General features: G+C 70.0%; 49 protein-coding genes (2 of these 49 only partly in view). 27 read left to right on the top strand and 22 right to left on the bottom strand.

What is annotated here, in order from left to right; genetic code table 11:
* On the bottom strand, positions 1–514 hold the 5' portion of the coding sequence (locus tag ABIE44_RS09685; RefSeq protein ID WP_209718889.1) for a dienelactone hydrolase family protein. The gene continues 296 nt to the left of window position 1, outside the view; 514 of the gene's 810 nt are visible here — the first part of the coding sequence; it begins with the start codon at positions 512–514; its stop codon lies off the left edge, out of view.
* Positions 515–602: 88 nt separating this feature from the next.
* Here ABIE44_RS09685 and ABIE44_RS09680 point away from each other — a divergent pair, with 88 nt between their 5' ends.
* From ABIE44_RS09680 to ABIE44_RS09670, 3 genes are all read left to right on the top strand, one after another.
* Positions 603–1565, top strand: a complete 963-nt coding sequence (locus ABIE44_RS09680) for a GlxA family transcriptional regulator (RefSeq protein WP_209718892.1) — start codon at positions 603–605, stop codon at positions 1563–1565.
* A 62-nt stretch (positions 1566–1627) separates the two neighbouring features.
* Positions 1628–2254 (top strand): SGNH/GDSL hydrolase family protein, encoded by a 627-nt coding sequence (locus ABIE44_RS09675; RefSeq protein WP_209718895.1) that lies wholly within the window; start codon positions 1628–1630, stop codon positions 2252–2254.
* A 196-nt stretch (positions 2255–2450) separates the two neighbouring features.
* Complete coding sequence (locus ABIE44_RS09670; protein WP_209718898.1) at positions 2451–3650, top strand: VldE C-terminal domain-containing protein; 1200 nt, start codon at positions 2451–2453, stop codon at positions 3648–3650.
* Here the strand turns inward: ABIE44_RS09670 and ABIE44_RS09665 are convergent.
* From ABIE44_RS09665 to ABIE44_RS09655, 3 genes are read right to left on the bottom strand one after another with little or no spacing between them, the layout of a single operon-like run.
* Entirely contained in the window at positions 3622–4080 is a 459-nt protein-coding gene (locus ABIE44_RS09665) for a nuclear transport factor 2 family protein (RefSeq protein WP_209718901.1), read from the bottom strand. The genes ABIE44_RS09670 and ABIE44_RS09665 overlap by 29 nt on opposite strands.
* Positions 4081–4097: 17 nt before the next feature.
* Positions 4098–5138: an LLM class F420-dependent oxidoreductase gene (locus ABIE44_RS09660; protein ID WP_209718904.1), complete on the bottom strand. Its 1041-nt coding sequence runs from the start codon at positions 5136–5138 to the stop codon at positions 4098–4100.
* Between the two features lie 28 nt (positions 5139–5166).
* A complete protein-coding gene (locus tag ABIE44_RS09655) occupies positions 5167–6066 on the bottom strand; it encodes an oxygenase MpaB family protein (protein WP_209718906.1) in 900 nt (299 codons plus the stop codon).
* Between the two features lie 105 nt (positions 6067–6171).
* Between ABIE44_RS09655 and ABIE44_RS09650 the strand changes: the two genes are divergently transcribed.
* Positions 6172–6726, top strand: coding sequence for a TetR/AcrR family transcriptional regulator (locus ABIE44_RS09650; RefSeq protein WP_209718909.1), 555 nt, complete (start codon positions 6172–6174; stop codon positions 6724–6726).
* A gap of 9 nt (positions 6727–6735) precedes the next feature.
* On the opposite strand, the gene ABIE44_RS09645 is transcribed toward ABIE44_RS09650, so the two are convergent.
* From ABIE44_RS09645 to ABIE44_RS09630, 4 genes are all read right to left on the bottom strand, one after another.
* A complete protein-coding gene (locus tag ABIE44_RS09645) occupies positions 6736–7146 on the bottom strand; it encodes a hypothetical protein (protein ID WP_209718912.1) in 411 nt (136 codons plus the stop codon).
* Positions 7147–7196: 50 nt separating this feature from the next.
* Entirely contained in the window at positions 7197–8534 is a 1338-nt protein-coding gene (locus tag ABIE44_RS09640; RefSeq protein ID WP_209718915.1) for a serine hydrolase domain-containing protein, read from the bottom strand.
* A gap of 175 nt (positions 8535–8709) precedes the next feature.
* Positions 8710–9342 carry a dihydrofolate reductase family protein gene (locus ABIE44_RS09635; RefSeq protein ID WP_209718918.1) on the bottom strand — a complete coding sequence of 211 codons (633 nt, stop codon included), beginning with the start codon at positions 9340–9342 and terminating at the stop codon, positions 8710–8712.
* 69 nt (positions 9343–9411) lie between these two features.
* The gene (locus ABIE44_RS09630) at positions 9412–10452 is read right to left on the bottom strand and encodes an alpha/beta hydrolase (RefSeq protein ID WP_209718921.1); all 1041 of its coding nucleotides are present in this window, start codon (positions 10450–10452) and stop codon (positions 9412–9414) included.
* 113 nt (positions 10453–10565) lie between these two features.
* Here ABIE44_RS09630 and ABIE44_RS09625 point away from each other — a divergent pair, with 113 nt between their 5' ends.
* A complete protein-coding gene (locus ABIE44_RS09625; RefSeq protein ID WP_209718924.1) occupies positions 10566–12017 on the top strand; it encodes a flavin-containing monooxygenase in 1452 nt (483 codons plus the stop codon).
* Between the two features lie 13 nt (positions 12018–12030).
* Here the strand turns inward: ABIE44_RS09625 and dnaB are convergent, their stop codons facing one another.
* Positions 12031–13335, bottom strand: a complete 1305-nt coding sequence (dnaB, locus tag ABIE44_RS09620; RefSeq protein WP_209723421.1) for a replicative DNA helicase — start codon at positions 13333–13335, stop codon at positions 12031–12033.
* 576 nt (positions 13336–13911) lie between these two features.
* Between dnaB and ABIE44_RS09615 the strand changes: the two genes are divergently transcribed.
* Both ABIE44_RS09615 and ABIE44_RS09610 read left to right on the top strand, forming a co-directional pair.
* Positions 13912–15219, top strand: a complete 1308-nt coding sequence (locus tag ABIE44_RS09615) for an MATE family efflux transporter (protein ID WP_209718927.1) — start codon at positions 13912–13914, stop codon at positions 15217–15219.
* A gap of 5 nt (positions 15220–15224) precedes the next feature.
* A complete protein-coding gene (locus ABIE44_RS09610) occupies positions 15225–15818 on the top strand; it encodes a hypothetical protein (protein ID WP_209718929.1) in 594 nt (197 codons plus the stop codon).
* A 36-nt stretch (positions 15819–15854) separates the two neighbouring features.
* On the opposite strand, the gene rplI is transcribed toward ABIE44_RS09610, so the two are convergent.
* The 4 genes from rplI to rpsF all read right to left on the bottom strand — a co-directional run bounded on the left by rplI (position 15855) and on the right by rpsF (position 17519).
* Positions 15855–16298 (bottom strand): 50S ribosomal protein L9, encoded by a 444-nt coding sequence (rplI, locus tag ABIE44_RS09605; protein ID WP_209718932.1) that lies wholly within the window; start codon positions 16296–16298, stop codon positions 15855–15857.
* A 17-nt stretch (positions 16299–16315) separates the two neighbouring features.
* Positions 16316–16552, bottom strand: coding sequence for a 30S ribosomal protein S18 (gene rpsR, locus ABIE44_RS09600; protein WP_209718935.1), 237 nt, complete (start codon positions 16550–16552; stop codon positions 16316–16318).
* Positions 16553–16617: 65 nt separating this feature from the next.
* Complete coding sequence (locus tag ABIE44_RS09595) at positions 16618–17184, bottom strand: single-stranded DNA-binding protein (RefSeq protein ID WP_209718937.1); 567 nt, start codon at positions 17182–17184, stop codon at positions 16618–16620.
* Between the two features lie 44 nt (positions 17185–17228).
* Positions 17229–17519: a 30S ribosomal protein S6 gene (gene rpsF / locus ABIE44_RS09590; RefSeq protein WP_209718940.1), complete on the bottom strand. Its 291-nt coding sequence runs from the start codon at positions 17517–17519 to the stop codon at positions 17229–17231.
* 236 nt (positions 17520–17755) lie between these two features.
* Here rpsF and ABIE44_RS09585 point away from each other — a divergent pair, with 236 nt between their 5' ends.
* From ABIE44_RS09585 to ABIE44_RS09575, 3 genes are read left to right on the top strand one after another with little or no spacing between them, the layout of a single operon-like run.
* A complete protein-coding gene (locus ABIE44_RS09585) occupies positions 17756–18106 on the top strand; it encodes a hypothetical protein (RefSeq protein WP_209718943.1) in 351 nt (116 codons plus the stop codon).
* A gap of 19 nt (positions 18107–18125) precedes the next feature.
* Complete coding sequence (locus tag ABIE44_RS09580) at positions 18126–18923, top strand: deoxyribonuclease IV (RefSeq protein WP_209718948.1); 798 nt, start codon at positions 18126–18128, stop codon at positions 18921–18923.
* On the top strand, positions 18902–19756 hold the full coding sequence (locus ABIE44_RS09575) for an alpha/beta hydrolase family protein (protein ID WP_209718951.1): 855 nt from the start codon (positions 18902–18904) through the stop codon (positions 19754–19756). Before ABIE44_RS09580 ends, ABIE44_RS09575 begins: the two co-directional genes overlap by 22 nt.
* Here ABIE44_RS09575 and ABIE44_RS09570 read toward each other — a convergent pair.
* Entirely contained in the window at positions 19753–20052 is a 300-nt protein-coding gene (locus tag ABIE44_RS09570; protein ID WP_354437967.1) for a DUF2470 domain-containing protein, read from the bottom strand. The genes ABIE44_RS09575 and ABIE44_RS09570 overlap by 4 nt on opposite strands.
* A gap of 59 nt (positions 20053–20111) precedes the next feature.
* On the opposite strand from ABIE44_RS09570, the gene ABIE44_RS09565 reads away from it, so the two are divergent.
* Together ABIE44_RS09565 and ABIE44_RS09560 are read left to right on the top strand one after the other, a co-directional pair.
* Positions 20112–21245 carry a lipid II:glycine glycyltransferase FemX gene (locus ABIE44_RS09565; RefSeq protein WP_209718958.1) on the top strand — a complete coding sequence of 378 codons (1134 nt, stop codon included), beginning with the start codon at positions 20112–20114 and terminating at the stop codon, positions 21243–21245.
* A 4-nt stretch (positions 21246–21249) separates the two neighbouring features.
* Positions 21250–22296 carry an alanine racemase gene (locus ABIE44_RS09560; protein WP_209718961.1) on the top strand — a complete coding sequence of 349 codons (1047 nt, stop codon included), beginning with the start codon at positions 21250–21252 and terminating at the stop codon, positions 22294–22296.
* A 33-nt stretch (positions 22297–22329) separates the two neighbouring features.
* Here the strand turns inward: ABIE44_RS09560 and ABIE44_RS09555 are convergent, their stop codons facing one another.
* Together ABIE44_RS09555 and ABIE44_RS09550 are read right to left on the bottom strand one after the other, a co-directional pair.
* The gene (locus tag ABIE44_RS09555) at positions 22330–23724 is read right to left on the bottom strand and encodes a glycosyltransferase family 87 protein (RefSeq protein WP_209718964.1); all 1395 of its coding nucleotides are present in this window, start codon (positions 23722–23724) and stop codon (positions 22330–22332) included.
* Positions 23721–25991 (bottom strand): transglycosylase domain-containing protein, encoded by a 2271-nt coding sequence (locus ABIE44_RS09550; protein ID WP_209718967.1) that lies wholly within the window; start codon positions 25989–25991, stop codon positions 23721–23723. The genes ABIE44_RS09555 and ABIE44_RS09550 overlap by 4 nt, the downstream gene beginning before the upstream one ends.
* A gap of 257 nt (positions 25992–26248) precedes the next feature.
* On the opposite strand from ABIE44_RS09550, the gene ABIE44_RS09545 reads away from it, so the two are divergent.
* From ABIE44_RS09545 to ABIE44_RS09535, 3 genes are all read left to right on the top strand, one after another.
* Entirely contained in the window at positions 26249–26845 is a 597-nt protein-coding gene (locus tag ABIE44_RS09545) for a PadR family transcriptional regulator (protein ID WP_209718970.1), read from the top strand.
* Between the two features lie 55 nt (positions 26846–26900).
* Complete coding sequence (locus ABIE44_RS09540) at positions 26901–27992, top strand: inositol-3-phosphate synthase (protein WP_209718974.1); 1092 nt, start codon at positions 26901–26903, stop codon at positions 27990–27992.
* Between the two features lie 84 nt (positions 27993–28076).
* On the top strand, positions 28077–28781 hold the full coding sequence (locus tag ABIE44_RS09535) for a hypothetical protein (RefSeq protein WP_209718977.1): 705 nt from the start codon (positions 28077–28079) through the stop codon (positions 28779–28781).
* Between the two features lie 7 nt (positions 28782–28788).
* Here ABIE44_RS09535 and ABIE44_RS09530 read toward each other — a convergent pair whose 3' ends face one another.
* Complete coding sequence (locus ABIE44_RS09530; protein WP_209718980.1) at positions 28789–29760, bottom strand: 1-aminocyclopropane-1-carboxylate deaminase/D-cysteine desulfhydrase; 972 nt, start codon at positions 29758–29760, stop codon at positions 28789–28791.
* Between the two features lie 4 nt (positions 29761–29764).
* Positions 29765–30244, bottom strand: a complete 480-nt coding sequence (locus ABIE44_RS09525; RefSeq protein ID WP_209718983.1) for an SRPBCC family protein — start codon at positions 30242–30244, stop codon at positions 29765–29767.
* Positions 30245–30402: 158 nt separating this feature from the next.
* Between ABIE44_RS09525 and ABIE44_RS09520 the strand changes: the two genes are divergently transcribed.
* From ABIE44_RS09520 to ABIE44_RS09510, 3 genes are all read left to right on the top strand, one after another.
* Complete coding sequence (locus tag ABIE44_RS09520) at positions 30403–32973, top strand: putative Ig domain-containing protein (protein WP_209718986.1); 2571 nt, start codon at positions 30403–30405, stop codon at positions 32971–32973.
* A gap of 161 nt (positions 32974–33134) precedes the next feature.
* The gene (locus tag ABIE44_RS09515) at positions 33135–35954 is read left to right on the top strand and encodes a putative Ig domain-containing protein (RefSeq protein ID WP_209718989.1); all 2820 of its coding nucleotides are present in this window, start codon (positions 33135–33137) and stop codon (positions 35952–35954) included.
* Between the two features lie 125 nt (positions 35955–36079).
* Positions 36080–42418 carry a beta strand repeat-containing protein gene (locus ABIE44_RS09510; RefSeq protein ID WP_209718992.1) on the top strand — a complete coding sequence of 2113 codons (6339 nt, stop codon included), beginning with the start codon at positions 36080–36082 and terminating at the stop codon, positions 42416–42418.
* On the opposite strand, the gene ABIE44_RS09505 is transcribed toward ABIE44_RS09510, so the two are convergent.
* Complete coding sequence (locus tag ABIE44_RS09505) at positions 42415–43866, bottom strand: CCA tRNA nucleotidyltransferase (protein WP_502912729.1); 1452 nt, start codon at positions 43864–43866, stop codon at positions 42415–42417. The two genes, ABIE44_RS09510 and ABIE44_RS09505, sit on opposite strands and share 4 nt — an antisense overlap.
* An 88-nt stretch (positions 43867–43954) precedes the next feature.
* Here ABIE44_RS09505 and ABIE44_RS09500 point away from each other — a divergent pair, with 88 nt between their 5' ends.
* From ABIE44_RS09500 to ABIE44_RS09465, 8 genes are all read left to right on the top strand, one after another.
* Positions 43955–46087: a DUF6049 family protein gene (locus ABIE44_RS09500; RefSeq protein ID WP_209718995.1), complete on the top strand. Its 2133-nt coding sequence runs from the start codon at positions 43955–43957 to the stop codon at positions 46085–46087.
* The gene (gene murJ, locus ABIE44_RS09495; protein ID WP_209718998.1) at positions 46084–47757 is read left to right on the top strand and encodes a murein biosynthesis integral membrane protein MurJ; all 1674 of its coding nucleotides are present in this window, start codon (positions 46084–46086) and stop codon (positions 47755–47757) included. Before ABIE44_RS09500 ends, murJ begins: the two co-directional genes overlap by 4 nt.
* A gap of 50 nt (positions 47758–47807) precedes the next feature.
* A complete protein-coding gene (locus ABIE44_RS09490) occupies positions 47808–49859 on the top strand; it encodes a protein kinase family protein (RefSeq protein ID WP_209719001.1) in 2052 nt (683 codons plus the stop codon).
* The gene (gene sigM, locus ABIE44_RS09485) at positions 49856–50512 is read left to right on the top strand and encodes an RNA polymerase sigma factor SigM (RefSeq protein WP_209719004.1); all 657 of its coding nucleotides are present in this window, start codon (positions 49856–49858) and stop codon (positions 50510–50512) included. The genes ABIE44_RS09490 and sigM overlap by 4 nt, the downstream gene beginning before the upstream one ends.
* The gene (locus tag ABIE44_RS09480) at positions 50509–51336 is read left to right on the top strand and encodes a hypothetical protein (RefSeq protein ID WP_209719007.1); all 828 of its coding nucleotides are present in this window, start codon (positions 50509–50511) and stop codon (positions 51334–51336) included. Before sigM ends, ABIE44_RS09480 begins: the two co-directional genes overlap by 4 nt.
* A 110-nt stretch (positions 51337–51446) precedes the next feature.
* Positions 51447–52409 (top strand): thioredoxin-disulfide reductase, encoded by a 963-nt coding sequence (trxB, locus tag ABIE44_RS09475; protein ID WP_209719010.1) that lies wholly within the window; start codon positions 51447–51449, stop codon positions 52407–52409.
* Positions 52410–52494: 85 nt separating this feature from the next.
* Complete coding sequence (trxA, locus tag ABIE44_RS09470) at positions 52495–52821, top strand: thioredoxin (RefSeq protein WP_354437966.1); 327 nt, start codon at positions 52495–52497, stop codon at positions 52819–52821.
* Between the two features lie 120 nt (positions 52822–52941).
* Positions 52942–54114: an N-acetylmuramoyl-L-alanine amidase gene (locus tag ABIE44_RS09465; protein ID WP_209719013.1), complete on the top strand. Its 1173-nt coding sequence runs from the start codon at positions 52942–52944 to the stop codon at positions 54112–54114.
* Here the strand turns inward: ABIE44_RS09465 and ABIE44_RS09460 are convergent.
* Both ABIE44_RS09460 and ABIE44_RS09455 read right to left on the bottom strand, forming a co-directional pair.
* Positions 54104–54754 carry a GNAT family N-acetyltransferase gene (locus tag ABIE44_RS09460; protein WP_209719016.1) on the bottom strand — a complete coding sequence of 217 codons (651 nt, stop codon included), beginning with the start codon at positions 54752–54754 and terminating at the stop codon, positions 54104–54106. The two genes, ABIE44_RS09465 and ABIE44_RS09460, sit on opposite strands and share 11 nt — an antisense overlap.
* Before the next feature lie 14 nt (positions 54755–54768).
* Positions 54769–55986: a pyridoxal phosphate-dependent aminotransferase gene (locus tag ABIE44_RS09455; protein WP_209719019.1), complete on the bottom strand. Its 1218-nt coding sequence runs from the start codon at positions 55984–55986 to the stop codon at positions 54769–54771.
* A 76-nt stretch (positions 55987–56062) separates the two neighbouring features.
* On the opposite strand from ABIE44_RS09455, the gene ABIE44_RS09450 reads away from it, so the two are divergent.
* Entirely contained in the window at positions 56063–56833 is a 771-nt protein-coding gene (locus ABIE44_RS09450; RefSeq protein WP_209719022.1) for a lysophospholipid acyltransferase family protein, read from the top strand.
* A gap of 88 nt (positions 56834–56921) precedes the next feature.
* On the opposite strand, the gene ABIE44_RS09445 is transcribed toward ABIE44_RS09450, so the two are convergent.
* On the bottom strand, positions 56922–57531 hold the 3' portion of the coding sequence (locus ABIE44_RS09445) for a ParB/RepB/Spo0J family partition protein (protein ID WP_209719025.1). Its footprint extends 347 nt past the window's final position; only the last 610 of its 957 coding nucleotides appear in the window; its start codon lies off the right edge, out of view; its stop codon occupies positions 56922–56924.

Raw genomic sequence — 57531 nt, 5'->3', positions numbered from 1 at the left:
CCTCGACCAGCTCCTCGGGCGCCATGTTGATCCCCGCGGGGTCGTCGAACGGCAGCGACGGCTGGCACAGCACCGGGGCCAGCACGGCGGGTTCCAGCGTCATGGTCAGCGCGAAGTTGCCGGTGAAGCACATCCCGATCGCGCCCACCCCGGGACCACCGCACTCCCCGTGCGCCAGCCGTGCCAACCCGCGGAGCCAGGACGTGACCGGGCTGGAGTCGGCGGAGGCGAACGCCCGGAACTCGGCGCTCATGCACGCGCGCTGCAGCACCTCCATTCCGGCGGCCGCTTCCGGGTACGCACCGTCACGCCCGAAGAGCGAGGGCAGGTAGACGGTGAACCCCGCCTCCCGCACCCAGCGCGCGAACCGGGCGACGTGCGGGCTGATGCCGGGCATCTCGGTGAGCACCACGACGGCGGGTCCGGTGCCCGCGACGAGCACGGTCTTGGAGATGCCCTCGAGGGTCACCTCGCGGCGCGCGAAGTCCTCCAACGCGTCGTCGAGCACAGCCATCGGTCCTCCAAGGTCGGGTCTTGCATTTCACCTGCGCGGCGCTCACGATGGGAGTGTCTGATTCGACATTGTTAGGGCCTAATCCGTCATGGTTGATCTCACCGTCGTCGTCCTGGAGGGCGCCTACCCGAGCAGCGTGGCGATCACGCTCGACCTGCTCGGAGCCGCCGCCCATCTCGCCCCGCGGCTCGGGGTCGCCACGCCGACCTGGCGGGTCTGTTCCGTCGACGGCGGCCAGGTCGAGCTCACCGGCGGGACCAGCGTGGCGACGACCCGCTTGCCGCGACGGAGCGAGAGCTCGGCCTGGGTGGTCCCGGGCCTGGGGACCGACACCCTGCCCGCCGTCCGCGAACGCCTCGCCCGACCGGACGCGCGCGCGGCCGCTGCCGGGCTGGCGCGGCACGCTCGCGCAGGCGGCACGGTCGCCGCGTCCTGCTCAGCGGTCTTCCTCCTGGGGCAGGCCGGGTTGCTCGAGGGCCGACGCGTGACGACGACGTGGTGGTTGGCACCGTTCCTCGCGACCGACGTCCCGACCTGCACCGTCGACGCCGACCGGATGGTCTGCACCGACGGCAACCTGATCACCGGCGGCGCGGCGCTCGCACAGACCGACCTCATGCTCACCGTGCTCCGACGCCGCTACGGCACCGAGCTCACGGATGCGGTCGCGCGCGCACTGCTCGTCGACGCACGCCAGGCGCAGTCGCCGTACGTCGTGCCGGAGCTGCTCGCGAACGGGGACGAGGTCGTCGCCCGCGTGATCGCCGCGGTGGAAGCCGGGCTGCCGGACCCGCCCGGGGTCGCCGCCCTCGCCTCCGGGTTGTCGATGTCCGAGCGCACCCTGGCCCGGCACGTCACCCGCGCCACCGGGCGGAGCACGCTGGCGCTCATCCAGGCCGTCAAGGTCCGCCGCGCTCGAGCCCTGTTGGAGACGAGCCGGCTCAGCGTGGAGCAGGTGGCGCTGGCCGTCGGGTACGCCGACCCCACCGCGCTGCGGCGGGCGATGAAGAAGGCTGTCGGGGCGACACCGAGCAGCTACCGCGCCGGATGATTCCGGACAATTTCTGATTCCAGCAGTACCGGAACCCGGGATCTGCCTAGGATCTCGGTTCGATGAAGTTGCGCCCCCTCCCCCTCGTCCTGGCACTGCTCGCCGTGCTGCTCCCGGTGACCACCGTGCCGTCGGGCGCTTCCGCGACCGGACGGTGGAGGGTCGACCAGACCATCACCCTGCTCGGCGACTCGTTGACCACCCGCGGCCGCGACGACCTCGTCCGGCTCGGTGCCGACTGGCGCATCGAGGACGCCCCGGGTCGTCCGATCGACGCGCTCCCTTACCGGATCAAGGCGCGCCTGGCCCAAGGGGCGAACCTCCGGATGCTGATCGTCGCCTACGGCTCGAACGCGTCCCCGGACTACGACGCCGACGACCTGCTCTCCGACCTCGCGCTCGTCCCGTCGAGCACGATCGTGATCCTGGTGTCGCCGTACAAGCTGCCGTCGTACTACGACCCGAAGGCGCCGGCGTACCAGAACCCGATGTACATCAACCGGTACGCCGCGATGTTCGCCACCGTCGCCGCGAAGCGTCCGCACACCTGCGTGGCTCCGTGGGCGGCCTACGCGAAGGCTCACCCGAAGCGTCTGAAGGGCAGGCACGGAGGTGGCGTCCACCCCGACGCCAAGGGTCAGAAGGTCTGGGCGCAGATCATCAAGAACGCCCAGAACACCTGCCGCTGACCGTGCTGCCGCACGGCGGGTCAAGCGCACCCGCCCATCGTAGGGTCCCGACTTTCCTGTGAATGGTCCTCATTTCCTCAACCGGTCCTGGACGTTGCCGAAAGGAAGGTCCAGGCGGCGCAGCGGGGGAGGACGCCGCGCCGCCTGACATCCCTGCCGAGCCGTGCGCTGTGTCTAGTCGTCTGGAAGTCCGACCGTGGTCAACATCAACGAGACGTCCCGGCGCCGCCGGCCCCGAACGTCTGCAGCCGGCGCTGCTGGTCTCCTGCTCCTGGCTCTGGTGGTGCCAGGCGGAGCGGCGCCGGTTGCAGCACTCACCCCGGGTGTGCCCGCACTCGGGTCGACGACCGTGGTCGACCGACCTTCGTCGTACGACGCGCAGACCACGTGCCGCAAGACGCCACGGCCCGGAACGGTCGCCCTGGCGGCCTGGCTGCAGAAGACCTATCCCGCGACGGGTTCGCTCGGCATGATCCGGGCCTGCGGGACCGGAGGCACCAGCGAGCACAAGGACGGTCGCGCCTTCGACTGGGCGGCCGACGTGAAGAAGCCGAAGGCGAAGAAGGCGGCGTACGACTTCATCCGCAAAGCACTGGCCACCGACGCCGCCGGCAACCAGCACGCGCTGGCCCGCCGGATGGGGATCATGTACTTCATCTACAACGACACCATCTGGTCGTCCTACCGGGGCTTCACCCCACGGCCCTACCTCAACTCGGGCTGTAAGACCAAGAAGAAGTGCGACCGGAACCTGCGTCACAAGAACCACGTGCACATCTCGCTCGGGTTCGCCGGCGCTGCCGCGCAGACGTCCTGGTACCGGGCACGCGGCGTGAAGTCGGTGCCCGTGCACTTTGCGGGCACCAGCGAGCTCGACCCCGACAGCACGGCGGTGACCGGGCTGACAGCACCCGCGACCGGCGCAACCGTCGCTTCGACCTACTACCTGCGCAAGGGCGTGACGTACCGCTTCGTCGCCACCGGCACGGTGAAGTACGGCGCGGGCCTGGTGGGTGATGCCAACTGCACCGCCGGTACGCCGGACTGGACGGCGACCGACCGGCTGCCGGTCTCCTCGGTGAGCGCACGCTGGCTCAGCACGGGCAAGCAGCTCGGCTGGCACCCCGGCGGTGGGAACAGCAGCTCGGGCAGCGACCACGACGACAGCCCCTACGCGCTGCCCCTGCCGACCAGCCACGGGCTGGTGGTCGCGGGCGGGCTGATGTGGGGGACCGAGTGCCGGGCCGACCACACCTACGAGGCTTGGTACACCCCGCCAACCAGGCAAAAGCTCACGGTGAAGTACGTCGACCTGCCGGCCGGCGACAACACCGGGAACCTGTCCCTGTACGTCGCCCGCGACGACATCACCGCGGCGTCGCTGGCGCGGAAGTGACCCGGACCTTGTCCAGCTCCCAGTAGGCGCGCATCGAGGTGATCAGGCCGGCGGCGTCGGTCCGGTAGACGGTGACGAGGTCGACTGCGGCGCTCCATCCGTCGGCGAAGGTGGTCGTGAAGGTGGCTTCCTGCGCCGAGGAGTCACCGGAGGCGTACGACGTCCGGACCTCCACGTCGAAGCGCGAGACCGGGGCGATCGCGACGTCCCAGAAGTGCGCGATGCCGGTCGGGCCGTGGTGACCGAGGCCCTCGGGATCGAAGATCGACGGACCGACCGGGTCGAAGATCTCGCACTCGTCGGCCCAGAGGTCGAGCCACGCCTGCTTGTCGCCGGCGATGGCGCAGCGCAGAGCGTTGCGCTGGGCGTCGCGCGCGGGGTGCGGCTCGTCGGTCGCGAGCCAGGTGACGGATCCGCGGTCGGAGGTCATGGACCGCAGCGTAGGACTCAGCCGTTGATTCCGGCCAACGTCGCCACGTCGCGCACCCGGTCAGCGGCCTCGGGTGCCATCGGGTTCAGCAGGAGCGTGGTCACGCCGGCAGCCGCAAACTCCTTGAGCTGCTCGGCGATCTCGTTCTCGGTCCCGAGCAGGGAGACCGCCCGGACCAGCTCCTCGGGGACCGCGAGTGCGGCCTCGGCCTTCTGGCCCGAGAGGTAGAGCCGCTGGATCTCGGCCGCCTCCTCGACGTAGCCGTAGCGCTGGGCGAGCTGGTTGTAGAAGTTCTTGTCCGCAGCACCCATGCCCCCGATGTAGAGCGCGAGCTGGTCGCGGATCTTGCCGAGCACGGTGGGGGTCGGGTCGCCGACGGCGAAGGACACCTGCAGCATCACGTCGAGCGGGCCGAGCTCGGGGTCGCGCTTGGCGTAGCCCTTGTCGAGGGCCTCGCCCCAGGCCTCGCGGTAGTGACCGGGGTGGAAGAACAACGGCTGCCAGGACTCGGCCAGCTCGGCGACGAGGGCGACGTTGGCCGGCCCGAGAGCGGCGACCGAGATCGGGATCCGCTCACGCAGCGGGTGGTTGATCAGCTTGAGCGGCTTGCCCAGTCCCGTCCCCTGGTCGGCCGGCAGCGGCACCGTGTAGTGCTTGCCGTCGTAGGTCAGGGGTTCGCGGCGCCACACCTTGCGGCAGATCTCGATGGTCTCGCGGGTCCGGCCGAGCGGAGCGTCGTACGGGAGGCCGTGGAAGCCCTCGACCACCTGCGGTCCGGACGCGCCGAGGCCGAGGGTGAACCGTCCGCCGGAGACGAAGTCGAGGCCGGCCGCCGTCATGGCGAGCAGCGCGGGGGTGCGCGAGTACACCTGCAGGATCGCGGAGGCGAGCTCGAGCTTCTTGGTCCGCGCGGCGAAGTAGCCGAGCTGGCTGACCGCGTCGAAGGAGTACGCCTCCGCGACGGCAGCGAGCTCCAGGCCGGCGTTCTCGTAGTCCACCAGTAGGTCCGCGGTCTCCTCGAAGCCGCCGGCGTAGTCGACGATCATGCCCAGGCGCATCGGGTTCTCCTTCGTTCGGGGGTGAGGTTCAGCCGGTAGCAGAGACGTCGTGGTTGACCGGGCAGCCGGGGAACGTGCCGACCTCGTCGAGCGGGAACGTACCGCGGACCGACTTGGGGTAGGTCCGGACGCTGGTCAGGTCGCGGGCCAGCTTGTCCTTCCGGCGCGGCGGCAGGAAGCGCTCGATCCGTGCGCGTCCGCGGAAGATCGCCCGGGTGATGAGCCGCTCGACCCGCGTCGGTCGAGGCAGGCCGAGCGCGCGCAGCAACGGGTCGTCGAGCAGACCGTAGGCGAGCCGCTTCACCACCGGGGTGGGGAAGAAGCTGAACGGCCGGAAGGTCGTGAGCAGCTCCAGCGTCGCGACCGCGACGTGGTGCCCGCCGCGGGACCAGCGGAAGTGCTCGGCCTCGTAGGCGTCCTGGAAGGCGGCGAACTCGTCGTACGTCGTCGGCATGTCACTGATGCCCATGTGCCCGCCGAGGTTCCGGTAGACCGCCGCGCTCGCCTCCCGCTCGGCGGCGGTCGTCGCGCGCCAGCCCCACCGGTCGATCCACCGGATCGGTTCGACGACGAACGTGCACAGGACGTACAGCATGTCGTCGTTGCTGATGTCGTACGCGCGGTGCATCTGGTTCATCCGTCGGACTGCGGCGCGGCCCCGCGGGTGCTCCATGCCGTGCTCGATGGCGGCGTCGATGAGCATGACGGTGTCGTCGTACCGCTTCTGGGTCTTCTCGGTGAACTCACCCGTGCCGTAGAGGACCTCGCCGATGCTCGGCACGGCGTACGTGCGGAAGAGCGCGAGCCCGAGCGCCTGCGGCACGTCCCAGGGGAACTCCCGGTACGCCGTCACGGTGTAGATCTCGCGGGCGTGGGTCGCGGGGTCCATCGCTGCGATCCGGTCGCGGTTCGCGTAGCGGTTCAGCATCGCCCCTCCAGGCCTCGTCCAAAAGATATTTACGAATATGTTTTGAGGAAGATACGCTCGGATACGTTCTGGAGTCAACAGCGAGATGCACCGCGGGAGGGCCTGATGACCGTCACCGATCGCGACGGGTTCTACCGTGCCGCGATGCGCGTGCTGGCCCGCGACGGTCGCGAGGGGCTGAAGATCAACGCGCTCTGCGCCGAGCTCGGGGTCACCACGGGTTCCTTCCACCACTGGTTCGCCGGGTGGCCCGGTTTCGTCGAGTACCTGCTCGAGCGCTGGGAGCAGGAGGAGACCCTCCGGCTGGCAGAGATCGCCGCCCAGCAGTCGAGTGCGACCGAGCAGATCGACACGCTGCGGCGCTTCGCGCTGAGCTTCCCGCACGACGCCGAGGCGGCGATCCGCTCGTGGGCGCACCTCGATGCCGACGTGGCTGCGGTCCAGCGCCGGGTCGACACGGCGCGCGAGACGGCGATCTTCGAGGCGATGGTCGAGGCCGTGCCGGATCCTGCGCTGCGGCGTACCCGGGCCTCGCTCGCCCTGGCCGTGCTGATCGGCTACCAGCAGCGCCACGACGTTCCGGAGGCGCCGACCCTGCAGGTGCTGCTCGACGAGCTGCTCCTGCTGCAGGGCCTGACCGAGGCGCAGCAGACTTCGTAGGGCGCCGCGCTACTGCTCCGGCAGTGCGTCCGGGTCGTTCCTGGCTTCGGCCTGGCGCACCTGGTCCCGGACGCGCTTGCCGACGACCTTGGTGAACAGCACGCTGACCGCGAGGCCGACGATCACCGTCCCCGCCGCGACCGGTGCGATCACGGCCAGGTCCGCGGAGCTCTTCACCACCAGGCCGGTCAGGTAGAGCAGCAGCCCGCCGGCGAGCAGGAAGAATCCGATCCGCTTCTCGGCGAGCAGCAGGGAGTGGGTCGACAATGCGTCGTCCTCACCGAGAGCGGAGCCCTCCTCGCCGATGTTCTCGCGCAGCTCGGCGACGGACTCGGCGTTGTGCGCGTGGGCAAGGACCCCGGCCCCGACGAGGTCGAGCGCGACACCGCTCACGACCAGTACCTCCGTCAGCAGCGACACGCCACGCCCTCTCCCTGGGTGGCCCCGACCTCACCGGGACCGCGCGTTCCTTAAGCCGTCGGTGTCGCCAGCGCCGTGATCAGGTCCGCCGTCATCGACGTCACCCGCTCGTCGAGCTCGGTCGGCGTGAAGCCGAGCCGCACGACGACCAGCTTCTGCGACGGTACGACGACCAGCCACTGCCCGTCATGACCCTCGCCGAAGTAGGTGTCGGCCGGCAGCTCCTTGGCGAACAAGGTGCCGTCGGCGCGCTCGTTCGCCCACCATCCCGTGGCGTAGCCGGGGTCCTCGTTCTCCTTCACGTCCACCGCGATGGTGGAGGCGTCCATCCAGCCCTTGGGCAGCAGCCGGGTCCCGTTCCAGACGCCGTCCTGCAGCGCGAACTGGCCGACCGCCGCCCAGTCGCGAGGGCTGGCCCACATGTAGGAGCTGCAGACCGGGGTGCCGGAGCCGTCAACCTCCATGACCGCGCTGGACAGGCCGAGCGGTGAGAACAAGGTCTGCCGCGGGAAGTTCGCGCCGCCGTTGTCCTGGGCGAGGATCGAGCAGAGCAGGGTGGTGCTCCCGCTGGAGTACTGCAGGTGGGTACCAGGGTCGTGGTCGAGCTCTTGGGACGCGACGTACTTGCCCATGTCGGGCTCGGCGTAGAGCATCTTGGTGATCGGCGTGCCGAGCGAGTAGGTCTCGTCCCAGTCCAGACCGCTGGTCATCTGCAGCAGCTGCCGCACGGTGATGTTCGCGCGGTCGTCCTTCCACTCCGGACGAAGGTGGTCGTCGTCGAGCCGGACCTTCCCCTCGATCACCAGCCTGCCGACCATCAGGCTGGTGATGCTCTTGGTGATCGACCACCCCAGCTGCGGCGTCGTCGCGTCGAATCCCTTCGCGTAACGCTCGGCGACGAGCTTGCCGTCCTTCGCCACCAGGATCGCGCGAGTGCCGAGATCCTCGCGCTTGCCCTTCGACAGGTCGTCGCCAAAGCCGTCCGCCAGAGCAGCAGTGACGGCAGCCGACGGAGCAGTCACGACCGCGTCGGTGAACGGGTTGCCCGTCGAGCTCACCGCTGTCGCCTTCGGAAGGCTGGGCGGTTCGTCGGAGATCGTGCAACCGAAGCCCGGCGTCGACCAGGCGCGCTTCTTCGCGAGCAGACCCAGGATGCTGGCCTTGGCGCCGTCCCCGTCGGCCTGCGCCTTGAGGACGGGGACGAGCGGGTTGGGCGGGAGGTCGTCCTCGGCGTCGGCGCGGTCGGCGACCGACTTCAGTGCGCAGGCGTTGTGCGCGGCGTACCCGGTGCCGGTCAGCAGCATCGGCCGCTCGTACCAGTAACCGCCGACCAGGAGAACCAGCACGGCGGCGACGACCGAGAGCAGGATCTTGCGGGAGCGGCGCATGGGCCGAGGCTACCGCGCGCGTCCGGAATGTCCGGTTGACCTCGCGCATCCCTCGCCGGGAAAAGGCGCACCCGCTGACGTCTCGGGTCGTCAGCGGGCGGCACCTGAATGGTTGCACGTTCAACGACCTCGGGCAAGCAGAACGGCAGAACCTGCGGGAACCCGGTGGTCCGCGTCACACCTTGCGGGTGAAGCTCAGGTGGGTGACCCCGCTCGGCGAAGGGACGGCTTCGATGGTGAAGGTCTCCTCGAGGCCTTCGAGCCCGTCCCAGAGGCGAGCACCACGGCCCAGCAGGATCGGCACCTGGACCACGTGCATCTGGTCGACGAGCCCGGCGGCGAGGAAGTCCCGGACCACGCTCGCGCCTCCGCCGATCCGTACGTCGAGCTCGCCGGCCGCCTCGCGCGCGACCGCCAACGCCTCCGCCGGGGACGCGTCGAGGAAGTGGAAGACGTTCCCACCCTCGAGCTCGAAGGACTCCCGCGGGCGGTGGGTCAGGACGTAGACCGGCGTGTGGAACGGCGGGTTCGGCCCCCACCAGCCCTGCCAGTCCGGGTCGTCCTGCCAGCCCGGAGGTCCGAACTTGTTCGACCCCATGATCTCGGCACCGAAGCCGATGCTGTGCCGCTCGGCGAAGTCGTTGTCGAGACCGGCGCTGCCGTTCTCGGCGTCCCAGAATTTGGTAGCCATCATCCACCGGTGCAGCCGCTGTCCGGCGTGGCCGAACGGTGTCTCGAGCGACTGCGGCTCACCGCTGCCGAAACCGTCGAGGGAGATCGAGAAGTTGTGAATCCGTACGAGTGACACGGTTGCTCCTAGGTGGGTCGGGACCCTTCACCCGGACGTCGAGCGGGGTCGAGAGATTTCGACATGACGTCAGGACCTGGCGTCCCGAAAGAACGCCATCAGTCTCGGCAGGTAGTCCTTCAACGACCGGTCGCCGTACATCCAGGCGTGGGTCCCGTACGGGTAGTCGTGCCAGCCGATCTTCACGCCGGCGCGGTCGGCCGCCTGCTTGAAGCACAGGTTGGACGCGTGCAGCACCGTCTCCAGGGCGACCGTGCCGACCACCGCCGGATCGGTGAGGTCGTCCTTCCCGGGCAGGCCGCTGCTGGTGTAGATCTCGACGTACGTCCCGGACAGCTTCGCCACGTTCGAGGCGGGGTCGCGCGCCTTCCAGTTCGCGGCATTGCCGAGCGGGTCGCCGAACGGCGCGAACGGCTGCACGCCGTTGAGGCCGACCATGATCCCGGCGATCAGCACCGAGGCGCCCAGGCGGCAGACGGGGTTGTCGTAGATCGCCGTCGCGCCCGAGAACGACGCTGCAGCGCCGTAGAGATCGGGGTGACGCGCCGCGTACGACATCGAGCCGAAGCCGCCCTGGGAGATGCCGAGGATCGCGCGGCCGGTCCGGTTGGGGATGGTGCGGTAGCGCTGGTCGACCCACCTGACGAGCTCCGCGGTGTGGAACGTCTCCCAGTCGGCGACGCCCCTGCTCGTGCGCCGGTCCGCCCAGTTCGTGTAGAAACCACCACCGTCCGCGTCGTAGGTGCCGTCCGGGACGACGACGATGACCGGGAGCGCCTTGGTCAGGTTCACCGTGTCGAGGTTGGTGAGCCAGACGTCAGCGAGGTTGCTGGTTCCCGGGAGGGCGTAGAGAACCGGGTAGCGGCGCTTCGGGTGCGCGGCGTAGTCCGTCGGCAGGACGACGTTGATCCGGAGCGGGACCTTCGCGGACATCGCGAGCGAGGGCGTCGTGACCTTGAACTTGGTCACCCGTGCCGACTCCCGTTGCTCGCTCACGACCCGGATCGCGCTCGCTGTCCCGGCTGGACCAGTGGCCGCGGGCTGGGCCGAGACCAGCGACGGGACGGCGAGAAGGCCGAGCACCAGGACCGCGAGGAACGCACGCTTCATCGGACACCCACTGTCGTTCGGAGTCCCCCGCCCGGGTGAGCCTAGCCCGGCTTCGACACGCCTGTCCGGCCAGATTGTCAGCGACGGCCCTGCAGTGCCGCGAGGCTGTGAGCATGCGCAGCCCCAAGGTCGCCGTCGTCGGCGCGGGAATGTCCGGGATCTGCCTGGGAGCACTGCTCCTCCGCGACGGCATCGACGACTTCACGATCTACGAGAAGACCGACGACGCGGGCGGGACCTGGCGCGACAACACCTATCCCGGCATCGCCTGCGACGTGCCCTCCCGGTTCTACCAGTACACCTTCGCGCGGAACCCCGACTGGAGCCGGGTGATGGCGCCCGGTGCGGAGATCCACGCGTACTTCGACCGGGTCTCCCGGGAGCTGGGCGTCCGCAGCCACATCCGGTTCGGGACCGAGGTCGCGATGGTCGCCTGGACGGGTGAACGATGGCTCGTGACCTCGAGCGACGGCGCCGCGGAGGAGTACGACTTCGTGGTCTCGGCGACCGGGATCCTGCACCACCCGCGCTACCCCGAGATCCCCGGACTCGAGGACTTCGCCGGTTCGGCGTTCCACTCGGCGCGCTGGGACCACAGCGTGCCCCTGGACGGGGCGCGGGTCGCGCTCATCGGCACCGGCTCGACAGGTGCTCAGATCATCGGCAACCTCGCCGACCGCGTCGAGAAGCTCACCGTGCTCCAGCGCACGCCCCACTGGGTCATGCAGATGAAGAACCCGGAGACCTCGCGGTTCAACGCCTGGTTGCACCGCACCGTCCCGGCGTACGACCGCCTGACATACCACGGCTGGAGACTCTTCATCGAGTCGTTCTCCCCCGCCCTGCTCCATCCCGGTCCGATCCGTCGGTTCGGGAGCTGGCAGATCCGACGGCAGCTGAGGAAGGTGAAGGACCCTGTTCTTCGCGAGGCGCTGACGCCGCCCACTGAGCCGATGTGCCGACGGCTGGTGATCTCGTCGAACTTCTACGACGCGATCCAGAAGCCGACCGTCGAGGTCGTCACTGCGAGCATCGAGCGGATCGAGCCCGAGGGAGTCCGCACCAGCGACGGTGTCCTGCACCCGTGCGACGTCCTGGTGCTCGCCACCGGCTTCGACGCGCACGCCTACCTGCGGCCGATCGCGATGACCGGTCCTGACGGGACCACCCTGGAAGACGCCTGGGCGTCGTACCCGCACGCGTACCGGACCGTCGCCGTGCCCGGCTTTCCGAACTTCTTCATGTTCATGGGTCCGAACTCTCCGGTCGGCAACTACTCCCTGGTGGCGATCGCGGAGGCACAGGCGGGCTACATGCTCGACTGGATCCGGCGGTGGCAGCGCGCGGAGATCGACTCGATGGCACCGACGACTCAGGCGACCGACGCGTTCTACGACGAGATCGCCGCGGCGACGCCCGACACCGTCTGGGCGACCGGCTGCACCAGCTGGTACCTCGGCGAGGCCGGCAACCTCGAGGTCTTCCCGTGGGCGCCGAAGCGGTTCCGGGCGCTGATGAGCGAGATCGAGGACGAGGACTTCGCGACGACCCCCGCCGCACGCTGAACTTGCAAGCCGGTCAGCGCGCCATGTCGACGAAGCGGCTGTAGTGGCCCTGGAAGAGCACCGTGACGTCGCGGGTCGGGCCGTTGCGGTGCTTGGCCACGATGATGTCGGCCTCGCCCGGGCGGGTCGACTCCTTCTCGTAGGCGTCGTCGCGGTGCAGCAGCATCACGATGTCCGCGTCCTGCTCGATCGAGCCGGACTCACGCAGGTCGCTCATGGCGGGGCGCTTGTCGGCGCGCTGCTCGGGACCACGGTTGAGCTGGGAGAGCGCGATGATCGGGAGCTCGAGCTCCTTGGCGAGCAGCTTGATCTGCCGGGAGAACTCGGAGACCTCGAGCTGACGGGACTCGACCTTCTTGCCCGAGCTCATCAGCTGGAGGTAGTCGATGACGATCAGCTTGAGGTCGTGGCGCTGCTTGAGACGGCGCGCCTTGGCGCGGATCTCCATCATCGTGAGGTTCGGCGAGTCGTCGATGAACATCGGCGCCCCGGAGACCTCGCTCATCTTCGGCGCGAGCTTGGCCCAGTCGTCGTCGGTCATCGGGCCGTTGCGCAGGTGGTTCAGCGGGATCCGGGCCTCGGCCGAGAGCAGACGCATGGTGATCTCGGACTTCGTCATCTCGAGGCTGAAGAAGCAGCTGGTCATGTTGTTGTGCACCGACGCAGCACGGCACAGGTCCAAACCTAGAGTCGATTTGCCCATAGCGGGGCGCGCCGCCACGATGATCATCTGGCCGGGGTGCAGGCCGTTGGTCAGGTCGTCGAGCTCCGCGAACCCGGTCGGTACGCCGGACAGCCCGCCCTCGCGGCTGGAGATCGCCTCGATCTCGTCGAGGGTCGCCTCCATGATGTCGCTCAGCGGGACGTAGTCCTCCGAGGAGCGGTTCTCGGTGACCGAGTAGATCTCCGCCTGGGCGGCGTCGACGGTGGCGTCGACCTGGCCCTCGCCGGCGTACCCGAGCTGGGCGATCTTGGTGCCGGCCTCGACCAGGCGGCGCAGGATCGCCTTCTCCCGGACGATCTCGGCGTAGTAGCCGGCGTTGGCCGCGATCGGGACGCTGGCCGACAGCGTGTGCAGGTACGGCGCGCCCCCGACGCGGACCATCTCGCCGCGGCGCGCGAGCTCCGCGGAGACGGTGACCGGGTCGGCCGGCTCACCGCGGCTGTAGAGGTCGGTGATCGCCAGGAAGATGGTCTCGTGCGCCGGCTTGTAGAAGTCGTGCGCCTTGACCGACTCGAGCACGTCGGCGATGGCGTCCTTGGAGATGAGCATCGAGCCGAGGACGCTCTGCTCGGCCTCGTTGTCCTGCGGGGGCATCCGCCCGGTCCAGGTCTCCTGGTTGGTCGGACCGTCGCCGTAAGCACCGCCCGGGTCGCCGCCGAAGGAGGGCTGGCTGGGGACGTCGGGGTAGGCCGGAGCGGGTGCTCCACCGAAGTCACCTGACTCAGTGATGCTCACGTGTCGATCTCCCCGTTCCCTGGTCCTCCAGAGCCGGTCCCGGCCCTGCTCCGCGCCTGTCATCCGAGGATGACTCGGACCCCCGACAGACCCGGATCGCGTGACACTAAGTCCTTGCGTGGAGAGGCACCAAGCCCGGTATCCACAGCACCCTGTGGAAAACCCTGTGCACGGTGTGGAGCACGCCGCATTTCCTGTGCACAGGGTGGTGGTTTCACTGTGGACCGCGCCCACCGAATGATGCCTGGCAGGCCGCTGACCTGCAGTAATGCCTTTCCACGGGCTGTGGAGAAAAGATTTCCATCTCGAATCTGTTCACTGTTTCGTCATCTGGGACACGGCAGTTTCTATGTCGACAAAACGGCTGAGTGATTCAAATACCCACAGGCAGAGACGGTTATCAACAGGCCTCGGACAGGCCTTAGCCTCGCCTCCATGTCCCCCGCCGCCTCCGTCGACCGCGAGATCCTGCGGCTGGCGGTCCCGGCCTTCCTGGCCCTGGTCGCCGAGCCCGCCTTCCTGCTCGCCGACTCGGCCATCGTGGGTCATCTCGGCACCCCGGAGCTGGCCGGTCTGGGCATCGCGGGGGCGGTGCTGACGACCCTGATCAGCCTGTGCATCTTCCTGGCCTACGGCACGACCGCGTCGGTCGCGCGGCGCATCGGCGCGGGCGACCTGCGCGGGGCGATCTCGTCGGGGATCGACGGGATCTGGCTGGCGGTCGTCATCGGTGTCCCGATCACCGTCGTCGGCCTGGTCGCCACCCCGGGACTGGTCGGGCTCTTCGGTGCCGGCGACGAGGTCTCCCACCAGGCCGAGCTGTACCTCCGGATCGCCGTGGTCGGCGCTGCGCCGCTGCTGGTGATGCTGGCCGCCACCGGCATCCTGCGCGGCCTCCAGGACACCCGAACGCCCCTGGTCGTCGCCGTCGGCGGGAACCTGGTCAACGTCGGCCTGAACCTGCTGTTCGTCTACGGCCTCGACCTCGGCATCACCGGTTCGGCGCTCGGCACGGTTCTGGCGCAGATCGGGTCGGCGGCGGTGCTGCTGCTCGTCGTCGACCGGGCGGCCCGTCGGCACGAGGCCGACCGGCGCCCGACCGGACGCGGGATCCGCGCCGCCGGTCGCGCCGGCGTACCGCTGCTGCTGCGGACGGTCACGCTGCGGGCCAGCCTGCTGGTGATGACGTACGGCGCCACCACCCTCGGCGAAGCCGACCTCGCCGCGATGCAGATCGCGCTGACCGTCTGGACGTTCCTGGCCTTCACGCTCGATGCGATCGCCATCGCCGCCCAGGCCCTCACCGGGCGCCACCTGGGGGCCGGAGACCTGGACGCGACGAGGACGGTCACCAGGCGGATGCTGCGCTGGGGCCTGGTCACCGGCATCGCCACCGGGATCCTGCTCGCCGCAGGGTCCCCGGTCCTCGGGCACCTGTTCACCGGCGACGACGAGGTCCGGCGCCTCCTGGTCGGGGTCTTCCTGGTGGCCGCCGCTGCCCAACCCGTGGCCGGCATCGTCTTCGTCCTCGACGGCGTCCTGATCGGAGCGGGCGACGGTCGCTACCTGGCCTGGGCGGGACTGGCCGTGCTGGTCGTCTTCGCGCCCGCGGCCTGGGTCGCACTCGCCTGGGGCGGGACGCTGGTCTGGCTCTGGATCGCGTTCGCCACCGCGTTCATGGGTGGCCGTTGCGTCGTCCTGCTGGCACGCGAGCGAACCCCGGCGTGGATGACCGTAGGGTGACTGGCGTGTCACCCCTCCAGCGCATCGCGATGGGCCTCGTCATCGTCGTCGGCAACGCCTACTTCCCGGCGAACCCCCACCCCTCGTGGAAGACCTACGACGGCCTCGCGGACCCGCTGGGCTGGCTGCTGGTCCTCGCCGGGCTGGTGCCGCTCGCGCGCACTGGACTTGCCTTGGACGGCGCCCGCTGGGCGGCGTACGTGGCGACCGCGGTCAGCATCCCGATGTTCCTGCCGCAGGTCCGCCACGAGCTGAACGACTCCGGCGAGTGGGCCCTGAGCCTTCCCCAGATCATCTTCTGCCTGCTTCTGGCCAAGGAGGTCGCCGAGCAAGCGGCGACGAACCACCCGGATGCCTACATCGCTCGCCGGTTCGGTCTGCTCCTGTGGGCCTACGCTTTGGTGGCGGTGCTTCCCGCGATCGTCATCGGGGCCGAGCTGCACGACTTCGACACCGCAGCCCTCGGGTTCGCGGTGCTGACCAACGTGGCGTTCATCTTCTACCTCTTCCGGGTGCACCGCCGGACCTGGCTCGGTGGGCCGGGCCCCCTGGAGATCCACCCGAGAGCGCCCGGGAACGACGGAAGCCGCCCCGACTAGCGGGACGGCTTCCTCGTTGATCGAGCTGTGCGCCGATCAGGCGGAGACGACGTTCAGGTTGACCTTCGCCTCGACCTCGTCGTGCACCTTCACCGTCACGGTGTGGGTGCCGAGCGACTTGATCGGGTTCCCGACCACGATCGTGCGCTTGTCGACCTCGCCACCGCCGGCGACGATCGCCGAGGCGATGTCAGCGGTCGTGACGGCGCCGAACAGGCGACCACCCTCGCCGGCGCGGACCTTCACCTGGAAGGTCGAGCCCTCCAGGGTGGCCTTGACCTCGGCGGCGTGGTCGGCGTCGCGCACGCTGCGAGCGGCACGCGCCTTCTTGATCGACTCGATGGTCTTCTCGCCACCCTTGGTCCAGCGGATGCCGAAACCACGCGGGATGAGGAAGTTGCGGCCGTAGCCGTCCTTGACCTCGACGACGTCGCCAGCGGCACCGAGGCCGGTGACTTCCTGAGTGAGGATGAGCTTCATGTCGTGACTCCCCCTTCTCAGCGTCCGGTGGACGTGTACGGCAGCAGGGCGACCTCACGGGCGTTCTTCACGGCCGTGGCGACGTCGCGCTGGTGCTGGACACAGTTGCCGGTGACCCGACGCGCGCGGATCTTGCCGCGGTCGGAGATGAACTTGCGCAGGAGGTTGGTGTCCTTGTAATCGATCGCGGACTCCTTCTCCTTGCAGAACTGGCAAACCTTCTTCTTCGGCTTGCGGATGACTGCCTTCGCCATTGTGGTGCTCCCTTTCGTGAGCCCGGCTCAGTGCCGGAATGGTGGGCGGATGGATGAGTTGTTCGTCAGAACGGCGGCTCTTCGGACGCCCCGGGCACGGCCCAGGGGTCCTGCGAGGGTGCTGCCGGAGCGCCACCCTGCTGACCGCCCCAGCTGCCGCCACCCTGCTGGGGGGCGGACTGGGGAGCGGCTGGCGCCGACTGCGCGGGCTGCGAGGCCCACGGGTCGTTGCCGCCGCCGGAGAAACCGCCGCCGTCGCCGCCGCTGCGGGTGGCTCGGGTGACCTTGGCAGTCGCGTACTTCAGGCTGGGCCCGACCTCTTCGACGTCGAGCTCCATGACCGTGCGCTTCTCGCCCTCGCGGGTCTCGTAGCTGCGGGCCTTGAGCCGCCCCTGGGCGACGACACGCATGCCGCGCTGCAGGGACTCGGCGACGTTCTCGGCGGCCTGACGCCAGACGGAGCAGTTGAGGAACAGCGTGTCGCCGTCCTTCCACTCGTTGGTCTGACGGTCGAAGTTGCGCGGGGTCGACGCGATCGTGAAGTTCGCGACGGCCGCACCCGAGGGGGTGAAGCGCAACTCCGGGTCGCCGGTGAGGTTGCCGACTACGGTGATGAGGGTCTCGCCTGCCATGGGTTTCTCCCTAGGAATTCGTGCTTCGGGCTACTGAGCTGGGCTCAGTGAGCGTCGGGACGAAGGACCTTAGTGCGAAGCACCGACTCGTTCAGCGTGAGCTGACGGTCGAGCTCCTTGACGGTGGCCGGTTCGGCCGCGAGCGTCACGACGGCGTAGATGCCTTCGGCGTTCTTGTTGATCTCGTAGGCGAGACGACGACGTCCCCAGACGTCAACGTTCTCCACGGTTCCCCCGTCGTTGCGAACGACGTTGAGGTACGTGTCGAGCGACGGTGCAACCGTCCGCTCCTCGAGTTCAGGATCAAGGATGATCATGAGTTCGTAGTTACGCATAGCGTTGTCCACCTCCTTCGGACTTGGCGGCCACGGCGTTTCCGTGGCAGGAGGGCTGTGCGGTTGTCCGCTCCCATCGGGAGAGAGGACGCGCAAGAGTAACCGGAACCACGGGTCTGGAGCCAATCACCAGCCGCAGGACAGGGACGCCGACGGAGGTTTGCAAGGGGGACGACGGCGGCTTGGGGGAGCTTGTGGATGCTCAGCCCTGCAGAACGAGCGCATAGGTTGAGGCCATGGACCTCGGACACCTGAGCAGCGCGGCACTGATGCTCTCGGGAGCAGCCGGCATCGCGATCCCGGAGCGGGTCACGGCCGCCCTCGACCTGCCGCCGACCAGCCAGCGCGGCCTGACCGAGGCACGCGCCGGGCTCGGCGGGACGTACGCCGCGCTCGGTGGGTACGGCCTGCTCAGCGGATCGGCCGGAGCCCAGCGCGCGGTCGGCTACACCTGGCTCGGAGCGGGCGTCGTACGGCTGGCGGGGCTCGCGATCGACAAGCCGCGCACGGACAGCGCGTACTGGGCCTACCTCGCGGCCGAGCTCGGGCTGGGTACGGCGGCACTGCTGGCGGCGCGCCGTCGGTAGGCCCTCCTAGGCTGGTGCCATGACCCGCATCTCCATCGGCGCCCACGTCGACCAGACCGATCCGATCGCCGAGGCGAAGGCGCGCGGCACCACGCTGGTGCAGTTCTTCCTGGGCGACCCGCAGGGCTACAAGGGCCCCGAGATCGCGTACGCCGGCGGGGCCGCTGCGCTCAAGGCAGACGCCGAGGCCGCGGGCATCGACCTGTACGTGCACGCGCCGTACATCGTCAACGTGGCGACGACGAACAACCGGATCCGGATCCCGAGCCGCAAGCTGCTCCAGCAGCACATCGACGCGGCGGCGGAGATCGGGGCGAAGGGGCTGATCGTCCACGGCGGGCACGTGAACAAGGACGACGACCCGGCCAAGGGGTTCGACAACTGGCGCAAAGCCGTCGAAGCCACCGACCTGAAGATCCCGCTGCTGCTGGAGAACACCGCCGGCGGCGACAACGCGATGGCGCGACACCTCGACCGGATCGGCTCGGTGTGGAAGGCGATCCAGGAGGCCGAGGGCGCCGAGAACGTCGGCTTCTGCCTGGACACCTGCCACGCCTGGGCGGGAGGCATCAGCCTCACCGACGCGGTCGAGCAGATCCACGCGATCACCGGTCGCATCGACCTGGTCCACGCCAACGACAGCCGGGACTCGTTCGACTCCGGCGCCGACCGGCACGCGAACTTCGGAGCGGGTCAGCTGGACCCGGACGAGTTCGCGGGCGTTGTCCGGGACGCTGCGGCTCCGGTGATCTGCGAGACCCCGGGCGGGGCCGAGGAGCACAAGGAGGACTTCGCGTGGCTCAGCTCCCGCCTCTGACCCGGCGCGGGCTGCTCGGCCTGTCCGGGCTGGCGGCGGTGCTGTCGGCCTGCGGCTCAGGACCGGAGAAGACCGGACCTCCGACCACGAAGGGTCGCGGTCGCACCAAGATCGTCTACGGGAGCGACCACCCCGACCAGTACGGCGTCCTCCGAGTCCCGGACAGGAAGCCGCTCGGCCTGGCCGTCCTGGTGCACGGAGGGTTCTGGCTCGACCAGTACAAGGCCGGGCTGATGGATCCGATGGCCGACGCGCTGCACGACCTCGGGTACGCGACCTGGAACGTGGAGTACCGCCGGGTCGGCACCGGAGGCGGCTTCCCGGCCACCTTCGACGACATCGCGGCGGCGTTCGACAAGGTGGCCGAGCTGGACCTGCCGGAGGGGCTCGACGTGTTCTCGATCGGTCACTCCGCCGGTGGGCACCTGGCTGTCTGGGCCGCGTCGCGCACGGACAGCACGCCGGGCGGAGCACCCAGCGTCACCCCAACGACGACCATCTCGCTGTCCGGCGTCCTCGACCTCACCTCGGCCGGCCACCAAGGGATCGGCAACGGAGCTCCCCAGGGCCTGATGAACGGCGATCCCGACCAGGAGGCTGCGGCGTACGCGCTCGGCGACCCGGCAGCGCTGGTGCCGGCGAAGGGACGCATCGTCGCGGTGGCCGCGAAGGACGACGACATCGTGCCGCCCGACCAGAGCAGCACCTACGTCAAGCTCGACTCAGGTGCCGGTGGCGACGGGGCGCTGGTCAGCGTGCCGGGCGGGCACTTCGACCTGATCGACCCGAGCAGCGACGCGTGGGCGCAGATCGCGCAGCTGTTCCCCGGCTAGTGCGCTGACGGCTCGAGACCGAGCTTCGCGCACGCGGACTCGTAGAGCACGACGACCTCGCGGCGGATCTCGGCACGCTCGCTGATCGGCCCGGAGGGCCAGGCGACACGGACCTCTTCGGTGGCACCGTCGACGGTGGCGGTCCAGACGCCGGCGGTCTCGTCGAGACCCGACATGACCGCAGCGGTGGCCTCGGGCCGGGCGAACGCCTTCACGATCCGCAGGCTGTCCTCGGTGTGGTCGTCGTTCATGTGGGCGCAGACGGCCGTGACGACCTCGGGGGCGAAGGTGCTCATGATCACGACCCTAGCGACGGGTGCACCGAGGAGTTCTCCCCAGCCCCTAGGCTCGTGGCGTGACTTCCCCCCTCGAGGTCCGGACGATCTCCGGCGCCGACCACCTCGCCTTCCTCCGCACCCAGGACTCGGCGAGCTTCCTGCAGACGCCGGCGTGGGCGCAGGTCAAGAAGGAGTGGAAGGCCGAGTCCGTCGGCTGGTTCCGCGGCGCGGACCTGGTCGGCGCAGCGCTGGTGCTCTACCGCCAGCTGCCCAAGGTCAAGCGCTACCTCGCCTACCTCCCCGAGGGCCCGGTCATCGACTGGGCCGACGGAGACCTGGCCGCCTGGTTGAACCCGATGGCCGCGCACCTGAAGAAGCAGGGCGCGTTCGGCATCCGCATCGGACCTCCTGTGGTGACCCGACGCTGGGACGCCGCTGCGATCAAGGAAGGCATCGCCGACGACGCGACCACGACCCTGACCGCGCTCGCGCCGACCGAGCGCAGCCAGTCCGGCGCCGCTGTCGTCTCCCAGCTCCGCGAGCTCGGCTGGGTCTGCCAGTCGGTCGCGGGCGGGTTCGCGGCGGGTCAGCCGCAGTACAACTTCCAGGTCCCCCTCGCCGACGACGACGGTCCGCTGACGCCGGACCAGGTGCTGTCCGGCATGAACCAGCTGTGGCGTCGCAACATCAAGAAGGCCGCGAAGGCAGGTGTCGAGGTGCGCGTCGGGACCGCTGCGGACCTGCCGGCGTTCCACGACCTCTACCGGCTGACGGCGGAGCGGGACCACTTCACCCCGCGCCCGCTGAGCTACTTCGAGGTCATGTACGACGCGCTCAGCGCCGAGGACCCCGACCGGATCCGCCTCTACCTGGCCGAGCACGAGGGCGACCTGGTCGCCTCCACGATCTGGATCCGGGTGGGCACGCACGCCTGGTACTCCTACGGCGCGAGCTCGACCGAGAAGCGCGATGTCCGCGGCTCGAACGCGATCCAGTGGCAGATGATCAGCGATGCCCTCGAGGCCGGCGCGACCGTCTACGACCTGCGTGGCATCACCGAGACGCTCGCCTCCGACGATCCGCACCTGGGCCTGATCCAGTTCAAGGTCGGCACCGGTGGCGAGGCCGTCGAGTACGCCGGCGAGTGGGACCTGCCGCTGAACAAGGCGATCTACGCTGCCTTCCAGCTCTACCTGAAGCGACGGGGGTGACCGGATGAGCCTCGTCCTGAACGTCGACGGCGACCGCTGGCGCGCGCATCTGCGCGCGATCGCGGAGAAGCGGTCCGGGCTGGTCCCGGTGATCAAGGGCAACGGCTACGGCTTCGGCCTCGGCCGGTTGGCGCGCAAGGCCGGCTGGCTCGGCGTCGACGTCGTGGCCGTCGGGACGCCGTCCGAGCTCAGCGAGGTCGCGAACCGGTACGACGGCGACCTGCTGGTGCTGACCCCATGGCGCTCCTTCGACCTGCCCCCGGAGTCGGTCCCTGCCGCTCGGCTGATCCACACCGTCGACCGGATCGAGGACCTGCGGGACCTCGCCGCTTCCGGCGACCGTCCGCGGGTCGTCCTCGAGCTGATGACCTCGATGAAGCGGCACGGGTTCACCCCGCGCGGTCTGCGCGAGGCGGCAGCGGTCGCACGTGCGGGCGGCGTACGCCTCGAGGGCTCCTCGGTGCACCTCCCACTGGGACGCGCCGGAGGGAACCTCGCCGAGGCCGAGACCCTGATGACCGAGCTGGTCGCTGCCGGCCTGGCCACCACGGTGTGGGTCTCGCACCTGGGTGTCGAGGAGGTGGCGAGGTTGGAGCAGCACTACCCCGAGGTCACCTTCCGCCAGCGAGTCGGCACCGAGCTGTGGCTCGGCGACCGCGGCGCGCTCGCCGTCCGGGCACACGTGCTGGACAGTCACCCGGTCGAGCGCGGCGAGGTCTTCGGCTACCGCGGGCGGACGCTGCCCCGGACCGGCACGATCGTCATCGTCTCCGGGGGCACCGCGCACGGCATCGGCCTGGAAGCCCCGACCGGGGACTCCGGCGCGAAGGCCCGGGTTTCGGCACTCGCCCGCGGCGGCCTCGACGCGGTCGGGCTCGCGAAGTCGCCGTTCACCCTCGGTGGCAAGGCGCGCTACTTCGCCGAGCCCCCGCACATGCAGGCCTCGATGCTGTTCCTGCCGGCGGGCACCAACGTGCCCGAGATCGGCGAGACTGTCGAGGTCCGGGTGCGGTACACCGCGACGTACTTCGACGAAGTCGAGATCAGCTGAGGGTTTCGACAGGCTCATCCACCGGACCAAGGCTCAGCTGAGCCGGGCCTCGACCCGTTCCACCTCGGACCACTCCTCGTCGCTCCACTCGCTCTCGTCCGGTTCGGCGACCCAGATGTCGCGGACGACCAGCGCCACCAGGTACAGCTCGCCGAGCAGGCGCGCGACGATCGCGAGCTGGTAGACCGTCGGGTTCTCGCCCGAGGACGGCGCCAACCAACCGCCCAGGTAGAACCAGACCGAGGCGAAGTAGACGAGCTCGGTGGCCTGCCAGATGAGGAGGTCCCGCCAGCGGGGACGCGCGAGCACGGCGAGCGGCAGCAGCCACAGCACGTACTGTGGCGAGTAGACCTTGTTCACCAGTAGGAATGCCGCGACCACGAGGAAGGCGATCTGAGCGACCTGCGGCCGCTTCTTCGCCATCATCCCGAGGGCGAGGATCGCGCCGCAGGCGACCACGAAGAAGGCGCCGGACCAGACGTTGATCGTGTGCGCGGTGACGGTCGCGCCGTGCTGCTGGAGGACCAACCAGAGGGACCCGAGGTCGGCCCCCCGGTCGGAGTTGAACGACCAGAAGAGCTTCCAGGCCTCGGCGTTGCTCGCCATCGCCGGCAGGTTCGCCGCGATCCAGGCCACCAGCGCCGCCACGGCGGTGACGCCGAAGAGCGACGGCTTGCGTCGCCGGATCGCGTCGATGAGGAAGGCCCCGAGCAGGAACAGCGGGTAGAGCTTGGCGGCGACGCCGAGCCCGACCATGACACCTGCAAGCACCGGCTTCCCGCGCGCCCACGCCCACAGCGCCCCAGCGGTGAAGAGCACCGCGAGCAGGTCCCAGTTGACCAGCCCGGTGACCAGCAAGGTCGGCGAGGCGGCGAACGCCATCGCGTCCCACGGACGTCCGGGACTGGCGCCGGCGAGGAAGTACGTGGCGCCGAGACCGCACACGAGCAGCATGATCGCGGTGACCAGGAAGTAGGTGTTGACCTCCTTGGCCATCCCCGGCAGACCCCAGAGCGCGCCGGACTCCGTCTGCGCGCGGACCTCCTGCGGCGGACCGGACGGCATCCACGAGGTCACGATCGAGGCACCCCACGCGAAGTAGGACGTCAGGACCGGGTACTCCATCGTCTGGTACCGATCGGTGGTCTCGGCGTAGGGCCAGCGGTGCTCGGCGAACCCGCGGCCCGTGTAGAGGTAGGGCACGTCGGAGTAGCACATCTTGCTGTAGCGGACCTTCTCGTTCGACCAGTTGGTCTGGCCGCACGGGTACTTCTGGACCAAGCTCAGCATGAAGACCACCGAGAACACCGCGAGCAGCACCCGGACCGGGGTCCACCAGCTGTGCGGTCGCCCGCGCGCGCCGACGGGACCGCCCACGACCTCGCTCAGCGCGGTCGCGACCGGATCGTCCCGGGTCGGCTCGTTCACCCGCAGGGGTTCGGGTTCAGCACCCCGCAGGTCGACGACGGTTGGCCGGTCGGGGTGCTCGACGGCGTGGGCGGCGGAGGCGTCGAGGCCGGCGGCGTCGGCGGCAACGTCACGGGGTTCGTCGGCAGGTTCGTCGGACCGGTCGGCTTCTTGGTCGGCTTCTTCGTCGGCGTCGGCTTCGCCGGGGCGTGGCCGTTCGACGGCGCCTTCCCGTCCAGGTTCGCCGGCTTCGGGAAGTCCTCCTTCTCGACGCCCTCCATCACCCGGGTCATCAGGTCCTGGAAGGTGCGCGCGGGGAACTCGCCACCGTAGAACGTCGGCATGTAACCCTGCAGAGCACCCGATCCCTTGCCGCGCACGTACATCACCGCGGTGGCGACCTGCGGGGTGAACCCGACGAACCAGGAGGAGACGACGTCGCCGTCGTCGTTGGTCGCCGTACCGGTCTTGCCCGCGACGGGTCGGTCGGAGAGCCGGGCGTTGCGGCCGGTGCCGTTGCTGACGACCTTCTGGAGCGCGTAGCTGGTGTCAGCGGCGACGTCCTCGTCGATCGCCTTCTTGCTGTCCTTCGGCACGGCGTAGAGCACCTCGCCGTCGCTGGCCCGGGTGACCTTGGAGATGACGTGGATCTCGTGGGCGACCCCGCCGTTCGCGATCGACGCGTAGGCGTTCGCCATCGAGATGGGGCCGATCGTCGCCGAGCCGAGCGCGACACCGACGTTCGGCTCGAGGCCCGGGGAGTCGGCAGGGATGCCGAGTGCGACGGCGGTGTCGACGATCTTGCGCGGGCCGTTGGGGATCGCCTGGGTCATGTCGACGAACGCAGTGTTCACCGAGTTCTCCGCCGCGGTGAGCAGGCTGATCCGCGAACCGTAGCTCTTGCCGCGACCCTCACCCTGGTTGTTGAAGTCGATGCCGCCGATCTCGTACGGCGAGTTGCCGTCGAAGGTGTCCTTCAGGCTGTACCCCGCCTCGAGGCCGGCCGCGATGGCGAAGGCCTTGAAGGTGGAGCCCGGCGGCCCGCCGTACGCCGCCCAGTTGATCTGGCTCTGCAGGTAGTCCTGTCCGGAGTAGAAGCCCATCAGGCCACCGGTCTTGACGTTGACCGAGGCGGTGGCGACGTGCAGCTGCTTGGAGCTCAGTCCTTCGGGGCGCTGCTCGGCCACGGCCTGCTTCGCCGCGTCCATCGCCTTCTTGGTGAAGGTCGTGGTGACCCGGAGGCCGCCGCCGAGGATCGCGGACTCGTCGAAGCCGAGCTTGGCCAGCTCGTCCTTGACCATGTCAAGCATGAAGCCCTTCTGGCCGCCGTACAGGTTGCTGGTGCGCTGCTTCTTGATCTTGGGCAGCCGGTCCACGATCTTCGAGGCCACGTCGGCGCTGAGCTTGCCGGTGGTCTCCATGCCGTTGACGACGTACTTGTAGCGCGCGAGCAGGGCGGCGCGGGACTCGTCGCTGCGGTCCGGGCTGAGGTAGTTCGGCGAGTTCAGCACCGCGGCGAGCATCGCTGCCTCGTCGGGGTCGAGGTCCTTGGCCTTCTTGCCGAAGAAGGCGCCGGCGGCCGCCTGCACGCCGTACGCGCCACGACCGAAGTAGACGGTGTTGAGGTAGCCCTCGAGGATCTGCGACTTGGACTGCTGCTGCTGGATCTTCAGCGACAGGATCGCTTCCTTGGCCTTGCGCTTGAGGGTGCGCTCCTGGGTCAGGTAGAGCAGCTTCACGTACTGCTGGGTGATCGTCGAGGCACCCTGGGTCGAGTTGCCCTGCGCGTTGGAGAACGCGGCCCGCACGATGCCCTTGAGGTCGATGCCGTTGTTGGTCCAGAAGGAACGGTCTTCGGCGGCGACGACTGCGTCCTGCATCACCTTCGGGATCTCGGCGAGCGGGATCGACTCCCGGTTCTGGGTGGCGAACGAGCCGAGCGAGCTCTTGCCACCGGCGTAGAAGACCTTGGTGGTCTGCGCCTGGAAGTCGGAGTTCGGGTTGGGGATCTTCGTCGACCGGTAGGCGAAGTAGAAGATCGACATCATCAGCACGGCCATCACGACGCCGACGATGGTGGCCCACTTGAGTCCCTTGAGGGCCCACTCCTTCTTCGTGAGCGGCTTCTTCGGCTTCCCGGGACCCTTGCCCTTCGCCGAACCCCTGCCCTTCGCTGGGCCCTTCGCCGGGCCCTTGGCAGAACCGCGGGCGCTGGTGGCTCGGCGGGACCCGGCGCTGCTGGCGGACCGGCTCCCGGGGCGCGGCGGCCGGGGCGTGTTGGCACTCACTGTGTCGTACTCCAGGGGGAAGGGTGCTGGTCAGGTCGGTAGGCCGGACCCCTGGTCGTCGCGGTGAGACAGGGCCCGGTGCTAGATCGAGGGTACGGCGTCGAGCCACAGCCGTCGTGATCGTGGCTCGTCGTGAGCAGCGTCTCACGCGTGAACACGCCGTGAACTGGACGACTGATATATCGATCCGATAGGTTCTTTCGATAGGCCGCGTCGATAGATGCGGTCGATACCTCCCCTGATGGAAGCAGAGATCCATGCCGAGCAAGGGCGCCACCCTCGAGCTTGCAGTGCTCGGACTCCTCCAGGAGTCCCCGCTGCACGGCTACGAGCTGCGCAAGCGGCTGAACCTGCTGCTCGGTTGGACCCGCCTGCTGTCCTACGGTTCGCTCTACCCCGCTCTCAAGCGGATGCTGCGCGCCGGCTGGATCACCGAGGTCGTCGCCACCAGCCCGACCGTCTCGCGCCGCGCGCGGATCGTCTACCAGATCACGCCGGCGGGTACGGAGTACTTCGCCTCCGAGATCACCGACGCCGGCCCAGCCGCGTGGGAGGACGAGAACTTCAACATGCGGTTCGCGTTCTTCTCGCGCACGGACGCCGCCGTCCGGCTCCGCATCCTCGAAGGTCGCCGCTCACGGCTCCAGGAGCGCCTCGACCGCGCCCGGGTGCTGAGCAGCGGCGCCGACCGCTACCAGACCGAGCTGCGGCGGCACGCCGCCGAGTCGGTGGAGCGCGAGGTCCGTTGGCTCACCGACCTGATCGAGGCCGAGCGTGGCAACCACGACCGCGGCGGGAACGACCGCGCCCCCCAGACTGCGCCGCCTCAGAACGTCGCACCGCAGAACCCGTAACACCTCAGCTCCACACCGAAATCAGTTTCAGCACCAGCAAATCGAAGGAGAAGCCATGGCGAAGGTTCGCGTAGGCATCGTGGGAGTCGGCAACTGCGCCAGCTCCCTGGTCCAGGGCGTCGAGTACTACAAGAACGCCGACCCGAGCGACACCGTGCCGGGTCTCATGCACGTCATGTTCGGCGACTACCACGTCCGCGACGTCGAGTTCGTCGCCGCGTTCGACGTCGACGCCAAGAAGGTCGGCTTCGACCTCTCCGACGCGATCAACAACTCGGAGAACAACACCATCCGCATCGCCGACGTCCCGCCGACCGGCGTGATCGTCTCCCGCGGCGTCACCAACGACGGCCTCGGCAAGTACTACCTCGAGACCATCGAGGAGTCCGACGCTCCGGCCGTCGACGTCGTGCAGACGCTCAAGGACGCCCAGGTCGACGTGCTCGTCTCCTACCTGCCGGTCGGTTCCGAGATCGCCGACAAGTACTACGCCCAGTGCGCGATCGACGCGGGCGTGGCCTTCGTCAACGCGCTGCCTGTCTTCATCGCCTCCGACCCCGAGTGGGCCAAGAAGTTCGAGGACGCCGGCGTCCCGATCATCGGTGACGACATCAAGAGCCAGGTCGGCGCCACCATCACCCACCGCGTGATGGCGAAGCTGTTCGAGGACCGCGGTGTCGCGCTGGACCGCACCTACCAGCTCAACGTCGGCGGCAACATGGACTTCAAGAACATGCTCGAGCGCGAGCGCCTGGAGTCCAAGAAGGTCTCGAAGACCCAGGCCGTGACGTCCAACCTGAACGGTCCGCTGGCCGGCAAGGTCTACGACAAGAACGTGCACATCGGCCCGAGCGACTACGTCGCGTGGCTCGACGACCGCAAGTGGGCCTACGTCCGCCTCGAGGGTCGCGCCTTCGGTGACGTTCCGCTCAACCTCGAGTACAAGCTGGAGGTCTGGGACTCCCCGAACTCGGCCGGCATCATCATCGACGCGATCCGTGCGGCGAAGATCGCCAAGGACCGCGGCGTCGGTGGCCCGCTGCTCTCGGCGAGCTCCTACCTGATGAAGTCCCCGCCGGTGCAGCGCCCGGACGACGAGGGCCAGGCCTCCGTCGAGGCGTTCATCCGCGGCGAGGTCGAGCGCTGACCTCAGCTGAACCGTGCTGATTTCGGGTCGAGCCCCGGACCACCTGGTCCGGGGCTCGACTGATTCTTCTCTAGGATCGCGAACGTGACCCAGACCGAGGCGCCTCCTGCCGGGAGCCTGCGCGCCGGCTGGCGTGCCCTGGTCGGTTCGCCCGACCGGGTGCTGGTCCCGACCCTGGTGCTGGGCACCGTCGGGATCGCCGTGCACGTCGTGCTGCAGCACCTCATCGGGATCGCGGTCGCCGGAAGCCGTGACTGCGGCCGCCAGTACCTCGGCGAGACCTTGCGCATCCCCTGCGGTCCCAGCGACCAGCGCGCGCAGCTCGCGCTCGTGGTGGCGATCTTCGCGCTGGTGCTGGTCGGGCACCTGGTTGTCGCGGGGATCTACCGCGCCGGCCTCGACGTCGTCGACGGGAACGAGCCGGGGTCGGCGTTCAACCGAAGCCTGCCGTGGCCCCGCGTCCTCGGAGCCTCCGCCGTGCTCGCGACCCTGCTCACCGTGAGCACCGTCTTCCTGGTGCTGCCGGTGCTGGTGCTCGGCTTCTTCGCCCGGTACGCACTGCTGTTCGTGATCGAGCAGGGGCAGTCGCCGTTCGCGGCCCTCGCCTCCAGCTGCAAGCTGGTCGCCGCTGACTTGGTCGGCGAGCTCGGGTTCGTCCTGCGCGCGGCAGCCGCCCTGCTCCTCGGCGCGCTGCTGCTCGGTGTCGGCCTGTACGTCGTCGTCCCGGTGGTGCTGCTCGCGCAGGTCCAGCGGTTCCGCGTGGCGACCGCGGATTCCTGGCTCTACTGACCAGGCCTCAGCGCGGGCCGTGGGTGTTGAGCCAGAGCACCGGCTCGTCCCACTGACCGGCGAGGTCGGCGATCGCCGCCAGCGCCTTGCCGGTGTACACCGGCTCCAGCTCGAGCCCGAGACCCGCAGCACGCTCGACCATCGCCGTCGAGGCGGGTGTCGGGTCGCCGTACGTCGTGCCGAGCCAGTCGTCGCGGGTGCTGAGGTCGCTGGCCGCGAGGTGCGGCTGCTCGCCGGCGCCGCGGTCGCACAGCAGGTCCGCGGTCCTGTTGGCCAGCGCCGCGATCACCGGGGCGTCGAGCGGGAAGGAGTCGTTGACCACGACTCCGAAGACCTTCGTGCGCAGACCGGCGATCCGGAAGCCCAGCGCCAACCCCGCCGCCGTACCGCCCGACCCGATCGCGGTGACCACGACGCCTGGTTCCGGCAGCTCCCCGGACTCGACCTGGGCAGCGATCTCGAGTGCGGTCTCGACGTAGCCCAGGCTCCCGACCGCGTTCGAACCGCCGGCCGGCAGGTACCAGGGCACCTTGCCGCGACGGATGTTCGAGGCGATCAACCAGGGTGCGGCCATCTTCAGCTTGCGCACCGTCGGGAACCGGTGCAGCTGCGCGCCGGACGCCTCGAGCCGCGCGAGCTGCTGGCGGACGTGGTCGTCGACCGGTTGGTCGACCAGCCCGAGCACCGTGCGCAGCCCGTGCTCCCGACCGTAGAGCGCGCAGGCCAGTCCCCAGTGGGTGCCGATCCCGCCGACCGTGAACAACGTGTTCGTACGTCGCCGCCGCGCCTCGGGGATGATCCACTCCAGCTTGCGGACCTTGTTGCCCGCCCAGGCCCCGTCGCCGAATGCGGCTTCGTCCTTGACCAGCAGGTCCACGCCGGGCACCAGACCCTCGACCCGCCGTACCTGGGTCGGGCTGGCGCCGAGCCGGACGTGCTCCAGCGCGAGGCCCGGGAACCGGTCGTGGAGGTGGGTCACCGGCTCAGCGCTCGACCGTGGCCTTGATCCGGGCGAGCGTCGAGGCCATGTCGTGCTCGAGCGTCGAGGTGAACTTCGGGACACCGCCGAAGGCGACCTTGGTGAGCCGGACCGACACGTCGGAGATCCCCTCAGGTGCTTCCCGCGTCGAGGTCAGCGTGGTGCCCCCGTCGGCGTTCGGAGTCAGACGCAGGCTCCAGACCGTGTAGTTCTCCTTGACCCGCCACGCGATCTCGCCGCGACCCTCGGCGTCCGGGGCGTCGAACCGAACCACCTTGGACTGGGTCGGCCAGACCAGCAGGCCCTTGCGGTTGATGTTGAGGAACCTGGCGCCGAGACCCTCACCGCCGCGCGGGATCGACTTCGCGGTCTGCGGGCTCCACCGGGACATGTTGCGCAGGTCCGAGACCTGCGCCCACACCTGCGACGGCGGGGCGGCGATGTCGATGCTGGCCGAGATCGGCGCGACGTCGGTGAGCGGCATGGGGGTCTCCTCGGTGGCTGTGCGCGGTCCTGGGAACGCCCCGATGCTAGCGGGAGGGCGAGTTGACCTTTTCCCCACGAACCTCTCCCGCCACACCTACCCTGGAACGTGGTTCGGGGGGACCCACGCCACCTCCCAGTGCAACTCCGAGGTACATCGTGTCGGTCCGAGTCCTGAACCCGGTCAAGCCCCCGCTCCGATTCCTGGTCGCCCTGCTGGCAGCCGTGCTGGCGGTCGGCGCGCTGAGCGCTCCCGCGGACGCGGCCACCAAGCGCTCGCTGAGCATCAAGGCCAGCCCGAGCGCTGCCGTGGTCGGCAAGACCGTGACCTTCTCCGGCACGTTGACCAAGTCGCCGAAGGGCACCAAGGTCACGATCCAGCGCAAGGTCGGCACGAAGTGGGTCGCCGCGAAGACCGCGAAGACCTCCACCTCCGCAGGCCGGTACGCCGGCAAGGTGATCCTGCCGCGCAAGGCCGGCACCTACGCGTTCCGTGCCGTGGCCGCGAAGAAGGGCAGCCTGTCGGCCGCCACCTCCAAGACCCTCAAGGTCGCCGCCCTGACCGGCGTCACCGCGACGATCAAGGCCAGCCCCACCACCGTGACCGCCGGGGCGACCTCGACGGTCTCCGGCGCCGTGAAGCCGTTCGTCAAGAACACCACCGTGGTGATCCAGAAGTTCGTCAACGGGAAGTGGCTGGGCACCGGCGCCACCGCCAAGCTGAGCAGCAAGGGGACCTACTCGAAGGCCGTAGTCACCAAGGACACCTCGGTCTACCGCGTCTTCGTCCCGCGCGTCGGACTGAAGTCGTCGGCCGTCTCGGTCGGCACCGCCGTGATCGCCAACCCGGTCATCGCCACGACCTCGCTGCCCAACGGCTCGCAGGGAGCGCCGTACAGCGCGACCGTGAAGCAGGTCGGCACGGCCGCCGGCACCTGGAGCGTGACCCCGGCGCTGCCGAACGGGCTCACCCTGAACACCACCTCCGGTGCCATCACCGGTACGCCGACAGCCGCGACCCCGCAGGCCGCGTACACCTTCCGCTTCGCCCAGCCGGCCCGGGTGACCGCCTCGAAGGCGATCAACCTGACGATCACCGCCCCCGTCCCGCCGACCATCGCGACGAGCTCGCTGCCCGAGGGCGACCAGGGAGTCGGCTACACCACGACGCTCACGGCCCAGGGCAACCCGGGCGGTACCTGGACGGCCGCGCCCCTGCCGGCGGGCCTCACCCTGAACGCGGGCACCGGCGTCATCTCCGGTACGCCGACCGCCTCGGGCACGACCAACGTGAACATCGGCTTCACCCAGACCAGCACCGGTCTCGCAGCACCGGGCAAGCAGTTGGCGCTCACGATCAACCCGCCGCCGGCGCCGTCGATCCGCACCGTGACCCTGCCCAACGCCTCGCAGTTCGCGGCCTACTCGTTCACGCTCAAGGCCTCCGAGCCGGGCGGAGTCTGGAACGTCCAGTCCGGCAAGCCGGTCGGCATCGACATCGACGCCGCCACGGGTGTCCTCAGCGGCACCAGCGCGATCGCTGGGACCTACACCACCGTGATCACCTACGCGGTGCCGAGCAAGCCGGTCGCGTCAGCGACGTACGTGTGGAAGGTGGTCGCCACCGGGTTCCCCGCCACCAGGGCGGCGGTCGAAGCCGGAGGCAGCTCGACCTGCCGGATCAACCAGGACCGCACGCTCGACTGCTGGGGGTACGACGACGCCGGCCAGCTCGGGGACGGCGGCGTCCTGACCGTCGACCCCGCCGGCGTCTCCGCGCCCACGCAGGTCGGTACCGCCACCGACTGGACCGCGATCAGCGTCAGCGACGACGACCTGCCGACCGAGGGCCACGCCTGCGGGCTGCGGGGTGACGACGCGTACTGCTGGGGCTCGAACAAGAAGGGCATGCTCGGGAACGGGGTCGCCAACGGGTCGGAGACCGCGCCGGTCGCCGTCGCCGGCGGCCGCGACTGGCAGAGCATCTCGGCCGGTTGGACGCACACCTGCGGTGTCACCACCGCCGGCGAGCTCTACTGCTGGGGCGAGAACACGTTCGGCCAGCTCGGCACCGGCGGCGGCGACGCCAGCTCGCCGACCCGGGTCGGCAGCGCCTCGGACTGGGAGTCGGTGTCGGCCGGCTACACCACGACCTGCGCGGTGAAGGCCACCGGCGGCCTGTTCTGCTGGGGCATGGGCTCGCGTGGCCAGCTCGGCACCGGGAACACCGACTCGCAGGCGACTCCGGCCAAGGTCGGCACGGCAGCCTGGACCGGCGTCCAGGTCGGTCCGGGGCACGCCTGCGGCCGCCAGGTCGACGGCACCCTGTGGTGCTGGGGCACGGCCGCCAACGGGCAGCTCGGCAACAACGTCAGCCTGAACGACACCAGCACGGACGAGCGGAGCCCGCGCAAGGTAGGCACCGCGACGACCTGGGTCTCCTTCGCCACCGGGAAGGGCCACACCTGCGCGACGAACACGGCCGGTGAGCTCTGGTGCTGGGGCGCCAACGGCGAGAGCCAGCTCGGCGACAACAGCGTCACCAACCGCCTGGTTCCGACCAAGATCGGCTCGGGCACCGACTGGATCTCGGTCTCGGCGGGCGCCACGCACTCCGCTGCGGCCCAGGAGAACGGCGACACCTACGTCTGGGGCAGCAACTACAAGTCCAAGGCGAACGCCGGCGCGGGCACGGCCCGGGTCGCGGTGCCGACGAAGGTCGTCGGCTGATCCACCCGTAACGCATCGGCGGCCCCTGACGCTCTGCTGTCAGGGGCCGCTCTGCGTTCCCGGCTCTGCCCAGCGGATGACGCAGTTTGTCCGCATTCAGGCCTCCCAACGCCTACGCTGGGTGGCAAATCGTCTTCCCCTCCCGCGTACAGAGGCAACTGATGTTCTCGAGAATCAACGCTTTCCGCATCGTCGCTGCGCTCGTCGCCGCCTTCCTGATCGTCACCGGGCTGCAGTCAGCGGCGTCCGCCGCGACCAAGCGCAGCGTGAGCATCGCGGCCTCGCCGGCCGTCGCCCCGGTCGGCACGTCGGTGACGTTCTCGGGCAAGGTCACCAAGTCCCCCAAGGGCACCAAGGTGACGATCCAGCGCAAGTCCGGGAAGAAGTGGGTCACGGCCGGCTCGACCAGGACGGTCAGCTCCGCCGGCAGCTACGCCGTCCGGCTCACCCGCCCGAAGTCGATCGCCACCTACTCCTACCGCGCCTCGGTGAAGAAGAAGGGCAGCCTGAAGGCCGCCACCTCGAAGTCCGTCTCGGTCGCGGCCCTGCGCCGCACGTACGCCTCGCTCTCCGCCACGCCTGCCTCGACCACCGCGGGGAGCACGACGACCCTGGCCGGAACGGTCTTCCCGTTCGCCAAGGGCACCGTCGTCACCCTGCAGAAGAAGGTCGGCTCCTCCTGGACGACGGTCGGCACCACCTCGGTCACGGCCAACGGCACGTTCAGCAAGGGCATCGTCCCGGTGACCTCCACGATCTACCGGGCCTCGGTGCCGCGCGCCGGCAGCAACGCCCCGGTCCTGTCCAACGAGCGCTCGGTCACCGCGAAGCCGCTGATCACGACCTCGAGCCTCACTGCCGCCACCCGGCTGGGCAGCTACTCCTTCAAGCTCAGCTCGTACGCCGGCTCGGTCGGCACCTGGACGGCCGCGCCGCTCCCTGCCGGCCTCACCCTCAACGCGACCACCGGCGTCATCTCCGGCTCGCCGACGACCATCGGTGACACCAACGTCGTCATCGGGTTCAAGCAGACCAGCACCGGTCTGAACGCCGCGACCAAGACGCTGACCCTGCGCGTCAACCAGGCGGTGGCGCCCACGATCAGCACGACGACGCTGCCCAACGGCACCGTCGGGACGCCGTACTCGACCACGCTGGCCGCCAACGGCGCCACCGGCACCTGGACGGCCTCGCCGCTCCCGTCCGGCCTTGCTCTGGACGCCGCCACCGGCACCATCTCCGGTACGCCGACCGTCGCCGAGACCAAGCAGGTCATGGTCGGGTTCACCCAGACCAACACCGGCCTCTCCGCGACGCCGAAGACGATCGCCCTGACCGTGGGTGAGGCGGCGAAGCCGACCATCACCACGACGGCGCTCGACCCGGGTACCAAGGGTGCGCCGTACAGCTTCCAGCTGACCGCGAGCCAGGCCGGTGGCAACACCCCGGCCGTCGGCACCTGGACCGCAGCACCGCTGCCTGACGGCCTGACACTCAACGCCGCGACCGGCGTCATCTCCGGCACCCCGGAGCCGACCGCGGTCGACAAGCAGGTCGTCATCGGCTTCACCCAGACCAGCACGGGTGTGGCCGCGACCAGCAAGACGCTGCTGCTGCAGATCGACCCGGGCGCGAACCCGGTGATCAGCACGGCGTCCCTGCCCGAGGCCACCCGGTTCGTGTCCTACGACTTCACCCTGGCGGCCCAGGGTGCCCCGGCGGGCACCTGGACGGCGGACGGCCTCCCGGCCGGCCTGTCGCTGGAGGCGTCCACCGGCAAGATCACCGGGACCATCACCGGGACCGCCAACCTGGGTGACAACCCCGTCACCATCGGGTTCACCCAGACCAGCAACGGTCTGGCGGCCACGCCGAAGGTGCTGAACCTCAAGGTCAACCAGGCAGCGGCACCGGTCATCGCGACCACGGTGCTGACGCCCGCCGACCGGTTCTCGCCGTACAACTTCCAGCTCACGGCGACCCAGAACCCGAACGCTGCGGCGGGCGGTACCTGGACGGCAGCACCGCTGCCGGCCGGCCTGGAGCTGAACCCGACCACGGGTGTCATCTCCGGTACGCCGACCGCCGCCGGGGACACGCAGGTCGTCATCGGGTTCACCCAGACCAGCACCGGTGTCGCCGCGATCAGCAAGACGCTGACGCTGCACGTCAACCAGGTGGCTGCCCCGGTGATCGCGACCGGTGCGCTGCCCGACGCGACCCGGTACCTGCCCTACGAGTTCACGCTCACCTCGCAGGGGAACGTCGCGGGCACGTGGACGGCCACCGGTCTCCCGGGCGGCCTGGTGCTCAACCCGGCCACCGGCAAGATCACCGGCACGGTGACCGCTGCCGACCAGGTGGGCAACCACGAGGTCACCCTCGGCTTCACCCAGACCAGCAGCGGGCTCTCGGCAACGCCGAAGGTCCTGGTCCTCACGGTGAAGCAGGCCGTCGCACCGGTCATCACCACGACCGTCCTCCCGGACGCGCTGCGGTACCACGCCTACTCGACGACCCTCACGGTCGCCGGGAACCCGGCGGGTACCTGGACGGCATCGCCGCTGCCGGCCGGGATGACCTTCAACACCGCGACCGGGGAGCTGTCCGGAACGCCGCGTCTGGCGGGCGACACGAACATCAAGTTCGACTTCGTCCAGACCAACTCCGGTCAGGCCGCGGCGTCGAAGACGCTGGTGCTGCACGTCGTCCAGTCGGCGCCGATCATCACCAGCCCCTCGACCCTGCCGCACGGGACCCCGCTGCAGGGGTACTCCTACCAGCTGGAGGTTGCTCCGGCCCCGACCGGCACCTGGACCCTGCGACCGGGCAGCAACCCCGCCCTGGGCCTGACGCTGAAGAGTGACGGCCGGATCAGCGGCTCGACCACGCTGCCCGGCAACTTCACCTACATCGTGCGGTTCACCGAGACGGGCACCAACCTGTTCACGGAGAAGACCTTCTCCATCAAGGTCTCCTGAGCACCAGCCGCGCACCCACAACTGAACAGCTCCACCACGCCCACGGGGTAGGGATCTCGCCTACCCCGTGCGGGCGTTCTCACCTAGCCTGAAGATCTTCCTCCCACGCACTTCTCGAGGCACCGATGCACCTCCCGCACCCGTTCCGCCTGACCGCCCTGGTCGTCGCAGGTCTGCTGCTGACGACCGGCTTCCTGGCGACGGGCCTCGGTGCCCCGGCGTCCGCCAAGACCAGGAAGGCGACCATCTCGCGGTCGGTGAGCATCAGCCAGTCCGCGTCGACGACCCTGGTCAAGGGCGCGGTCACGTTCTCCGGCAGGCTCAGCAAGTCTCCGAAGGGAAGCACGATCACGCTGCAGCGCCGGATCGGGTCGACCTGGGTCGGCATCAAGTCGACGAGGACGACCACCAGCGGTGGCGCCTACAAGGTCACGCTCACCCAGCCCGGCTCGGCCGGCACCTACGCCTACCGCGCGTACGCCCCCAGGAAGAAGAAGCTCCGGGCCGCTGCCTCGCGCACGGTCAGCGTCCGGGCGCTGAACAGGACCACCGTCACCCTGGTCGCGAACCCGACGCTGATCCCGGCCGGGTCGAGCACGACCCTGACCGGCACGGTCAAGCCGTTCGTGCGGAACACCCTCGTCGCGGTGCAGAAGAACTTCAACGGCACCTGGACCAACATCACCACCACGGCGCTCGCTGCCGACGGCACCTTCAACAAGGTCGTCGCGGTCGGGCCCACGACCCCGATCCGGATCTCGGTCCCGAACGCCGGGAACAACGCCGCCGCGGTGTCGCCGACGGTCACCGTGTCGACGACCCCGGTGGTCGCGACGCAGACCCTCCCCACGGCCACCCGGACCGTCCCCTACTCGGCGAGGCTCACCACCATCGACGGGTACACCGGCACCTGGACCGCGAGCCCGCTCCCGGCCGGACTCTCGCTGAACCCGAGCACCGGCGTCATCTCCGGCACCCCGACGACCGTCCAGTTCACCGCGACCGAGGTGCAGTTCACGCGCACGAGCAACGGGGACACCTCGCCCCCGAAGACCGTCGGCATCACGGTCAACCAGGCGCCCGCGCCGGTGATCACCACCAACGCGCTCGCGAGCGGGAACCGCACCCGCCCCTACTCCGTGACCCTCACCGCGCAGGGCAACCCGCCCGGCACCTGGACCGCGGCACCGCTGCCCGACGGGCTCTCGCTGGAGGCCTCGACCGGCAAGATCACCGGCTCGCCGACGACGATCGGCGACACCGACGTCACCGTCAACTTCACCCAGACCAGCACCGGTGTCGCCGCGGTGCCGCACACCATGAAGCTGCACGTCGACGAGGCGCCCGCGCCCGTCGTCACCACGAGCACCCTGCCCAGCGCGAAGCGTCTCTCGCCGTACTCGGTGACGCTGGCCGCAACCGTGACCGGCACCGCCGGAGGAACCTGGGCGGCCAGCCCGCTGCCCCCCGGCCTCTCCGTCGACTCCGGCACCGGCGTCGTCTCGGGTACCCCCACGACCGTCGGCACCACCAACGTCGTGCTCACCTTCACCCAGACCAGCACCGGCGTCTCCGCCAGCAGGACCGTCCCCCTGCAGGTCGTCCAGGCCGACCCCCCGGTGATCAGCACGACGTCGCTGCCCAGCGGCAAGCGGCTGACGCAGTACTCGTTCACCCCGAGCGTCACGGGCAACCCTGCCGGGAGCTGGGGCGCGACCGGGCTCCCCAGTGGGCTCTCGATCGACGCAGGCAGCGGTGAGATCCTCGGGACGCCCACCGTCCTCTTCGACGGCACCGTCACGCTGACCTTCACCCAGGCGAGCACGGGCGTCACCGGGACCAAGGCCCTCGCGCTGAAGATCCTCCAGGCCGACCCGCCGGTCATCGCCACCTCGTCGCTGCCGACCGCCACCGTCGGGTCGGCGTACACGACGACGCTGACCGCCACCGGCAACCCCGCGGGCACGTGGTCGACGAGCACCCTGCCGGCCGGCCTGTCCCTGAACACCAGCACGGGCGTCATCTCCGGCACCCCGACGACCTCGGGAGCGACCAGCGTCCAGATCGGCTTCAAGCAATCGAGCACGAACGTAGACGCCGCGGTCAAGACGATCACCCTGACGGTGCTGCCGGGCATCGAGCAGACCAGCCTGCTGCCGGGGAGCGCGGGCGCCAACTACTCGCTCGACCTCAAGGCGCTGGACAACAACCAGACCGGCACCTGGACCGCCGCGCCGCTCCCGGCCGGGCTCGCGCTCAACAAGGACACCGGCGTCATCTCCGGTACGCCGACCACCGCCGGCACCACCAACGTCGCGATCGCCTTCAAGAAGACGAGCAGCGGTCTGACCTCGGCGACCAAGACGCTGCCGCTGGTGATCAGGGCCGTGATCGGCACCGGCACCCTGCCCGACGCCACCGTCGGGGCGGCGTACTCGGTCACCCTGGCCGCCAACGGCGGCAGCAACGGCACCTGGACTGCCGCGCCGCTCCCGGCCGGGCTGTCCCTGAACGCGGGCACCGGTGTCATCTCCGGTACACCGACCGCGGCCGGCACCACCAACGTCGTCATCGGCCTGAACCGGGGCGGCGTCGACTCCGCGACGAAGACGCTCGCGCTGGCCGTGAAGCCGATCATCACCACGACCTCGCTGCCCGGTGCCTCCGACGGCGTCGCGTACTCGGTGACGCTGGCCGCCACCGGCGGGGCGGGCACCTGGACCGCAGCACCCCTGCCCGACGGGCTGAACCTGGACGCCAGCACAGGCGTCATCTCCGGTACGCCGACCGAGGCCGGCAAGAACAACGTCGTCATCGGGTTCACCAGCGACGGCGTCGCGGCCAGCACCAAGAACCTGCCGCTCGACGTGAAGCCGGTCATCACCACGACCTCGCTGTCCGAGGGAGCCGTGGGCGCGTCGTACTCGGTCACGCTGGGTGCCACCGGGACGGGGACCTGGACGGCGAGCCCGCTGCCGGCGGGCCTGACCCTGAACGAGACCACCGGTGCCATCACCGGCGCTCCGACCGACGCCGGGACGACCAACGTCGTCATCGGGTTCACCCGCAACAACGTCGCCGCGACGACCAAGACCCTCGCACTCGTGGTCAGGCCGGTCATCAGCACGAGCTCGCTCCCGGCCGGCACCCGCGTCTCGCCGTACTCGGTCACGCTCGGTGTCGCTGCCGGCGGCGCGGGGACCTGGACCGCGTCGCCGCTCCCGGACGGCCTCACCCTGAACCCGTCGACGGGTGCGATCACCGGGACACCGACGACCGTCGGGTCGACCAACGTCGTCATCGGATTCACCCGCAACGGTGTCGCTGCGGCCGGCAAGACGCTGGCCCTGGTCGTCAACGAGGCCGCCAAGCCGGTGATCAGCACGACGTCCCTGCCCAACGGCACCCGGGTCTCGGCGTACTCGTTCAAGCTCCTCGTCACCGGCAACCCCGCCGGCACCTGGACCGCGTCACCGCTCCCGGACGGACTGAACCTGGACGAGAGCACCGGCGTCATCTCCGGCACCCCGACCACCGTGCAGAGCGTGGACGTCGTCATCGGGTTCACCCAGACCAGCACCGGCCTGGCCGCGACCTCCAAGACCCTCACCCTCCAGGTCGTCCAGGCAGCTGCCCCCGTGATCAGCACCGGCTCGCTGCCCTCGGGCTCGGTCAACGTGAGCGGCTACTCCACCACGCTGACTGCCACCGGGAACCCCGCCGGCACCTGGACGGCGTCACCGCTCCCGGCCGGGCTCTCCCTGAACGCCGGCACCGGCGCCATCACCGGCACGCCGACCGCGTCCGGCACCACCGCGGTGCAGATCGGCTTCACCCAGACGTCCACCGGAGTCGCGGCGACGCCCAAGACCCTCAACCTGCTCGTCAACGCGGCGATCACGACGAGCACGCTGCCCGACGCGACCCGGACGCTCTCCTACAGCACCCAGGCCGCAGCCGTCGGTACGCCGGCGGGCACCTGGGCGGCCGACAACCTCCCCGCCGGCTTGAGCATCAGCGCCGGCGGTCTCATCACCGGGACGCCGACCACGGTCGGCACGACCAACAACGTCGCCCTCAAATTCACCCAGTCCGGCAACGGCGGTGCGCCGCAGGTGACGCGCACCGTCGCGATCACGGTCCTCGAGGTCGCCGGACCGAGCATCACCACGACCAGCCTGACCGCCGCCGACGTGGGCCAGAGCTACACGAGCAACACCCCGGCGGTCACCACCACCGGCCCCGCGGCCGGCACCTGGTCGGCAACGGGGCTGCCCAACGGCGTCAGTGTCGCGGGAAGCACCGGTGTCCTCTCGGGCACGCCGACCGCGTCGGGCACCTACACCGTCGCGCTCAAGTTCACCCAGACCAGCAGCGGTCTCTCGCACACCAAGAACCTGAGCCTGGTGGTGAACGCGGCGATCTCGACGAGCACGCTGCCCAGCGGCACCCGGACGATCGCCTACCCGAGCACCCAGGTCGCCGCCGTCGGTACGCCGGCCGGCACCTGGGCGGCCGACAACCTCCCCGACGGCCTGAGCATCAGCAACGCCGGCGTCATCTCCGGCACCCCGACGACCGTGCAGACCAAGACGGTCACGCTGAAGTTCACCCAGACCGCCAACGGCGGCGCGCCGCAGGTGACCCGCAACGTCAGCCTGCAGGTCGTCGAGGCGGCCGAGCCCGTGATCAGCACCAACGCTCTTCCCGCAGGCACGGTCAACACCTCCGGCTACTCGGTCACGTTGACGGCCACCGGGAACCCGGCGGGCACCTGGACAGCGAGCCCGCTGCCCGCCGGCCTGTCGCTCAACCAGAGCACCGGTGCGATCACCGGGACCCCGACCGCATCCGGCACGACCGCGGTGGTCGTCGGATTCACCCAGACCAGCACCGGACTGTCCGCCGACACCAAGACACTCAACCTCGTCGTCAACGCAGCGATCTCCACCGCCGCCCTCCCCGACGCGACCCGGACGCTCTCCTACAACACCCAGGCCGCAGCCGTCGGCACCCCTGCCGGCACCTGGGCGGCCGACAACCTCCCCGCCGGTCTGAGCATCAGCAACGGCGGCGCGATCACGGGGACCCCGAGCGCCGTGGGCACCTCGAACGACGTGGTCCTCAAGTTCACCCAGACCGCCAACGGTGGTGCACCGCAGGTGACCCGGACGGTGTCGATCACCGTCAACGAGGCGCCCGCCCCGGTCATCACCACGAGCACGCTCGACCCCGGGACCGTCGGGACCGCGTACTCCTTCACCCTGACCGCGACCGGCAACCCCGCGGGCACCTGGTCGGCCACCCCGCTGCCGGACGGCCTGAACCTCAACACGTCCACCGGCGCGATCACCGGGACGCCGACCACGGCCGGCTCGACCAACGTCGTCATCAACTTCACCCAGACCAGCACCGGACTGTCCGCCACCCAGAAGACCCTCGTGCTCGCGGTGAAGCCGGTCGTGACGAGCACCTCGCTCGACACCGGCACCGTCGGATCGGCCTACTCCGACAGCCTCACCGCCAACGGCGGCACCGGCGGTACCTGGACCGCCACCCCGCGCCCGGCCGGCATCGCGATCAACGCGAGCACCGGGGAGCTGTCCGGCACCCCCACCGCAGCGGGAACGACGAACGTGGTGGTCGCCTACACCGTCAACGGCCAGACCTCGGCGGGCAAGACGATCGCGCTGGCGGTGAAGCCCACGGTCACCACGGCCTCGCTGGCCCCGGCCGCCACCGGGACGGCGTACTCGGTGACGCTGGCCGCGGCCGGAGGCACCGGGGGGACCTGGACCGCCACCCCGCGCCCGGCCGGGATCAGCATCGACGCCAGCACCGGGGAGCTGTCCGGCACCCCGACGGCGGCCGGGTCGACGAATGTCGCCATCACCTACACGGTCAACGGCCAGACCTCGGCGACCAAGACCCTCACGCTCGCCGTCAAGCCGGTCATCACCACGGCCTCGCTCCCGCACGCGACCCGCACCGAGGCGTACTCGTTCACCCTCGACGGCACCCAGAACGGAACCTGGACGGCGTCCCCGCTGCCCGACGGCCTCTCGTTGAACGCGAGCACGGGCGCGATCACCGGCACACCGACCACGGTCGGCAGCACCAACGTCGTGATCGGCTACACGGTCAACGGCCAGACCGCCGCCGGCAAGACGATCGCGCTGGTCGTCGACGAGGCCGACGCGCCGGTGATCACCACCTCGACGTTGCCGAACGGTCAGGTCGGGGTGGGTTACGACCAGACCGTGCACGCCCAGGGCGACCCGGTAGGGAAGTGGACCGCGACCAGCGGCCTACCCGCCGGGCTGGACATCGACGAGGACACCGGCGAGATCACCGGGACCCCGACGTCCCAGGGCACCGCCACCGTGACGCTCCGGTTCACCCAGACCAGCACGGGGCTGGCGGCGACCCCGAAGAACGTCAGCCTGACGATCGACCCGGCCTAGGTGGCGGCGGCCCACTCCAGCAGAGCGGCCTTGGCGTCGTCGTAGCTCATCGGTCCGTTGTCGAGCCGCAGCTCGAGCAGGAACTTGTACGCCTCGCCGACCTGGCGCCCGGCGGGGATGCCCAGGATCTCCATGATCTGGTTGCCGTCGAGGTCGGGTCGGATCGAGGCGAGCTCCTCCTCCTCCGAGAGCCGCGCGATCCGCTCCTCCAGCTCGTCGTAGGTCCGGCTGAGCCGCTCGGCCTTGCGCTGGTTGCGCGTGGTGCAGTCGGCGCGGGTCAGCACGTGCAGCCGGTCCAGCAGCGGACCGGCGTCCCGGACGTAGCGGCGTACGGCGGAGTCGGTCCACTGACCGTCGCCGTACCCGTGGAACCGCAGGTGCAGCTCGACCAGCGTGCTGACGTCGTTGATCTCGTCGTTCGAGAACTTCAGCGCCTGCATCCGCTTCCGGGTGATCTTCGCGCCGACCACGTCGTGGTGGTGGAACGTGACGGTGCCGTCGCCGACGAGCTTGCGGGTCCGTGGCTTGCCGACGTCGTGCATCAGCGCGGCGAAGCGTGAGATGAAGTCCGGACCTTCGCCGGGCAGTCGGTGTTCCAGGTCGATCGACTGCTCGAGCACCGTGAGCGTGTGCTCGTAGACGTCCTTGTGCCGGTGGTGCTCGTCGCGCTCGAGCATCAGCGCCGGCAGCTCGGGCAGCACGTGCTGCGCCAGTCCGGTCTCCACCAGGAGAAGCAGACCGGTGCGCGGGGTCGGCGAGCAGATCAGCTTCACCAGCTCGTCGCGCACCCGCTCGGCGGAGATGATCGTGATCCGCTCGGCCATGTCCGTCATCGCAGCCCTGACCTCGGGCGCGACCGTGAAACCGAGCTGGGAGGCGAACCGGGCCGCACGCATCATCCGCAACGGGTCGTCGCTGAAGGAGTCCTCAGGGCGACCCGGTGTCCGCAGCACCCGGTGCGCGAGGTCGACGATGCCGCCGTACGGGTCCTCGAGCTCGCGGCCGGGCAGGCGGAGCGCCATCGCGTTCACGGTGAAGTCGCGACGCACCAGGTCCCCGGCCAGGGAGTCGCCGTAGGACACCTCCGGCTTGCGGCTCGAGGCGTCGTAGGCCTCGGAGCGGTAGGTGGTGATCTCCAGCTGCCAGTCGCCGTACCGGCAACCGATCGTGCCGAAGTCGCGGCCGATGTCCCACACGGCGTCGGCCCACCCGCGGACCAGGCGCTCGGTGACCTCGGGGCGGGCCGAGGTGGTGAAGTCCAGGTCGTTCTGGAGCCGGCCGAGCATCGCGTCGCGGACCGGCCCACCGACCAGGGCGATCTCCTCGCCGGCGGCCGTGAACCGGGCCCCGAGCTCCTCGATCACCGGTGCGATCCGGAGGAGCTCGGCGACGGCACGGTCCTGGACCTGCGTCATCAGCAGAGGGCCGTCAGGAGGCACAGCGGACATGGGACGTCACTCTATCTGCGACGGACCCGGTTGCCCGCACCGGTTGCGACGGACGAAGGACGGGGCAGAAGTCGTTAGCATCGCGGGTGTGAAGCAGCCCCGACGCCAGCCCGGACGCCGTCCCGGGCTTCTCGCGGTGGTGCTGCTCGCCCTGCTGTCCGCCCTGGTCGGACCGTTGCTCACCGACTCCCCGGCGCGCGCCGCCGACCCGGTCGCGACCGGGAGCACGGCGCTGTCGGTGCACCTCGCCCGGCTCAGCCCGGCAGCCATCGGGACCAAGGGCACCCTGGTCCTGGCCGGCACGGTCACCAACGACTCCGAGGACACCTGGAACGCGGTCAACGTGCACCCGTTCCTCAGCCGTTCCCCGATGACCACCCGCGACCAGCTCGCCGCCGCGGCGGCCTCCGACCCGGAGACCGAGGTCGGCACCAGGCTGGTGGAGCAGAACGAGTTCGTCGCGATCGGCAACCTGGTCCCCGGCCAGACGGCCGGCTTCCGGATCGCGCTCAAGGTCAAGAGCCTGATCGGGACCGCGATCACCGGGGAGCAGGGCGTCTACTGGATCGGCGTGCACGCGCTCGGCCAGAACGCCCAGGGCGGCGCGCGCGAGACCCTCGGCCGGGCCCGCACGTTCATCCCGCTCGTCCGCAGCAACGAGCAGACCTCGGTCTCCGTCGTGGTCCCGGTGCGCGAACGAGTACGCCGCGACGCCGACGGCCGCGTCTTCGGCACGACCAGCTGGTCGAGCTCGCTCGCCCCGACGGGTCGCCTGGGTCGGCTGGCCTCCTTCATCGCCTCTGCCGGAACGCACCCGGCCACCCTGCTGATCGACCCGGCCGTCGTCGACGCCGTCAGCGACCTCAAGGACGACAACAAGCCGCTGTCGTTCGGCAAGGCCGAGGACGAGGATCCCGACGACGAGCCCACCTCAACCCCCAGCGGGACCACCTCTCGCTCCTCGAACCGGCTCGAGCCGATCGACCGGGCCAACGCCGAGACCTGGCTCAGCCGCATCGTCACGGCCGCGCAGACGCACACCACCCTCGGCCTCGGGTACGCCGACCCGGACGCGAACTCGCTGGCCCGCCGTCGCCCGACGCTCCTCAAGCTGGCCGACAAGCTCGCCGCCCAGACGTTCACCGCGCTCGACATCCCGGCCGTCCCGGCCCTCGCCCCGCCGGGCGGCTGGTTCGACGACGACCTGCTCGCGGCCGTCCCGAAGGAGTCGATGATCCTCGTCGAGGACCACGCGGCGCCGCGCACCCGGACCCGGTGGCGCACCACCGAGCAGCAGGACCTGGTCTTCAGCGACAGCCAGGTGGCCGACGGCGGACCGGGGCCGACCTCGCCGACGGACGCCCTCGCCTACCGGCAGCGGATCCTGGCTGACGCCGCACTGCGCCTCCCGGAGCGGTCCACCTCGCCGCTCGTGGTCCAGCTGCCGAACGACTGGGACCCGGGCACCGGCTGGGAGCTGGCCGACTTCTTCAACTCCTTCGACCAGCCGTGGCTGAACCTGGTGCCGCTCGCGCCGACCACCGACTCGACCACGCCGACCTTCACCGCCACCCTCGGCTACCCGCGATCGGTACGCCGCGCCGAGGTCCCGCTGGACAACATCACGGTCGCGCGCACGCTGACCCAGACCACGACCGTCCTCTCCAGCCTGCTGCAGTCGGAGAACACGATCGCCCACGACCTCGCCGGCGCTGCCCTCAGCGCGGTCTCGAACCACGCACGCAAGGAGGAGCTGCTCGCCCGCCAGCAGGTGCTCGCCACCAACACGCGGATGCGCAACCGGCTCGCGAAGGTCGAGGTGATCGGGACCGAGTTCGTCACCCTGTCGGGCGGGTCGGGAACGCTGGCCGTGACCCTGGTCAACGGGCTCGACCAGCCGATCGAGGTCGGCGTCGAACCCCAGACCTCGGACCCGGACGTCAGGATCGACTCGACCAAGCCGGTCCGGATGGCCCCCGGTGAGCGGACCGTGCTCCGCCTGGACGCGAAGTCCTCCAACATCGGCGTCACCGAGGTGGTGCTCAGTCCGGTCACCGAGGACGGCACCGAGCTCGGTACCCCGCTCAGCTTCCGGCTGCGCACCAGCCAGGTGGGCATGTTGATCTGGGGAGTCCTCGGCGCCGGGGGTCTGCTGCTCGTCGTGATGATCGCCCGCCGGATCCGCAAGGGTCTGCGCGAGCACCGCTGGCGGCGTGCATGAGCCACGTCGCGCCCGGCCCGGATCCGGAGGACAGACCCGAGCCGACGGTCCTCGGATCGAGCGCGGTGATGGCGGCCGGGACCATCGTGTCCCGGCTGAGCGGTTTCGTCCGCGCGACGTTGCTGGCGGCGGCGATCGGGACCCAGCTGCACGCCGACATCTTCAACATCGCCAACACGATCCCGAACATGCTCTACATCCTGCTGGCCGGCGGCGTGTTCAACGCCGTGCTGGTGCCCCAGCTGGTGCGAGCCATCAAGAACGACCCCGACGGCGGCGCGGCGTACACCAACCGGGTGATCACCCTGGCGGTGCTGTTCCTCGGTGCCGTCTCGGTCCTGCTCGTGGTCGCAGCGCCGCTGGTGATGCGGGTGCTGGTGGACCCGTCCTTCTTCGAGGAGTCCAGCTCCGCCGAGCTCGACTCCCTGGTGACCTTCGCGCGCTACTGCATGCCGCAGGTGTTCTTCTACGGGATGTTCGTCCTCGTCGGACAGGTGCTCAACGCGCGGCGCAGCTTCGGCCCGATGATGTGGGCGCCCATCGCGAACAACATCATCTCGGTGGTCGTGCTGGTCAGCTACCTGGTCGTGATCGGGCCGGCGCGCGGGGAGGAGCTCGACGGTGCGTTCTCCGGCAGGGCCGAGGCGCTCCTCGGCATCGGGTCGACGCTCGGCATCGCAGCCCAGTTCCTGATCCTGGTGCCGTACCTCAAGCGCTCGGGCTTCACCTTCCGGCCACGCTTCGACTTCCGCAACTCCGGCCTCGGTCACACCTTCCGGCTGGCCTCGTGGACCGTGCTGTTCGTCGTGGTCAACCAGGTCGCGTACACGGTGGTGGTCCGGATCGCCTCGAGCGGTTCGGCCGACGGCGGCACCGGCTACACGATCTACTCGAACGCGTTCCTGCTCGTGATGGTCCCGCACGCGATCATCACCGTCTCGCTCGCCACCGCCGTCCTGCCGCGGCTGGCGGGTTACGCCTCGAATCAGCGGATGACCGGTCTGGCGCTCGCGGTCAGCTCGACGATGCGCTCGACGTATGCGCTGGTGCTCCCGGTGCTCGCGATGCTGCCGATCGTCGCCACCGACGTCGCCAACCTGGTCTTCAAGTGGGGCTCGGCGAACAAGTCCTACACCGACCTGGTGCCGACGCTCTCGCTGTTCGTCCTCGGTGCCTTCTTCTTCACCAGTCACTACCTGGTGCTGCGCGGCTTCTACGCCCTCGAGCAGAACCGCCGGGTCTTCTTCATCCAGTGCGTGATCGCGGTCGTCAACATCGGCGCCGCCATCCTGCTCACCCACGGCGCCGACCCGCAGGAGACCGCGCCGCGGCTGGTGATCGCCTACACCCTGGCGTACGCCGTCGGCGCGGCGCTCTCCTTCCGGCAGCTCTCGGTGCAGACCCACGGTCTCGGCGGCGGCGAGCTGGTCCGGTTCAGCGTCCGGATCATCATCGTGGTCGGCCTCGCCGCCGCGACGGCGCTCGGCGCCCGCGAGCTCGTCCAGCTGCTCCTCGACGGCACCGGCAAGGTCGAGGTGATCCTCCGGCTCGCCTGGGTCGGCGCGGTCGGCGGGCTGGCCTACCTCTTCTTCGCCCGGCTGTTCCGGCTGACCGAGGTCACCGAAGTCGTCGGGCTCCTCACGTCGCGGTTGGGCCGCTCGGGACGCTGACGACCCTACGATGGGGCCGAGCACCGAAGCCGAGAAGGAGCGAGCAGCCGATGTCGATGAGCCCGGGCACGATGCTCGACGGCCGCTACCGCATGGAGGTGCTGCTCTCCGAGCACGACGGGGCCCGGTTCTGGCGCGCGACCGACACGGTGCTGGCACGCAGCGTCGCGGTGCACGTGCTCCCGAGCGACGACCCGCGCGCGCCTCGGGTGCTCACCGCCGCCCGCGCGTCGGCGGCGGTCAGCGACCCGCACTTCCTGCGCGTGCTGGACTGCGCGGACGTCGACGGCCTCACCTGGGTGATCAACGAGTGGGGCGACGGGGTCTCGCTCGACGTGATGCTCGCCCGCGGGACCCTGCCCGCCCTGCGCGCCGCCTGGCTCACCCGCGAGGTCGCCGAGGCGATCGTCGCCGCCCACCGACAGGGCCTGTGCCACGGGCGCCTGAACCCCGAGGCCGTGCTGGTCACCGAGTCCGGCTCGGTCAAGCTGATCGGTTTCGTGGTGAACGCCGCCTTCGAACGCGCTCCCGCGACGACCTCTCCGTACGGCGAGCTCAGCCCGCGCGACGCCGACGTGGTCGACCTGGCCGGCATCCTCTACGCCGCGCTCACCGGGAAGTGGCCCGGGGTCGCACCGTCGGCGTTGCCGGCCGCGCCCCGGGAGGGAAGGCGACCGCTGCGACCACGGCAGGTCCGCGCCGGCGTGCCGCGCACGCTCGACGCGATCTGCGACCGGGTGCTGCACAAGGAGGCGTCGGTCCACGCTATGCCGATCGAGACCGCCCTGGAGATCGCTGCCGCGCTGAGCGACTTCGTCGGCGACCCCGCACTGGTGGCACCGGTCGACGTCCCGAGCATGCACGACGAGCCCACGTCCCCCGAGTCGGCGGAGGTGCTGGACCCGCTGGAGACGGCACTCGTTCCTCCCGTGCAGGCCGCACTCGCGGTGGAGCCGGTGTCCGAAACGCCGCAGGCCGAGCCGGAAACCAAGGCGGAGACCGAGCCGGAAACCGAAACGGGAACCGAGCCGCGGCCTGAGCCTTCCGCCGTCGTGCCGTCCCGGCCGGCCGCACGCCCCGCAGCACCGCTCGCTGCTCCCGTGCCCGAGGCCCCACCAGTCGCCCCACCAGTCGCCCCGCCAGCCGCCGCGCCAGTCGCCCCACCGACCTCCTCCCCGGCCGCCCCGGCCGTCCCGCGTCCGCCTGCCCGTCCCGCTGCTGCCGCCGAAGATCCCGACGCCACGATGGCGGCCCCGGCACCGTTCACCCCTTCCGGTCTGGAGCACTTCGAGCCCGAGGAGTGGGTCCCCGCGACGCCTCCGCCGCCGTTCGAGAAGCCGGTCGCGCGACCGCTGTTCGCCGAGGAGGAGCGGCGGGTCCCCGCCACCGCTGCGGCCGTGGCCGCGCCGACGACCAGCACCGGGTGGCCGTTCGACGACGAGCCGAGCCGACCGGCGTACGCCGAGCCGCCGCGACGGCGGCGCCGTGGCCTCAAGGTCTTCCTGGCTGTTCTCCTCGTGCTCGCCGTCGCTGCTGCGGCGTACGTCGCCTTCGTGGCCGGCAAGGACGACGGTGACGACGCCCCCGCCACCAGCACCGGTACGCCGACCGCCACCGTGGCTCCGCCCTCAGCGACCCCCGTCGTCACCGGCACTCCCGTGAAGATCGAGGACGCCGGTGACTTCGACCCCGAGGGCGACCCGCCGTCGGAAAACCCGGGTCAGGTCAGGCGCGCGTACGACGGCGACCCGGCCACGGGCTGGACTACCGGCACCTACAACAGCGCCGGCCTCGGCGGCCTGAAGAGCGGGGTCGGCATCGTGGTCGACCTCGGCTCGGACAGGGCGGTGACCTCGGTCGAGGTGACCCTCGTCGGGGAGCCGACCGACGTCGAGTTCTACGCCAGCCCGGCAGGGGCTGACGCCCCGCCCGCCGAGCTGGCCGACACGACCCGCGTCGGCCGCGTCGCCGGAGCAGAGTCCTCGGCCACCGTCCGGTTGGAGTCGGTGCGCACCCGCTACCTGGTGGTCTGGCTGACCCGGCTGCCCCCGGTCGGCGGCGGCTTCAAGGGGCAGATCGCGGAGATCCTGGTCCGGTCGTGAGCGCGGACCTCACCGAGCTCGATGATCCCGGACTGCTCGCCGCGCACAGCGCAGGCGACCCGGACGCGTTCGGCGTCCTGTTCACCCGTCACCGCGACCGGCTCTGGGCCGTCGCGCTGCGCACCACCGGCAATCCGGAGGACGCCGCGGACGCCCTGCAGGAAGCCCTGATCTCGGCGTTCAAGCGCGCCGGTGACTTCCGCGGTGACGCCCAGGTCACGACCTGGCTGCACCGGATCGTGGTGAACGCCTCGCTCGACCGGCTGCGCCGCAACAAGGTCCGCGCCGCCCAGCCGCTGCCCGACGACCTCGAGGACCACGCCATCCGGGGAGCAGTGCTCGGCACCAGCGAACCCGCCGACGACCCGGCCGAGTCCAGCGTGCGCAGCGAGCAACGGACCGCCGTGCTCGCCGCGCTCGCCCGGCTCCCCGACGAGCAGCGGGCCGCGCTGGTTCTCGTCGACATGGAGGGGTACCCGGTCGAGGAGGTCAGTCGGATGCTCGACTGCCCGACCGGCACGGTGAAGAGCCGCTGCGCCCGGGGACGTCACCGGCTGGCGGGCATCCTGGAGGAGATGGGCGTCACCGGAACCGCGACCGGCACGACCGCGTCAGACCAGGGAACGACCACGATCGAAGGGGGGGCACGATGAGCGAGCTCGGACCGGGCGAGCAGGAACCCGACTTCGACGACGCCGCGCACGACGCCCTCCGTGGTCTCCTCGCCGACGCCCGCGCCGACGAGCCGCTCCCGCCCGACGTCGCCGCGCGTCTCGACGCGACCCTGGCCGGGCTGGTCGCAGCCCGCGTCGCCGAGGAGGTGGAGGCGGTCAACACCGTCGTACCGTTGCGGCGCAAGCCGCTCGCCCCTCGGCTGCTGGGCGCTGCCGCGGCGATCGTGCTGGTCGGCGGGATAGGGGTCGGGCTGAGCCAGATCTCCACCAACGGCGGCGACGCGGACTCCAAGTCAGCGACCGCGTCCGACGCCGGTGCGAGCAGGGAGGAGGCGCCGGGGGCCGCCAGCGACGGCGTACCTGAGACTGCCGCCGGATCGGGCGGCAACCCCGCGGCGCCCCAGGAGCTGAACCAATTCACCAGCACTCCTGCCCGGTTCACCGCCGCCGGCTTCGACGAGCAGGCAGCGGCGTACGCCCGGACGACCACCCGGCTCTACGACCTCAGCCACGGCTATGCCGACCCCCCGCCGACCAGCGCGGGCAAGGACGGCGCGAAGAACGACGCGCGCGCCACGCAGAAGCAGCGCCAGGACGGGATCACGAGCCTGCTCGCCGACGTCGCCGCCAACGCGTCGTGCGCCGGCCCTGAGGTCGACGACGAGTCGGTCGTCGTCCGGATCCTTTTCGACAAGTCCCCGGCGACGCTGGTGCTGAGGCCGCAGACGAAGGGCGGGCAGGTCGTGGAGGCCTGGTCCTGCGACGGCGCCACGAGGCTCGCGAGCACGACCGTCGATCCCTGAGGTCCATCCGGTGGCGCGCCCTGGGATCGGGAATGCCGGGTGCTTAGGATCTGTTCTGGGAGCGACTGGTTCGCGACCCACCAGCAGACCTTCTACGGAGCAGGCAACCCATGTCCGACAGCACCCGCAACGTCATCATCATCGGCTCCGGCCCGGCCGGTTACACCGCGGCCGTGTACGCCGCCCGCGCCAACCTCGAGCCGCTGGTCTTCGAGGGTGCCGTGACCGCCGGCGGCGCCCTGATGAACACCACCGAGGTCGAGAACTTCCCCGGGTTCCGCGACGGCATCCAGGGTCCGGCACTGATGGACGAGATGCGGGCCCAGGCCGAGCGCTTCGGCGCCGAGCTGATCGCCGACGACGTCATCGAGGTCGACCTCACCGGCGACGTCAAGGTCGTGAAGACCGAGGAGGGCACCTTCACCGCGAAGGCCGTCATCCTCGCGATGGGGTCGGGCTACAAGAAGCTCGGCAACCCCGACGAGGACCGGCTCTCGGGCCACGGCGTCTCCTGGTGCGCGACCTGCGACGGCTTCTTCTTCCGCGAGCAGCACATCGCCGTGGTCGGCGGCGGTGACTCCGCCGTCGAGGAGGCGACGTTCCTCTCGCGCTTCGGCTCCAAGGTCACCCTGATCGTGCGCCGCGACGAGCTCCGTGCCTCCAAGATCATGGCCGAGCGGGCGTTCGCCGACCCGAAGATCGACATCGCCTGGAACTCGGCCGTGGAGACCATCCACGGTGACGAGAAGCTCACCGGCCTGACCCTGAAGGACACCGTCACCGGTGAGACCCGCGAGCTCGACGCCACCGGGCTGTTCATCGCGATCGGCCACGACCCGCGCTCCGAGCTCCTGGGTGGCCAGGTCGACCTCGACGACGAGGGCTACGTCCTGGTCCAGGGCCGCTCCACCAACACCAACCTGCCGGGCGTCTTCGCCTGCGGCGACCTGGTGGACCACACCTACCGCCAGGCGATCACCGCGGCCGGCAGCGGGTGCGCCGCGGCGCTGGACGCCGAGCGCTTCCTGGCCGACCTGGAGCACCTCGCCGCGAAGGTCGCCGCGACCGTCTGAGAACCCCTGGGGCAGACTCGGGGAAGAAATGTCCCCGCCGCCCTGTTTGATCAGTAGCAGACCAACCGACAACTGAGGAGCAACCATGGCCGACCTGAAGGCCGTCACCGACGCCGACTTCGAGACCGAGGTCCTGAAGGCCGAGAAGCCCGTTCTCGTCGACTTCTGGGCGGAGTGGTGCGGCCCGTGCCGCCAGGTCGCCCCGATCCTCGACGAGATCGCCAAGGAGCACAGCGACAAGCTGACCCTGGTGAAGATGAACGTCGACGAGAACCCGGTCACCCCGGCGACCTACCGCGTCACCGGCATCCCGACCCTCAACGTCTACGTCGGCGGCGAGGTCGTGAAGCAGATCGTCGGCGCGAAGCCGAAGGCCGCGCTCCTGCGCGAGCTGGCCGACATCATCGGCTGACCACCCAGCACCTCTCCCGCGCGCCCGGACCCCTTGGCCTGTCACTAGGCTGGTGTTCCGGGCGCGCGGCTGTTTGAGTAAGAGTTCACCGCCCAGCGACGTCGAGGAGGGGGATCAGCAGTGAGCACGGTCTTCCGCAACGGCGACAGCGGTCCCGCCGTGACCCAGATCGTCGGGTTGCTGGCCGCCCTCGACCTGCTCGAGGGGGACCTGCCCTCGACGTACGACGAGCGGGTCGAGATCGCCGTCCGTACCTTCCAGCAGCAGCGCGGTCTGCACGTGGACGGCATGGTCGGGGTCGCCACCTTCCGCCGCCTCGACGAGGCCCGCTGGAAGCTCGGTGACCGGATCCTGACCCACCTGCCCGGCAACCTGATGGCCGGCGACGACGTCTTCGCGCTGCAGCGGCGGCTCCTCGAGCTCGGCTTCAAGGTCGGCCGGGTGGACGGCTACTTCGGTCCGGAGACCGAGGCCGGGCTCCGCGACTTCCAGCGCAACGTCGGGGTCGCGGCCGACGGGACGTGCGGCCCGAACACCTTGAAGATGCTCGCTCAGCTCGCTCCGATCGTCAGCGGCGGCGCCCCGAACGCGATGCGCGCCCAGGAGCGGATCCGCGACGCCGGTCCCCAGCTCGGCGGCAAGATCGTCGTCATCGACCCCTCCCCCGGGCAGCACCTCCCCCCCGAGTACGCCGAGCGGGCGGCCGAGGTCGTGCACGACCTCGCGACCCGGATCGAAGGACGGCTGGTCGCGACCGGCGTGCAGGCCTTCCTCACCGCCTCGCGCTCGGGACGCCACCGCGCGCCGGCCGAGGGGACCCACGCGGAGGAGACCGAGCGGGCCACCTTCGCCAACCGGGCGAACGCGCACCTGAGTATCTCCATCGCCGTCGACGCCTCGACCAACCCCGAGGCCTGCGGTGTGGCCACCTACTTCTTCGGCTCCGAGGAGCACAACACCTGGTCCTCGACGGGCGAGCGGTTCGCGAGCCTGGTGCAGCGCGAGATCGTCGCTCGTACCGACCTGGTCGACCTGCGCTGCCACGCCAAGGCGTGGGAGTTCCTGCGGCGTACCCGGATGCCCGCCGTGCAGCTAGACGCCGGCTACATCTCCAACCCGGGCGACGCCCGGCGTCTGGCGGACCCGGGGTTCCGCGACGTCCTCGCCGAGGCGGTCGTCGTCGCGGTGCAGCGGTTCTACCTGAGCCCGGAGGCCGACGCGCACACCGGGATCCTGCGGCTCAGCGAGCTCCGGTCCGCGTTGAGCGGCGCCGCTCCCGACGTCACTCGCTGACCTCCCGGGGGCTGACTCGCGGGTTCGGTTCCGGTGCCGGGTTGAGCGCCGGCCGTACGACGCCCAGGAGCCGCTCAGCGGCCGTCTCGAACTCCTCGCGCCAGGTCACCGTGGTCCGCAGGTCCATCCGCATCCGCGGGTACTCCGGGTGCGCGCGGTGGGTCCTGAACCCGACCCGCAGCAAGAACTCCGCCGGCAGCACGCAGACCTCGGCGCTCGGACGGAGCGCACCGAACGTCTCCACCGCCCCGATGCCGCCGTGCTTGATCACGTCCTTGGCCATCGACTGCACCAGCAAGCGACCGTAGCCCCGTCCGCGGTAGTCGGGATCGACGTACCCGCACCCCAGGAGGACGGCGTCCGAGCTCACCGGGGCGGTCGCGAAAGCGTCCCCTCCCGGTAGGAACGTGGCCGGTGCCCACGACAGGTGCCCGACCGGCGTCCCGTCGACCACGACCACCCGGCCGACCGACCCCCAGTCGCGCAGCATCGTCGAGACCCACGCAGCCTTCTCCTCGACCTCGTGACCCCGGATCTGGCGTCGGCGTACCGGGGCGAACTCCCAGGCCACGCACGCGGAGCAACCTCCGGGCAGCTGCGCCAGGTTGTCGAGGGTCAGGCGTTCGACCTTGCGGGACACCTTCCCAGGATGACTCAGGTGCGCAACGTCGACAAGAAGTCGGCGATCCGCCCGATGGCCTCGCTCAGCATGTCGACGTCGGGGAGCGTCACCAGCCGGAAGTGGTCGGGCTCGAACCAGTTGAAGCCGGTGCCGTGCGTGACCAGGATCTTCTTGGCCCGGAGGAGCTCGATGACGAACTGCTCGTCGTCGTCGATCCCGTACATCGCGGTGTCGATCTTCGGGAAGCAGTACAGCGCTCCCATCGGCTCGACGCAGCTGACGCCGGGGATCTCGTTGAGCAGCTTCCAGGCGAGCTTGCTCTGCTCGTAGAAGCGTCCGCCGGGGCCGATGTACTCGTTGATCGACTGGTACCCCCCGAGCGCCGTCTGGATCGCGTGCTGGGCAGGCACGTTGGCACACATCCGCATGTTGGAGAGCAGCGTCAGGCCCTCGAGGAAGTCCTCGGCGAGGTGCTTGGGACCGGAGATCATCACCCAGCCCGCCCGGTACCCGCAGACCCGGTAGGCCTTCGACAGGCCGCTGAAGGTCAGGCACAGGACGTCGTCGCCGGCGTACGTCGCGGTGTGGTGGTGCACGGCGTCGTCGAACAGGATCTTCTCGTAGATCTCGTCGCTGAAGACGACCAGGTTGTGCCGGCGCGCGATATCGACGAGCCCCTTGACCGTCTCCTCGCTGTACACGGCGCCGGTGGGGTTGTTCGGGTTGATGATCACCAGGGCATGGGTGTTCTCGGTGATCTTGGACTCGATGTCGGCGAGGTCCGGGTTCCAGCCGTTCTCCTCGTCGCACTTGTAGTGCACAGGAACTCCACCGCCGAGCGTGACGGCACCGGTCCACAACGGGTAGTCCGGAGCAGGGATGAGGATCTCGTTGCCGTCGTCGAGGAACGCCTGGAGCACGAGGCTGATCAGCTCGGAGACGCCGTTGCCGATGAACACGTCGTCGACGTCGGTCTCGGTCAGACCACGACCCTGGTAGTACTGCGCGACCGCGGTGCGTGCGGAGTAGATGCCGCGCGAGTCGGAGTAGCCCTGCGCGTCGGGGAGGTTGTGCACCATGTCGGCGACGATCGCCTGTGGAGCCTCGAACCCGAAGGGGGCGGGGTTGCCGATGTTGAGCTTGAGGATCTTGTGACCCTCGGCCTCCAGCCGCTGTGCCTCGACCAGGATGGGACCCCGCACGTCGTAGCGGACGTTCTGCAGCTTGCGGCTCTGGACGATTCGGCGCATGGGGCCCAGTCTCGCAGAACCGGACCGCTCGTCGCCTGGGGTTATCACGCTCCGAGCCGGGCCGTAGGGTTCCCCCATGCGCGACATCGTCTACCCGGCCGTCATCGCCACTGCCCGGACCTGGTTCCGCCTCGGCGACGTCAAGATCAACATGACCGGCGCGGAGAACATCCCGCTGACCGGAGGCGCCCTGGTGGCGGTCAACCACCTCTCCTTCGTCGACTACGTGCTCGCCGGGTACCCGGGCGCTGAGCGCAAGCGCCTGACCCGGTTCATGGCGAAGAAGGAGGTCTTCGACCACCCGATCGGCGGGCCGGTCATGCGCTCGTTCCACCACATCGCGATCGACCGCGCGTCCGGCCAGGGCGGGATGGACGAAGCACGTCGCTACCTCGACGCCGGCGAGCTGGTCGGCATCTTCCCCGAGGGCACGATCTCGCGCAGCTTCGAGCTCCAGCCGCTGAAGACCGGTGCCGTCCGCATCGCCGCCGATGCTGGCGTGCCGCTGATCCCGATCGTGCTCTGGGGCACCCAGCGCTTCCTGACCAAGGGCAAGCCCCGCGACTTCAGCCGGCACAAGACCGTCGGGATCGAGGTCGGTACGCCGATGCTGCCGACACCGGCAGACGACCCCGTCGCGCTGACCGCCGAGCTCGAGGCCACCATGAAGGCGATGCTCGACCGGCTCATCACGGCTCACCCTGCCGACGAGCAGCCGCCCGGCTCCTGGTGGCTCCCGGCGTCCCACGGCGGCTCCGCGCCGACCCCCGAGGAGGCAGCCGCGATGTACGCCGAGGAGCGCCGTCTCCGCGCGGAACGCAAGGCGAAGAAGAACCAGGCGGGCTGAAACCGCTGGTCAGAAGCTTGTGCCGATAAGACCTTTTATATCTTTGTCGACAAATAGTTAGATCGCTGAAGAGTTGGGTCGACTGAAGTCAGCCGTTGCGCGGGTCGATCACGCCGACGATCCGCTCGAGGTCCCCGAGCGACGCGAACTCGATCGAGATCTTTCCCTTGGCCTTCCCCATCGTGACCTTGACCCGGGTGTCGAGGCGGTCGGAGAGACGATCGTTCAGCTCGCTCAGGCCAGGCGCCGTGGGACGGTTCGCCTTGAACCGGACGGTCTCACCGTCGTCCTCGGAGATGTCGCCGACCGCGACGATCTCCTCGAGACCGCGGACCGAGATACCCTCGGCGACGACGCGGGCAGCGAGCCGGTCCTGGGCGCCCGCATCGGGGACGCCGAGCAGGGCCCGGGCGTGGCCGGCCGAGAGCACGCCCGCGGCGACGCGACGCTGGACCGCCGGCGACAGCTTGAGCAGCCGCAGGGTGTTGCTGATCTGGGGACGACTCCGCCCGATTCGGGTGGAGAGCTCCTCGTGGGTGCATCCGAAGTCGTCGAGGAGCTGCTGGTAGGCGGCAGCCTCCTCGAGCGGGTTGAGCTGCGACCGGTGCAGGTTCTCCAGGAGCGCGTCCCGGAGCATGTCGACGTCCTGGGTCTGACGGACGATGGCCGGGATCGTGTCCAAGCCGGCCGCCGTCGTG

This window comes from Marmoricola sp. OAE513, from assembly GCF_040546585.1.
Classification (GTDB): domain Bacteria; phylum Actinomycetota; class Actinomycetes; order Propionibacteriales; family Nocardioidaceae; genus Marmoricola.
This window is presented reverse-complemented; position numbering and strand designations above follow the sequence as displayed.

What these genes read in the sequence shown, in the direction of transcription:
- ABIE44_RS09680 (WP_209718892.1), top strand. Translation starts at nt 603, where the DNA reads ATGGTTGATCTCACCGTCGTCGTCCTGGAGGGCGCCTACCCGAGCAGC.
- ABIE44_RS09675 (WP_209718895.1), top strand. Translation starts at nt 1,628, where the DNA reads ATGAAGTTGCGCCCCCTCCCCCTCGTCCTGGCACTGCTCGCCGTGCTG.
- ABIE44_RS09665 (WP_209718901.1), bottom strand. Translation starts at nt 4,080, where the DNA reads ATGACCTCCGACCGCGGATCCGTCACCTGGCTCGCGACCGACGAGCCG.
- ABIE44_RS09660 (WP_209718904.1), bottom strand. Translation starts at nt 5,138, where the DNA reads ATGCGCCTGGGCATGATCGTCGACTACGCCGGCGGCTTCGAGGAGACC.
- ABIE44_RS09655 (WP_209718906.1), bottom strand. Translation starts at nt 6,066, where the DNA reads ATGCTGAACCGCTACGCGAACCGCGACCGGATCGCAGCGATGGACCCC.
- ABIE44_RS09650 (WP_209718909.1), top strand. Translation starts at nt 6,172, where the DNA reads ATGACCGTCACCGATCGCGACGGGTTCTACCGTGCCGCGATGCGCGTG.
- ABIE44_RS09640 (WP_209718915.1), bottom strand. Translation starts at nt 8,534, where the DNA reads ATGCGCCGCTCCCGCAAGATCCTGCTCTCGGTCGTCGCCGCCGTGCTG.
- ABIE44_RS09630 (WP_209718921.1), bottom strand. Translation starts at nt 10,452, where the DNA reads ATGAAGCGTGCGTTCCTCGCGGTCCTGGTGCTCGGCCTTCTCGCCGTC.
- ABIE44_RS09625 (WP_209718924.1), top strand. Translation starts at nt 10,566, where the DNA reads ATGCGCAGCCCCAAGGTCGCCGTCGTCGGCGCGGGAATGTCCGGGATC.
- dnaB (WP_209723421.1), bottom strand. Translation starts at nt 13,335, where the DNA reads ATGCCCCCGCAGGACAACGAGGCCGAGCAGAGCGTCCTCGGCTCGATG.
- ABIE44_RS09615 (WP_209718927.1), top strand. Translation starts at nt 13,912, where the DNA reads ATGTCCCCCGCCGCCTCCGTCGACCGCGAGATCCTGCGGCTGGCGGTC.
- rplI (WP_209718932.1), bottom strand. Translation starts at nt 16,298, where the DNA reads ATGAAGCTCATCCTCACTCAGGAAGTCACCGGCCTCGGTGCCGCTGGC.
- rpsR (WP_209718935.1), bottom strand. Translation starts at nt 16,552, where the DNA reads ATGGCGAAGGCAGTCATCCGCAAGCCGAAGAAGAAGGTTTGCCAGTTC.
- ABIE44_RS09595 (WP_209718937.1), bottom strand. Translation starts at nt 17,184, where the DNA reads ATGGCAGGCGAGACCCTCATCACCGTAGTCGGCAACCTCACCGGCGAC.
- rpsF (WP_209718940.1), bottom strand. Translation starts at nt 17,519, where the DNA reads ATGCGTAACTACGAACTCATGATCATCCTTGATCCTGAACTCGAGGAG.
- ABIE44_RS09585 (WP_209718943.1), top strand. Translation starts at nt 17,756, where the DNA reads ATGGACCTCGGACACCTGAGCAGCGCGGCACTGATGCTCTCGGGAGCA.
- ABIE44_RS09580 (WP_209718948.1), top strand. Translation starts at nt 18,126, where the DNA reads ATGACCCGCATCTCCATCGGCGCCCACGTCGACCAGACCGATCCGATC.
- ABIE44_RS09570 (WP_354437967.1), bottom strand. Translation starts at nt 20,052, where the DNA reads ATGAGCACCTTCGCCCCCGAGGTCGTCACGGCCGTCTGCGCCCACATG.
- ABIE44_RS09560 (WP_209718961.1), top strand. Translation starts at nt 21,250, where the DNA reads ATGAGCCTCGTCCTGAACGTCGACGGCGACCGCTGGCGCGCGCATCTG.
- ABIE44_RS09545 (WP_209718970.1), top strand. Translation starts at nt 26,249, where the DNA reads ATGCCGAGCAAGGGCGCCACCCTCGAGCTTGCAGTGCTCGGACTCCTC.
- ABIE44_RS09540 (WP_209718974.1), top strand. Translation starts at nt 26,901, where the DNA reads ATGGCGAAGGTTCGCGTAGGCATCGTGGGAGTCGGCAACTGCGCCAGC.
- ABIE44_RS09525 (WP_209718983.1), bottom strand. Translation starts at nt 30,244, where the DNA reads ATGCCGCTCACCGACGTCGCGCCGATCTCGGCCAGCATCGACATCGCC.
- ABIE44_RS09515 (WP_209718989.1), top strand. Translation starts at nt 33,135, where the DNA reads ATGTTCTCGAGAATCAACGCTTTCCGCATCGTCGCTGCGCTCGTCGCC.
- ABIE44_RS09510 (WP_209718992.1), top strand. Translation starts at nt 36,080, where the DNA reads ATGCACCTCCCGCACCCGTTCCGCCTGACCGCCCTGGTCGTCGCAGGT.
- ABIE44_RS09505 (WP_502912729.1), bottom strand. Translation starts at nt 43,866, where the DNA reads ATGTCCGCTGTGCCTCCTGACGGCCCTCTGCTGATGACGCAGGTCCAG.
- murJ (WP_209718998.1), top strand. Translation starts at nt 46,084, where the DNA reads ATGAGCCACGTCGCGCCCGGCCCGGATCCGGAGGACAGACCCGAGCCG.
- ABIE44_RS09490 (WP_209719001.1), top strand. Translation starts at nt 47,808, where the DNA reads ATGTCGATGAGCCCGGGCACGATGCTCGACGGCCGCTACCGCATGGAG.
- ABIE44_RS09480 (WP_209719007.1), top strand. Translation starts at nt 50,509, where the DNA reads ATGAGCGAGCTCGGACCGGGCGAGCAGGAACCCGACTTCGACGACGCC.
- trxB (WP_209719010.1), top strand. Translation starts at nt 51,447, where the DNA reads ATGTCCGACAGCACCCGCAACGTCATCATCATCGGCTCCGGCCCGGCC.
- trxA (WP_354437966.1), top strand. Translation starts at nt 52,495, where the DNA reads ATGGCCGACCTGAAGGCCGTCACCGACGCCGACTTCGAGACCGAGGTC.
- ABIE44_RS09455 (WP_209719019.1), bottom strand. Translation starts at nt 55,986, where the DNA reads ATGCGCCGAATCGTCCAGAGCCGCAAGCTGCAGAACGTCCGCTACGAC.
- ABIE44_RS09450 (WP_209719022.1), top strand. Translation starts at nt 56,063, where the DNA reads ATGCGCGACATCGTCTACCCGGCCGTCATCGCCACTGCCCGGACCTGG.